Source organism: Actinospica sp. (genome assembly GCF_035552695.1).
In the GTDB taxonomy this organism is placed as follows: domain Bacteria; phylum Actinomycetota; class Actinomycetes; order Streptomycetales; family Catenulisporaceae; genus Actinospica.
Genome location: NZ_DASZKT010000011.1, coordinates 1 through 56549, shown reverse-complemented (window position 1 = coordinate 56549; position 56549 = coordinate 1). Strand labels below are relative to the sequence as shown.

At 70.9% G+C, this 56549-nt stretch carries 49 protein-coding genes and 4 pseudogenes (1 of these 53 running past the window's edge); 23 read left to right on the top strand and 30 right to left on the bottom strand.

From position 1 onward, the window contains the following. The 6 genes and pseudogenes from VG296_RS32680 to VG296_RS02550 form a co-directional block, all read right to left on the bottom strand. A pseudogene (locus tag VG296_RS32680) lies at window positions 1-503 on the bottom strand (endo-beta-N-acetylglucosaminidase H); its annotated part reaches 436 nt to the left of the window's first position; the annotation flags it as partial. Window positions 504-694: 191 nt separating this feature from the next. Further along, a complete protein-coding gene (locus tag VG296_RS02570; RefSeq protein ID WP_325562614.1) occupies window positions 695-2185 on the bottom strand; it encodes a potassium/proton antiporter in 1491 nt (496 codons plus the stop codon). Window positions 2186-2275: 90 nt separating this feature from the next. After that, on the bottom strand, window positions 2276-2776 hold the full coding sequence (locus VG296_RS02565; RefSeq protein WP_325562612.1) for a universal stress protein: 501 nt from the start codon (window positions 2774-2776) through the stop codon (window positions 2276-2278). 30 nt (window positions 2777-2806) lie between these two features. Then, window positions 2807-3208 (bottom strand): VOC family protein, encoded by a 402-nt coding sequence (locus VG296_RS02560; RefSeq protein ID WP_325562610.1) that lies wholly within the window; start codon window positions 3206-3208, stop codon window positions 2807-2809. 100 nt (window positions 3209-3308) lie between these two features. Beyond that, entirely contained in the window at window positions 3309-3776 is a 468-nt protein-coding gene (locus tag VG296_RS02555) for an OB-fold nucleic acid binding domain-containing protein (RefSeq protein ID WP_325562608.1), read from the bottom strand. A gap of 22 nt (window positions 3777-3798) precedes the next feature. After that, entirely contained in the window at window positions 3799-5790 is a 1992-nt protein-coding gene (locus VG296_RS02550; RefSeq protein ID WP_349259427.1) for an APC family permease, read from the bottom strand. Window positions 5791-5954: 164 nt separating this feature from the next. Between VG296_RS02550 and VG296_RS32675 the strand changes: the two are divergent. After that, window positions 5955-6932: pseudogene (locus VG296_RS32675) on the top strand (sensor histidine kinase); the annotation flags it as partial. Window positions 6933-7532: 600 nt separating this feature from the next. Beyond that, window positions 7533-7790, top strand: a pseudogene (locus VG296_RS32670) (sensor histidine kinase); the annotation flags it as partial. A 676-nt stretch (window positions 7791-8466) separates the two neighbouring features. On the opposite strand, the gene VG296_RS02540 reads toward VG296_RS32670, so the two are convergent. After that, window positions 8467-9111 (bottom strand): response regulator transcription factor, encoded by a 645-nt coding sequence (locus tag VG296_RS02540; protein ID WP_325562602.1) that lies wholly within the window; start codon window positions 9109-9111, stop codon window positions 8467-8469. Beyond that, window positions 9075-10502 (bottom strand): sensor histidine kinase, encoded by a 1428-nt coding sequence (locus tag VG296_RS02535; RefSeq protein WP_325562600.1) that lies wholly within the window; start codon window positions 10500-10502, stop codon window positions 9075-9077. Before VG296_RS02535 ends, VG296_RS02540 begins: the two co-directional genes overlap by 37 nt. A 181-nt stretch (window positions 10503-10683) precedes the next feature. On the opposite strand from VG296_RS02535, the gene VG296_RS02530 reads away from it, so the two are divergent. Continuing rightward, window positions 10684-12864 carry an MMPL family transporter gene (locus VG296_RS02530; RefSeq protein ID WP_325562598.1) on the top strand — a complete coding sequence of 727 codons (2181 nt, stop codon included), beginning with the start codon at window positions 10684-10686 and terminating at the stop codon, window positions 12862-12864. Between the two features lie 9 nt (window positions 12865-12873). Here the strand turns inward: VG296_RS02530 and VG296_RS02525 are convergent, their stop codons facing one another. Together VG296_RS02525 and VG296_RS02520 are read right to left on the bottom strand one after the other, a co-directional pair. Next, window positions 12874-13794, bottom strand: a complete 921-nt coding sequence (locus tag VG296_RS02525) for an ROK family protein (RefSeq protein WP_325562596.1) — start codon at window positions 13792-13794, stop codon at window positions 12874-12876. Window positions 13795-13822: 28 nt separating this feature from the next. Further along, entirely contained in the window at window positions 13823-15073 is a 1251-nt protein-coding gene (locus VG296_RS02520) for an ROK family transcriptional regulator (RefSeq protein ID WP_325562594.1), read from the bottom strand. Between the two features lie 241 nt (window positions 15074-15314). Here VG296_RS02520 and VG296_RS02515 point away from each other — a divergent pair, with 241 nt between their 5' ends. From VG296_RS02515 to VG296_RS02500, 4 genes are all read left to right on the top strand, one after another. Next, window positions 15315-16682 (top strand): extracellular solute-binding protein, encoded by a 1368-nt coding sequence (locus VG296_RS02515; RefSeq protein ID WP_325562592.1) that lies wholly within the window; start codon window positions 15315-15317, stop codon window positions 16680-16682. Continuing rightward, window positions 16679-17605 (top strand): sugar ABC transporter permease, encoded by a 927-nt coding sequence (locus VG296_RS02510; protein WP_325562590.1) that lies wholly within the window; start codon window positions 16679-16681, stop codon window positions 17603-17605. Before VG296_RS02515 ends, VG296_RS02510 begins: the two co-directional genes overlap by 4 nt. An 89-nt stretch (window positions 17606-17694) precedes the next feature. Then, window positions 17695-18525 carry a carbohydrate ABC transporter permease gene (locus VG296_RS02505; protein ID WP_349259431.1) on the top strand — a complete coding sequence of 277 codons (831 nt, stop codon included), beginning with the start codon at window positions 17695-17697 and terminating at the stop codon, window positions 18523-18525. A gap of 131 nt (window positions 18526-18656) precedes the next feature. Then, window positions 18657-19577 (top strand): NADP-dependent oxidoreductase, encoded by a 921-nt coding sequence (locus tag VG296_RS02500; RefSeq protein ID WP_325562586.1) that lies wholly within the window; start codon window positions 18657-18659, stop codon window positions 19575-19577. 66 nt (window positions 19578-19643) lie between these two features. On the opposite strand, the gene VG296_RS02495 is transcribed toward VG296_RS02500, so the two are convergent. Further along, the gene (locus tag VG296_RS02495) at window positions 19644-20390 is read right to left on the bottom strand and encodes a FadR/GntR family transcriptional regulator (RefSeq protein WP_325562584.1); all 747 of its coding nucleotides are present in this window, start codon (window positions 20388-20390) and stop codon (window positions 19644-19646) included. A 150-nt stretch (window positions 20391-20540) separates the two neighbouring features. On the opposite strand from VG296_RS02495, the gene VG296_RS02490 reads away from it, so the two are divergent. Beyond that, window positions 20541-21458: a proline iminopeptidase-family hydrolase gene (locus VG296_RS02490; RefSeq protein ID WP_325562582.1), complete on the top strand. Its 918-nt coding sequence runs from the start codon at window positions 20541-20543 to the stop codon at window positions 21456-21458. 1 nt (window position 21459) lies between these two features. Here the strand turns inward: VG296_RS02490 and VG296_RS02485 are convergent, their stop codons facing one another. Next, window positions 21460-23820 carry a BTAD domain-containing putative transcriptional regulator gene (locus tag VG296_RS02485; protein WP_325562580.1) on the bottom strand — a complete coding sequence of 787 codons (2361 nt, stop codon included), beginning with the start codon at window positions 23818-23820 and terminating at the stop codon, window positions 21460-21462. Between the two features lie 248 nt (window positions 23821-24068). Between VG296_RS02485 and VG296_RS02480 the strand changes: the two genes are divergently transcribed. Together VG296_RS02480 and alr are read left to right on the top strand one after the other, a co-directional pair. After that, a complete protein-coding gene (locus VG296_RS02480) occupies window positions 24069-24551 on the top strand; it encodes a sigma-70 family RNA polymerase sigma factor (RefSeq protein ID WP_325562578.1) in 483 nt (160 codons plus the stop codon). Between the two features lie 242 nt (window positions 24552-24793). Continuing rightward, the gene (gene alr, locus VG296_RS02475; protein WP_325562576.1) at window positions 24794-27019 is read left to right on the top strand and encodes an alanine racemase; all 2226 of its coding nucleotides are present in this window, start codon (window positions 24794-24796) and stop codon (window positions 27017-27019) included. A 58-nt stretch (window positions 27020-27077) separates the two neighbouring features. Here the strand turns inward: alr and VG296_RS02470 are convergent, their stop codons facing one another. The 4 genes from VG296_RS02470 to VG296_RS02455 form a co-directional block, all read right to left on the bottom strand. After that, window positions 27078-28478, bottom strand: a complete 1401-nt coding sequence (locus tag VG296_RS02470; RefSeq protein ID WP_325562574.1) for a UDP-N-acetylmuramoyl-tripeptide--D-alanyl-D-alanine ligase — start codon at window positions 28476-28478, stop codon at window positions 27078-27080. Window positions 28479-28521: 43 nt separating this feature from the next. Continuing rightward, entirely contained in the window at window positions 28522-28974 is a 453-nt protein-coding gene (locus tag VG296_RS02465) for a C40 family peptidase (RefSeq protein ID WP_325562572.1), read from the bottom strand. A 282-nt stretch (window positions 28975-29256) separates the two neighbouring features. Continuing rightward, entirely contained in the window at window positions 29257-29556 is a 300-nt protein-coding gene (locus tag VG296_RS02460; protein ID WP_325562570.1) for an adhesin, read from the bottom strand. A 91-nt stretch (window positions 29557-29647) separates the two neighbouring features. Beyond that, the gene (locus VG296_RS02455; protein ID WP_325562568.1) at window positions 29648-30340 is read right to left on the bottom strand and encodes a dienelactone hydrolase family protein; all 693 of its coding nucleotides are present in this window, start codon (window positions 30338-30340) and stop codon (window positions 29648-29650) included. A 61-nt stretch (window positions 30341-30401) separates the two neighbouring features. On the opposite strand from VG296_RS02455, the gene VG296_RS02450 reads away from it, so the two are divergent. Further along, window positions 30402-31064, top strand: a complete 663-nt coding sequence (locus tag VG296_RS02450) for a phosphoribosyltransferase (RefSeq protein ID WP_325562566.1) — start codon at window positions 30402-30404, stop codon at window positions 31062-31064. 8 nt (window positions 31065-31072) lie between these two features. Here the strand turns inward: VG296_RS02450 and VG296_RS02445 are convergent, their stop codons facing one another. Continuing rightward, entirely contained in the window at window positions 31073-32248 is a 1176-nt protein-coding gene (locus tag VG296_RS02445; RefSeq protein WP_325562564.1) for a UDP-N-acetylglucosamine--N-acetylmuramyl-(pentapeptide) pyrophosphoryl-undecaprenol N-acetylglucosamine transferase, read from the bottom strand. Window positions 32249-32488: 240 nt separating this feature from the next. On the opposite strand from VG296_RS02445, the gene VG296_RS02440 reads away from it, so the two are divergent. Beyond that, entirely contained in the window at window positions 32489-33589 is a 1101-nt protein-coding gene (locus VG296_RS02440) for a polysaccharide deacetylase family protein (protein WP_325562562.1), read from the top strand. A 97-nt stretch (window positions 33590-33686) separates the two neighbouring features. On the opposite strand, the gene VG296_RS02435 is transcribed toward VG296_RS02440, so the two are convergent. Further along, entirely contained in the window at window positions 33687-35357 is a 1671-nt protein-coding gene (locus VG296_RS02435) for a hypothetical protein (RefSeq protein WP_325562560.1), read from the bottom strand. A gap of 143 nt (window positions 35358-35500) precedes the next feature. On the opposite strand from VG296_RS02435, the gene VG296_RS02430 reads away from it, so the two are divergent. Further along, window positions 35501-35968 (top strand): PPOX class F420-dependent oxidoreductase, encoded by a 468-nt coding sequence (locus VG296_RS02430; protein ID WP_325562558.1) that lies wholly within the window; start codon window positions 35501-35503, stop codon window positions 35966-35968. Window positions 35969-35974: 6 nt separating this feature from the next. Here the strand turns inward: VG296_RS02430 and dmpI are convergent, their stop codons facing one another. The 6 genes from dmpI to VG296_RS02400 all read right to left on the bottom strand — a co-directional run bounded on the left by dmpI (window position 35975) and on the right by VG296_RS02400 (window position 40279). Next, window positions 35975-36166, bottom strand: a complete 192-nt coding sequence (gene dmpI / locus VG296_RS02425; RefSeq protein WP_325562556.1) for a 4-oxalocrotonate tautomerase DmpI — start codon at window positions 36164-36166, stop codon at window positions 35975-35977. Between the two features lie 78 nt (window positions 36167-36244). Next, complete coding sequence (locus VG296_RS02420; protein WP_325562554.1) at window positions 36245-37174, bottom strand: LysR substrate-binding domain-containing protein; 930 nt, start codon at window positions 37172-37174, stop codon at window positions 36245-36247. A gap of 96 nt (window positions 37175-37270) precedes the next feature. Further along, a complete protein-coding gene (locus VG296_RS02415; RefSeq protein WP_325562552.1) occupies window positions 37271-37879 on the bottom strand; it encodes an HAD family acid phosphatase in 609 nt (202 codons plus the stop codon). A 168-nt stretch (window positions 37880-38047) separates the two neighbouring features. Then, window positions 38048-38704, bottom strand: coding sequence for a Dyp-type peroxidase (locus VG296_RS02410; RefSeq protein ID WP_325562550.1), 657 nt, complete (start codon window positions 38702-38704; stop codon window positions 38048-38050). After that, the gene (locus VG296_RS02405; RefSeq protein WP_325562548.1) at window positions 38701-39780 is read right to left on the bottom strand and encodes an FTR1 family protein; all 1080 of its coding nucleotides are present in this window, start codon (window positions 39778-39780) and stop codon (window positions 38701-38703) included. Before VG296_RS02405 ends, VG296_RS02410 begins: the two co-directional genes overlap by 4 nt. An 88-nt stretch (window positions 39781-39868) precedes the next feature. After that, window positions 39869-40279, bottom strand: coding sequence for an organic hydroperoxide resistance protein (locus VG296_RS02400; RefSeq protein ID WP_325562546.1), 411 nt, complete (start codon window positions 40277-40279; stop codon window positions 39869-39871). A gap of 162 nt (window positions 40280-40441) precedes the next feature. Here VG296_RS02400 and VG296_RS02395 point away from each other — a divergent pair, with 162 nt between their 5' ends. Beyond that, window positions 40442-40930 carry a MarR family transcriptional regulator gene (locus VG296_RS02395; protein WP_349259430.1) on the top strand — a complete coding sequence of 163 codons (489 nt, stop codon included), beginning with the start codon at window positions 40442-40444 and terminating at the stop codon, window positions 40928-40930. An 86-nt stretch (window positions 40931-41016) separates the two neighbouring features. Here VG296_RS02395 and VG296_RS02390 read toward each other — a convergent pair whose 3' ends face one another. From VG296_RS02390 to VG296_RS02380, 3 genes are all read right to left on the bottom strand, one after another. Further along, window positions 41017-42336, bottom strand: a complete 1320-nt coding sequence (locus VG296_RS02390; protein ID WP_349259429.1) for an RNA polymerase sigma factor — start codon at window positions 42334-42336, stop codon at window positions 41017-41019. A 262-nt stretch (window positions 42337-42598) separates the two neighbouring features. Continuing rightward, complete coding sequence (locus VG296_RS02385; RefSeq protein ID WP_325562540.1) at window positions 42599-42955, bottom strand: YciI family protein; 357 nt, start codon at window positions 42953-42955, stop codon at window positions 42599-42601. Window positions 42956-43061: 106 nt separating this feature from the next. Continuing rightward, the gene (locus tag VG296_RS02380) at window positions 43062-43937 is read right to left on the bottom strand and encodes an LLM class F420-dependent oxidoreductase (protein ID WP_325562538.1); all 876 of its coding nucleotides are present in this window, start codon (window positions 43935-43937) and stop codon (window positions 43062-43064) included. 127 nt (window positions 43938-44064) lie between these two features. Here VG296_RS02380 and VG296_RS02375 point away from each other — a divergent pair, with 127 nt between their 5' ends. The 3 genes from VG296_RS02375 to VG296_RS02365 all read left to right on the top strand — a co-directional run bounded on the left by VG296_RS02375 (window position 44065) and on the right by VG296_RS02365 (window position 46829). After that, a complete protein-coding gene (locus VG296_RS02375; RefSeq protein ID WP_325562536.1) occupies window positions 44065-44670 on the top strand; it encodes a hypothetical protein in 606 nt (201 codons plus the stop codon). Window positions 44671-44996: 326 nt separating this feature from the next. Continuing rightward, window positions 44997-46535: a hypothetical protein gene (locus VG296_RS02370; RefSeq protein ID WP_325562532.1), complete on the top strand. Its 1539-nt coding sequence runs from the start codon at window positions 44997-44999 to the stop codon at window positions 46533-46535. A 24-nt stretch (window positions 46536-46559) separates the two neighbouring features. Continuing rightward, window positions 46560-46829 (top strand): hypothetical protein, encoded by a 270-nt coding sequence (locus VG296_RS02365; RefSeq protein WP_325562530.1) that lies wholly within the window; start codon window positions 46560-46562, stop codon window positions 46827-46829. Window positions 46830-46918: 89 nt separating this feature from the next. On the opposite strand, the pseudogene VG296_RS32665 reads toward VG296_RS02365, so the two are convergent. Beyond that, window positions 46919-47095 (bottom strand): annotated as a pseudogene (locus tag VG296_RS32665) (acyl-CoA dehydrogenase family protein); the annotation flags it as partial. A gap of 537 nt (window positions 47096-47632) precedes the next feature. Between VG296_RS32665 and VG296_RS02355 the strand changes: the two are divergent. The 3 genes from VG296_RS02355 (at window position 47633) to VG296_RS02345 (ending at window position 49634) form a co-directional block, all read left to right on the top strand. After that, window positions 47633-48202: a cysteine hydrolase family protein gene (locus VG296_RS02355; RefSeq protein ID WP_325562526.1), complete on the top strand. Its 570-nt coding sequence runs from the start codon at window positions 47633-47635 to the stop codon at window positions 48200-48202. A 49-nt stretch (window positions 48203-48251) separates the two neighbouring features. Continuing rightward, window positions 48252-48635, top strand: coding sequence for a PPOX class F420-dependent oxidoreductase (locus VG296_RS02350; RefSeq protein WP_325562524.1), 384 nt, complete (start codon window positions 48252-48254; stop codon window positions 48633-48635). Window positions 48636-48716: 81 nt separating this feature from the next. Continuing rightward, complete coding sequence (locus VG296_RS02345; RefSeq protein WP_325562522.1) at window positions 48717-49634, top strand: phytoene/squalene synthase family protein; 918 nt, start codon at window positions 48717-48719, stop codon at window positions 49632-49634. Window positions 49635-49697: 63 nt separating this feature from the next. Here VG296_RS02345 and VG296_RS02340 read toward each other — a convergent pair whose 3' ends face one another. Both VG296_RS02340 and xylB (VG296_RS02335) read right to left on the bottom strand, forming a co-directional pair. Beyond that, on the bottom strand, window positions 49698-50942 hold the full coding sequence (locus tag VG296_RS02340) for an ROK family transcriptional regulator (RefSeq protein ID WP_325562520.1): 1245 nt from the start codon (window positions 50940-50942) through the stop codon (window positions 49698-49700). A gap of 69 nt (window positions 50943-51011) precedes the next feature. Continuing rightward, a complete protein-coding gene (xylB, locus tag VG296_RS02335) occupies window positions 51012-52442 on the bottom strand; it encodes a xylulokinase (RefSeq protein WP_325562518.1) in 1431 nt (476 codons plus the stop codon). A 104-nt stretch (window positions 52443-52546) separates the two neighbouring features. On the opposite strand from xylB (VG296_RS02335), the gene xylA reads away from it, so the two are divergent. From xylA to VG296_RS02320, 3 genes are all read left to right on the top strand, one after another. Continuing rightward, window positions 52547-53725, top strand: a complete 1179-nt coding sequence (xylA, locus tag VG296_RS02330) for a xylose isomerase (protein ID WP_325562516.1) — start codon at window positions 52547-52549, stop codon at window positions 53723-53725. A gap of 44 nt (window positions 53726-53769) precedes the next feature. Beyond that, the gene (xylB, locus tag VG296_RS02325) at window positions 53770-55167 is read left to right on the top strand and encodes a xylulokinase (RefSeq protein ID WP_325562514.1); all 1398 of its coding nucleotides are present in this window, start codon (window positions 53770-53772) and stop codon (window positions 55165-55167) included. A gap of 126 nt (window positions 55168-55293) precedes the next feature. Continuing rightward, window positions 55294-56529, top strand: coding sequence for an SGNH/GDSL hydrolase family protein (locus VG296_RS02320; RefSeq protein ID WP_325562512.1), 1236 nt, complete (start codon window positions 55294-55296; stop codon window positions 56527-56529). The last annotated feature ends 20 nt before the right edge of the window (window positions 56530-56549 follow it).

Genomic DNA, 56549 nt, shown 5'->3' with positions numbered 1-56549 from the left:
TCGAGGCCGTAGGTGGACACGGCGTTGGACAGCTGCGTCGCGAACGCGGCCGCGGACTGCTGGTCGGGGAAGTTGGCGAAACCGGCGCCCTGGTGGTTGCCGAGGATCGAAAGCATGACCTTGATCCCCTTGGCCTGGAGCGGCGCGATCTGCGTCGCGGCGTTGTCGAGGACCGCCTGTACCTGCGGGTTGAAGTACAGCTGGGCGGTGGTTCCGTCGTAGTTGATGTTCGCGGCGAAGATGATGCCGATGTCGAACACGTTGGCCCCGTTCGAGGCCAGCGTGTAGTTGCCGACGCTGGTGATGCTGTCGTTGTTGACCTCGACGTAGGCGGTCGTGATCGGGCCGGACTTCGCCGCGGCGGCGGTCTTGGCGCCGGTGGCCGCGGCGGCCGGGGTGGCCGTTTCGGCACGTATCAGCGCCGAGGACGTGCCGGCGACTGCGACGGCGAGCCCTGCGTTGCGCAGCAAGCGGCGGCGGGTAACCTGCGGACTGTCGTTCATGGGTGCTCTCCTCGGATCCACGCTGCTCACCGCGACGAGGGTGGTGGCGGCGGCGAGCGCGCTGGAGATGGAGTGGGTATCCACAAAAAATGGACTAGACCATGGCGGACGTCAAGGGTTCCCGGTCAGTATTTGCCCGATGAAATGCCGCGGTCTCGTAGGAGAGCCCTCATTCGGGTTCTCGGCCCTGCTCAGTCGCCGCGCTCGCCGAGCCAGCCCGCGAGCTTTCCCGCGCGGCTGACTGCGCGCAGCCGGCGCTCAGTGTGCCGCCGGACCTTGGACGAGGCCACGATGACCAGGCGGTCGCCGGTCTCGAGGCGGGTGGTCGGTTCGGGGACGAAGGCGGTGCCGGCGCGCACGACCAGGGACATGATCGCGCCTTCGGGCAGGCGCAGCTCCCACAGTTCGATGCCGTGCATCCGGGAGCCGTCGGGGATCTGGGTCTGCAGCATGACGGCGTGCAGGTCTTCGAGCGGCGCGGATTCGACGTCGAGCTCGGTCGGCTCGTCCGCCGCGAGGACGCCGAGCTTGCGGGCGACGAAGGGGAGTGTCGGGCCCTGCACGAGGGTGAAGCCGCCGACGACGAGGAATACGAGGTCGAACAGGCGCGCGGCCCCGGGGACGCGGGAGCTCATCGGGATCGTCGCCAGCACGATGGGGACGGCGCCGCGCAGACCGGCGTACGACAGGAAGGTCTGCTCGCGCCAGCGGGCCCGGAACGGCAGCGTGGACACGAGGACTGCGATGGGCCGGGCCAGCAGGGTGAGTACGAGGCCGATGACGATCGCGGGCAGGATCTGCGCGGGCAGCCGCGAGGGCGAGGCGAGCAGGCCGAGCATGACGAACAGTCCGATCTGCGCCAGCCATGCGATGCCCTCGGCGAAGCCGCGCGTCGCGGCCCGGTGCGGGAGCCGCACGTTTCCGAGGACCAGGGCCGCGACGTAGACGGCGAGGAAGCCGCTCGCGTGCGCCGTCGAGGCCGCGCCGTAGCCCGCGACGATGATCGCCAGCACCGCGATCGGGTACAGGCCCGAGGCGGGCAGCGCGACCCGCCGCAGGCCCTCCGCGCCCAGCAGCCCGAGAACCAGTCCGATCGCGGCGCCGATGACCAGTTCGTAGACGACCTCCCCGGCGATGAACGCGCCGGACGGGACGTGCCCGCCCGCGCTCAGCAGGGTCACGGCCAGCACCGACGGCGGGTCGTTGAGGCCTGATTCGCCCTCGAGGATGCCGGACAGCCGCGGCGGCAGCGGCAGTTTCCGCAGCACCGAGAACACGGCCGCGGCGTCGGTCGGCGCGAGCACCGCGCCGAGCAGCAGCGCCTGCCGCCACGGCAGGTCCACCAGCACGTGCGCGGCGAGGGCGACGACCACGGTGGTCGTCGCGACGCCGACCGTGGCCAGGGCGAGGGCCTGCGGGGCGCCCGCGCGGGCGTGCTCGAGCCGGGTGGTCAGGCCGCCCTCGGCCAGGATGAGCACCAGCGCGCTCAGTCCGAGCGCCTCGGCCAGACCCGCGTCGTCGAAGCGGATGCCCGCGCCGGATTCGCCGAGCAGCAGCCCGAGGCCGAGGAAGACGAGCAGGCCCGGCAGGCCCACGCCGTGCGCCAACCGGGCCGCGCCGATGGCCGCGATCACCACGACGGAGCCGATCAGCAGCAGCACGTCGAGATTGGCGGGATGCACGATGTGGCCCGTCGTCGGAGGTGAGGGTCCTCCAGAATATCCGCGGGAACGATCTTTGTCAGGACTTACAGCCCTACCCCGGCCATCCGCTCACGCGGCGAGACGCCGCGCGTGCCGCAGATGGCGCGGGATTCCGGCCAGCGGCGGCGGGGGCACGGCGATCACGCAGCAGGACGCGTGCGCGACGCAGTACGCTGCGATATGGCTGTGGGTGAGCCGGGCGAGCGCGCCGTGCCGCCCCGAGCCGACCACGATCAGATCGTCCGGCCGGTCGGCGACCTGGACCAGCGCGGGTCCGGCCGGGCCGCGCACGATCTGCGGCTCGCAGTCGAGGTCCAGCGGGATCGCGCCGAGCCCCTCCTCGAAGGCGGCGTTCAGCCGGTCCTCGGCGCCGCGGCACCAGTCCCGCTCCAACTCCGGGATCTGGCGCAGACGCGCGGGGGCCTCACCCCCGGGCGGTTGCCAGGCGAGCACCGGGAACAGCGGCGCTTGCCAGGCTCGAGAGAATTCGACCGCGCGACGCAAGGCGTGCAGGCTGCCGGGCGACCCGTCGACGCCGACCACCACGCGACCGACGCTGAGTGGCATCATCGCGTATCTCCTAGCGGAACGACTCCCAGTCTATTCCCACTCGCGCGATTTGCCACCGGACCGCGCGCCGCTCGGTACGGACTGCCCGGCCGGACCATAACGCAGGGTATTGCCATCCGGGTCGACCAGCGCGAACACGGTCTCGCCGTACGCCCGGGAGCCGGCCACGTCCAGGCAGTTGACGCCGTCGGCGCGCCAGCCGGCGCGCAGCCCGGCCGGGTCGGCGACCCGCAGGTAGCAGCCCGCCGGGTTGGCCGGCGGGTCGAGACCGGGCGCGAGGTACAGGTGCAGCTCGATGTCGCCGCGCGCGACGCGCAGATAGTCCGCGCCGCGGCCGGTGGCGCGGAAGCCGAGGTACCGGTAGAACGCCTCGGCTCGCCGCAGATCGCCGCTCGGCAGGATCGGCACCGCGGACTCGCTGACGGAGGACATGGCCTCAGTGAACGGCCTCGCCCCGGCCCGGTGAAGCAGGCTGCGCGAATACATACGCGTTTTTAACGACCGCGGCACTGCTAGGTGACCTGCGCGCTCACTAGTCTGTGGCTCCTGGCCGAAGTTCGTAGATCGGGTTGTAAATCACCCGCTGACCGCCGAGCGCGGTGATGCGTCCTCGAACCTTGATGACGCGTCCCGGATCGATGCCGGCGATCCTGCGGCGGCCGAGCCAGACGACGGTGACCGCCCCGGTGCCGTCCCAGAGTTCCGCTTGGACCGCGGGCACGCCAGCCCGCGGCTGGAAGGTGACGGTGCGCAGGGTGCCGAGGATGCAGACCGCCTCACGGTCGCGGCACTGCGCGATCGGGACGGCGCCCTGCCCCGGGATCGCCGCCTTGAGGTCGGCGTCGTCGAGTTCCTCGGTCTCGGTGGCCAGCCGGGAGATCAGTCGTCTGATGAAGCCGCCCTCCCGCCGATCCGAGCGGCCCCGCGGCGGCCGCCCGCTCTCGGCTCGGGTCCCGTCTCGGGTCTCGGGAATCGATGCGGTCTCGGTTTCCTCGGGCATGGTCGCGGTCTCCGTCCTCTGGCTACCTGGTCTCCTGCAGCGGCGCCTCGGCCGCGGGCGGCGGCTGCGCGGCCGCCGCATGGTGGTTCGCGGCGGAACGCAGCTGGTACGGCACGCTGGCCACCACCACGCCGCGCTGGTAGAGCAGCCGGCCCTTGAGCCGCAGCGCGGACTGGTTGTGCAGGATCTGCTCCCACCAGCGGCCCAGCACGTATTCGGGCACGTACACGGTGACGATGTCGTCCGGGTTCTCGGTGCGCATCCGTTTGACGAACTCGACGACCGGCCGGGTGATCTCCCGGTAGGGCGAGGCGATCACGGTCAGCGGCACCGGGATGTCGTGCGCGTCCCACTGCTCGCGCAGCGCCGCCACCTCGTCCGGATCGATGTCGACGGTGACGGCCTGGATGCTGTCCGGCCGGGTGGCCTTCGCGTAGCCGAGCGCGCGCAGCGTGGGCAGGTGCAGCTTGGAGACGAGCACCACCGCGTGGTTGCTGTGCGGCTTGAAGAGGCGCAGGTTCGCCGGCGGCTCGAGCTCGACGGCCACGGCCTGGTAGTGCCGCTGGATGGCGCGCATGATCAGCCAGATGATCGGCATGGCGACCACCACGATCCAGGCGCCCTTGGCGAACTTGGTGGCCAGCACGATGACCAGGACGATGCCGGTGAAACCCGCGCCGACCGAGTTGATCACCCGGGAGCGCTTCATCCTGCCGCGCGCGGACGGGTCGGTCTCCTCGCGCAGCAGCCGGTTCCAGTGTCGGATCATGCCGGACTGGCTGCACACGAAGGACACGAACACGCCGATGATGTAGAGCTGGATCAGCCGCGTCGGCGAGGCCTGGAACGCGATGACCAGCACGATCGCCAGCGCCGAGAGCAGCAGGATGCCGTTGGAGTAGGCCAGCCGGTCGCCGCGGTTGCGCAGCTGCCTGGGCATGTAGCCGTCGCGGGAGAGGATCGAGGCGAGCACCGGGAAGCCGTTGAAGGCCGTGTTCGCGGCGAGCACCAGGATCAGCGCCGTGAAGAACTGCAGGAAGTAGAACATCGGCGAGGAGCCGCCGAACACGGAGCGGGCGACCTGCGCGATCACGGTGCGCGGCGTGGCGCCCGAGGGCAGGCCGATCAGCTGCGAGGCGTCCTCGGCGGTGTGCACGTGCGAGGCGAGGGCGAGCGCCGTGACACCCGCGAACATGGTGACCGCGATCCCGCCGAGCAGCGCGAGCGTGGTGGCGGCGTTCTTGCTCTTCGGCACCCTGAACGCGGGCACGCCGTTGCTGATCGCCTCGACGCCGGTCAGCGCGGTACAGCCGGAGGCGAAGGCGCGCAGCAGCAGGAAGCCGAGCGCGAGGCCGGTGTAGTTCGTGGTGGAGTGGATCTGGTAGTTCGCGCTCTCGGCGACCAGGTGGTGGCCGGTGACGATCTGCGCGAAGCCCCAGATGATCATGATCGCGATGGCGGCGATGAAACAGTACGTGGGGATGGCGAAGGCGGTGCCGGATTCGCGCACGCCGCGCAGGTTCATCAGCGTGATCACCGCGATGATCACCACGCAGATGAGCACCACATGGCCGTTCAGGGCGGGGACGGCGGAGGCGAGGTTCGCGACGCCCGCGGCGGTGGAGACCGCGACGGTGAGCGTGTAGTCGACCATCAGCGCGCTGGCCACGGTCAGTCCGGCCTTGGGCCCGAGGTTGGTGGTGGCCACCTCGTAGTCGCCGCCGCCGGACGGATAGGCGTGCACGTTCTGCCGGTAGGACGCGACGACCACCAGCATCAGCAGCCCGACACCCGCGGCGAGGTACCAGGTGTAGTGGAACATCGCCAGACCGCCCGCGGACAGCACGAGCAGGATCTCCTCCGTCGCGTACGCCACGGAGGACAGCGCGTCGGAGGCGAAGACCGGAAGGGCGATCTTCTTCGGGAGCGTCGCCTCGCCGAGCAGTTCGCTGCGCATCGGGCGGCCGACGAGCACGCGCTTTGTCATCCCCATCAGTGAAGGCACGCTGGGCATCGTAAGCCCGGCGCGGCGGGCTGGGGAGGGCGGGGTCTGATGAATCACTTATCACCGCATTTCTGTGCTTTCGTCCTGATAAGAGCTGGTATGGCCGCATGGACGGATGCCGCACACCCCGGGTAATACGGTGGGAGGAGTACACCGGCTAATGAGGCGGCCAGATGAGCGGCGAAGCGGTCGCGGACGGCGGAACCACGACCAGGCGCGAGCCCTCGGCGTACGCGGCGCCGCCCTGGTGGCTCGGCACGCTCGCCGCGCTGCTGGTGCCCCCGGCGCTGACCGCGGTGCTCGACCAGCTGCGGCAGAACCTCAACCTCACCGGCACGGCGCTGCTGTTCCTCGCTGCCGTGGTCGCGGTGGCGCGGCTCGGCGGGCTGTACTCCGCACTGGCGGCGGCACTGTGGGCGAGCCTGCTGCTGAACTACTACTTCGTCTTCCCGCTGCACTCACCCGCGATCGCCGACGCGAACGACGCGATCGCGCTGGCCGTGTTCGTGATCGTGGCGCTCACCGTCGCGTCCGTGGTGGACCTCGCTGCCCGCCAGTCCCGCCGCGCCGCCCGCGCCAACGCCGAGGCCGAGACGCTCAACGCCCTCTCCCTTGCCGTGCTGCGCGGCGACGGAGCGCTCGGCGCCCTGCTGGATCAGCTGCGCGACGCGTTCGACACCAGCGCCGTGAGCCTGCTGCAGCAGACGCGGGACCCGGACGAGCAGGGCTGGCGGACGGTCGCGGCGAGCGGCCCCGAACCGCCCCCGGGGCCGGAGGCCGCCGACACGCTCGTCCCGGTCGAGCCGGGCGCCGTGCTCGCCCTGCGCGGGCGGGTGCTAGGCGCCGCCGACCGGCACGTGCTGTCCGCCTTCACCGCGCAGGCCACCGCGGCCCTGGAGCGCGCCCGGCTCGCCGAGTCCGCCGCCGCGGCCGCGACACTGCAGGCCGCCGACAAGATGCGCACCGCATTGCTCGCCGCCGTCTCGCACGACCTGCGCTCCCCGCTCGCGGCAGCCCGTGCCGCGACGAACACGCTCTCCGACCCCGAACTCGCGCTCAGCCAGGCCGACCGCGCGGAACTGCTGGAGATCGCGGACCAGTCGCTCACCCGGCTCTCGCACCTGGTCGAGGACCTGCTCGACATGTCCCGCCTACAGGCCGGCGCACTGCGTCCGCGACTGACCCCGCTCGACGCACTCGACGTACTCTCCCCCGCCCTGGAAAGCCTGCCCGGCGGCGCCGACCGCGTACACGTAGAGCCCCCCGCCCCCGGCACCGCGACCGTCCTCGCCGACGGCCCGCTACTCGAGCGCGTTCTCGCCAACCTGCTGGCGAACGCGATCAAACACACCGATTCGCAGGTCACCGTGCGGACCGAGCCCGGCAGGCGGGGTGTGCTCGGGGAGCGTGGGGAGGGCGGTGAGCAGGGTGTGGTGGGCGAGCGGGGCGCGGAGGGTGTGGTCGGCGCGCAGGGCGCGCAGGGTGTGGTCGGCGCGCAGGGCGCGCAGGGTGCGGTCGGCGCGCAGGGTGTGGTCAGCGCGCAGGGTGAGCAGAGTGCGTCCGGCGAACATGGCAGGCAGGGATTGCTCGGGGAGTCCGGCGAGCGGGGTGCGTTCGGTAGGTCCGACGAGCGGAGTGTGTCCGGGAAGTCCGGCGAGTCCTGTGTGCTCGGCACATCCACCGAGCCCAGTTTGCTCGGCGCGTCCGGCGAGTCCGGTGTGCTCGGCACGTCCGGTGGGCCGGACGCCGTCGTCCGCATCCTGGTGTCCGACCACGGCCCCGGCATCCCGCCGTCCGCCCGCGACCTGGTCTTCCGCCCCTTCCAACGCCTAGGCGACCGGGACAACAGCACCGGCGTCGGCCTCGGCCTAGCGCTGGCCCGCGGACTGGCCGAGTCGATGGGCGGCACCCTCGTCCCCGAGGAGACCCCCGGCGGCGGCGTGACCATGGTGCTGACACTCCCAGCCGGGCCGGTCGCGGCGCAGACGGCGGCCTCGTATGCCTGCTGACCGACTTCGAAGTGCTTTCCGAGAACGTCGGCCCGGACCCTCTCCGCTGCCCATAGGCCGTATTCGCCGAACTCCGAGATCCTGTGGCGGCACAGCGGATGTGAATTCGTCTTTCGCGGACGAAAGGCACTGTGCGACCGGCACTTGTCCGAACAACGCAGGGGTCGGGGGTCGCCGTAGGTGTCGCGGAGCGAGCCCTGCGAGCGTGCGACGTCGTAGGCCTTAGCGCGCAGCGCGTTTCCCGAGGGAGCGCAGCGACCGTAGGGCTAGGGGCGGGCGGGTGGGGATAGCCAGCGCAGCGACCCCGTGGCCCGAACGAGGCCCGATGCGAAGCGAAGCATTGGGCCGTAGGCAGGGCCGAACGCAAACGCAAGCCGCCGACGCTACGTCAGCCACCATCGACGCCGCGCATCGCCGCAGGCGTCGCGGAGCGAGCCCTGCGAGCGTGCGACGCCGAAGGCCCTAGCCCGCAGGGCGTTACCCCCGAGGGAGCGCAGCGGACGTAGGGCGCGCGCAGCGCCGAGGGTGGGCGGGCGGGCTAAGTATTCGGCCCGAACGTAGGCCCGATGCGAAGCGAGGAACGAGCGAAGCACCGGGCCGTAGGCAGGGCCGAACACCAAGCCAAGCCGCCGAACAGACCCGGACCCAGCACCCTTCTACCGGCCCCTACCGGCTTCTACCGGTTCAGATACGCCAGTACCGCGAGTACGCGGCGGTTGTCGTCGTCGGAGGGCGGCAGGTCCAGCTTGGCGAAGATGTTCGAGGTGTGCTTCGCGACGGCGCGTTCGGTGACGACCAGTTTGGCGGCGATCGCGGCGTTCGAGCGGCCTTCGGCCATCAGGCCGAGGACCTCGAGTTCGCGCGGGGTGAGGGTGCCGAGGGGCTCTCGGGAACTGCCGTGCACCAACAATTTCGCGATCACCTCGGGGTCCATGGCGGTGCCGCCGCCGGACACTCGGCGCACGGCGTCGACGAACTGCACGGCGTCGAAGACGCGGTCCTTGAGCAGGTAGCCGACCGCGCCCTTGCCGTCCGCCAGCAGTTCCCGCGCGTAGAGCTGCTCCACGTACTGCGAGAGCACGAGCACCGGCATTCCGGGGACCTGCTTGCGGGCGGCCAAAGCGGCGCGCAGGCCCTCGTCGGTGAACGTCGGGGGCATCCGCACGTCCACCACGGCGACGTCCGGCCGGTGCTCGAGCATCGCGTCCAGTAGGGCGGGCCCGTCGCCGACCGCCGCGACGACCTCGAAGTCGTGGGCGCTCAGCAGCCGGGCCAGGCCCTCTCTCAGGAGGTAGAGGTCTTCGCCGAGGACGACGCGCACGGGATCTCCAGGGTCACTTCGGTGGGGCCGCCCACGGGGGAGCGCACGGCCATGACTCCGTCGAATGTACCGATCCGCCGCTCGATCCCGGCGAGTCCGCTGCCGGAGCCGCGTCCCGCGCCACCGCCCCGCTGCCCGACCTGCCCGACCTGCCCGCCCGGCACCACCGGCACTCCCGGCGCTCCGTCCGCGGATTGCACCCCCGCACCGCCGCGGCCGTCGTCCACGCAGGTCACCCGCAGCCGTCCGTCCCGGTGCCACAGATCGATGCGCACGGTTCGGGCGTGGGCGTGCTTGGCCACGTTGGTCAGCAGCTCGCTCACCGCGAAGTAGGCCGCCGACTCCACCGCGGGCTCGAGTCGGCCCGGCAGGTCGACGGTCACCTCCACCCGCAGCGGGCTGTCCAGCGCGAGGGCGCGGACCGCGTCGCCCAGGCCCCGGTCGGACAGCACCGGCGGGTGGATGCCGCGTACCAGTTCCCTGAGTTCGGTCAGCGCCTTGGCCGATGCCTCGCGGGCCTCCGCCATCAGGGCCTTCGCCGCCTCCGGGTGCTGGTCGATCAGCGCCTCGGCGGCGCCCAGGTTCATGCCCATGGCCACCAGCCTGGCCTGCGCGCCGTCGTGCAGGTCGCGCTCGATCCGGCGCAGCTCGGCGGCCTGGGTGTCGACCGCGTCGGCCCGGGTCTCGGTCAGCCTGGCCACCCGGCGGGCCAGCGCGGCCTGCCGGGCGTTGGCGGTCGGGCCGAGCAGCAGCGCGGTCCACCGGCCGTGCAGCCGGATCAGCGCCGGGCCCGCGTACGCGCCGCCGACCAGGAACGCCGCGCCGAGCGGGAAGGTGGCCCAGCGCAGGTTCGTCAGCGCGCCCGACTTGGAGACGTGCACGAAGCCGTACCAGTCGTTCATCCCGGCGTTCGTCAGCGTCGGCCACAGGATGCCGATGACGAACCCGTACACGCCGTAGAGCACCAGGCTCGCCGCGAAGGCCGCGATGGCGACGCCGACGACGGAGTCCAGGATCGCCCAGGCGAAGTCCCGCCAGGTCTGCGGGTCGCTCACCCGCGCCAGCAGCCGGCGCAGCATCCCGACGAGGCCGGGGGCCGTGGCCACGTCCAGCGGCACCGGCTGGTACGGCTCCTCGATCTCGATCCCGCCCCACTCGCGCGCCAGCCGCCGCGCCGCGTTGGCGGTGTCCCGCAGCAGGGTCAGCGCGCTCGGCAGCAGCAGCAGGCCGATGCCCATCGAGGAGACCATCGAGGCCGAGGTCACCACCAGGGCCCACAGCACGGCGTTCCAGATGCCGAACCCGATCAACGCCCAGCCGCGCAGCGGCGCGAACAGCAGCCGCTCCTTCAGGCTCGGCCGCCGCCGGCCGGTAATCCCAAGCTCGCTCATGGACCCCAGTCTCGCCGTCGCGGGGCCCTCGCGCACGGGCTCCAGACACCCGGCCGGGGGTGTACCTGGTGACACCCCCAAGACACCGGGTGGCCGGATGTCGATGCTGACGCCATGTCAATAGCGTGAGTGTCGAGCCGGTGACCTGCACCGGAACCGAATCCCAGGGGGAATGGGAACCATGGCGCACAGACGTAGTCCCGCTGCCGCGCTCGGCGGCTGGAGCGCGACACACCGCAAGACCGCCGTCTTCGGCTGGCTGTTGTTCGTGATACTCGCGACGGTGATCGGCGGCGCGGTCGGGCAGAAGCAGCTCAGCGACGCCCAGCAGGGCGTGGGCAGCTCGGCGCAGGCGCTGCAGATCCTGCAGGACGCCGGGCTGACCGCCCCCGCCTCCGAGATGGTGCTGGTGCACGACGCGACGGAGACGGCCGACGCGGCGGGCTTCCGGCAGGCCGTCACCCAGGTCACCGCCGCCGTGCACGCGACCGGCCAGACCACGAACCTGCAGAGCCCTTACACCACGGGCCTGATTTCCAAGGACCGGCACTACGCGCTGGTCGAGTTCGACATGACCGGTGCGGCGTCCAGCGCCGGCGACCGGGTGCAGCCCGTGCTCGACGCCGTCGCCAAGGTGCAGGCGGCGAATCCCGGCCTGCGGATCAACGAGGTCGGCGACGCGTCCGGCGACCACTGGGTGAACCAGTCGCTCGGCACGGACTTCAAGCACGCCGAGTGGACGGCCGTGCCCCTCGCCTTCGGCATCCTGCTGGCCGCCTTCGCCGCGCTGATCGCGGCGCTGCTGCCGGTGGTGCTCGCGGTGACGGCGTTCATGGCGGCGCTCGGCCTGCTCGACCTGATCTCGCACGCGGTGCCGCAGTCCTCGTCCTCGAACTCCGTCATGCTGCTCATGGGACTCGCCGTGGGTGTCGACTACTGCCTGTTCTACCTGCGCAGGGAACGGCAGGAGCGGGCGGCCGGTCGTGATCCGAAGCAGGCGCTGGACATCGCCGCGGCCACCTCGGGCCACTCGGTGCTGGTCTCCGGGCTGACCGTGATGGTCGCGATGGCCGGGATGTTCCTCACCGGCATGCACATCTTCGAGGGCTTCGCGCTCGCCTCGATCCTGGTCGTCGCGATCGCGATGCTCGGCTCGGTGACGGTGCTGCCCGCGCTGCTCGCCATGCTCGGCGACCGGATCGACTGGGGCCGGCGCAAGTCCCGGCGGCACCGCCCGGCCAACCCGAACGGCGGCCGCGTGTGGAACGCCACGATGGCAAAGGTGCTCGACCACCCCAAGGGCTTCGCCGCGGTGGCCGCCGGCTTCCTGATCGTGCTGGCGATCCCGGCGCTCGGGCTGCGCACCCAGTCGCTCGACGTGAATCAGCAGCTGCCCGCGAGCTCCCCGCTGGTGCAGACCTACAACGCGATCAGCGCCGAGTTCCCGGCCAGTCCGGCGCCCGGCATGATCGTGATACAGACCCCTGATGTGAACTCGAACGCGGTGGTGGAGGGGATCGCCGCGTTCAAGACCGATGCCGCCGCGGACGGCGCGCTCGGCAGCGGGCCCGTACAGGTCGCGCCGTATCCCGCGCAGCGCGTGGTGAAGATCCTCTTCCCGGTGGCGGGCCAGGGCCGCGACGCGCAGGCCGTGGCCTCGCTGGACACGCTGCGCACGAAGGTGCTGCCGCACACGCTCGGCGCGATTCCGCACACCACGGCTGTGGTCGGCGGCAGCCTCGCATTCAGCACGGACTTCAACGGCCAGCTCGACAACCGCATCGTGCCGGTGTTCCTGTTCGTGCTCGGAGTCACCTTCCTGGTGATGCTGCTCGCCTTCCGCAGCTGGGTGATCGCGGGCACCGCGATCCTGCTCAACCTGCTGTCCACCGGCGCGGCGTACGGCGTGATGGTGGCGGTCTTCCAGCACGGCTGGGGCGCGAGCCTGGTGGGCACGAAGCCGGTCGGCGCGCTCGAGTCCTGGATCCCGCTGTTCGTGTTCGTGGTCCTGTTCGGGCTGAGCATGGACTACCACGTGTTCGTGGTCTCCCGGATCCGCGAGGCGCACGACAGAGGCCTGACGACGAAGGACGCGGTGGCACACGGACTGCGCGCCACCGCGGGCACGATCACCAGCGCGGCGGCCATCATGGTCGCGGTGTTCGGGGTCTTCGGCACGCTGGGCATGCAGGACTTCAAGCAGCTCGGCATCGGCCTCGGCGTGGCGATCCTGCTGGACGCGACCGTCATCAGGGTGCTGCTTCTGCCCACGGTGATGACGCTGCTGGGCGAGCGCAACTGGCCTCGGTCGAAGCGCCGGGTGCCCGAACAGCGGCCGGAGCCCGTGGCCGTCCTGCGCTAGTGCGTCACACTAGCCGTCCAGGGCGCAGCGGGCGGCGCCGATCAGGCCGGCGTCGCGGCCCAGGGTTCCCGGCAGGGCCCTGATTCGCTGGACGAAGCCGAGCGAGGCGCGGCGCTTGAGGTGGGCCCGGAGCGGATCGATGAGCACCGGGCCCGCCGCCGCGACGCCGCCGCCGATGACGACCACGTCGAGGTCGACCAGCGCCGCCGCGCCGACGATGCCGCAGGCCAGCGCGTCGGCCGCGCGGTCGAAGGCGGCCAGCGCGGTCTCGTCCCCGGCGTGGGCGTCCTGCGCCAGCACTCGCGCGTCGAGATCCGGCTCGCCGCCGCGCCAGCCCTGCCGCTTCGCCCAGCGGACCATCGAAGGCCCGCTGGCCAGTGCCTCTACGCATCCTGTCATGCCGCAGACGCAGCGGACCGGCTCGCCGTCCGTCGGGATGTGCCCGAAGTGGCCCGCGTTTCCGGTCGGTCCCGAGTAAACCCGGCCGTCGAGGACCAGGCCGCCGCCGACGCCGGTGGACACGACGATGCCGAGCATCGCGGCCGTGCCGCTGCCCGCCCCGCGCCAGTGCTCGCCCACGGCCGCGGCCACGGCGTCGCCGACCAGCACGGTCCGCGCGCCCGGGAAGGCGGCGGCCACGCTCTCGCGGAGCGGGAAGTCGCGCCAGGACGGGATGTTCACCGGGCTCACGGTGCCCGCGGCCAGGTCCAGCGGGCCCGCGGAGGCGAGGCCGATGGCCCGGGGACGGTCGTCGGCGACAACCTGTTCAGCGAGGTCTATCAGGGTGTTGGCGACGGTATGGCGCTCGCTCGGCGGGGCCGCCGGGGTCGGGATCTCGGCTCGCCGCAGGACCACGCCGTTCGCCACGAGCGCGGCGGCGAGCTTGGTGCCCCCGATGTCGATCGCCAGGATCGGGGAAGCCTCGGTCACGGCTCGGTCCTCTCGGGATGGGGGCGGCTCACGGGTTGAGCAGCGTCGTCAACTGGGGGGCGAAGGCGCGGTGGAAGACGAGCGAGGCGGCGCCGATCGCGCCCGCGCCGCTGCCCGCCGGGGAGAGCGAGACAGGGGCCTTATGCACGCGGCGGGCGATCGGGCGGGCCGAGAGCGCCTCGTCGATCGCCTCGCGGTAGATCCCGCCGACCGGGCCGAGCGCCGGGCCGCCGAGCACGAACAGCTCGACGTCCAGCATGTTCGCCACGCTCACCGCGACGTCCGAAAGGTAGCCCGCGACCCGGTCCACGACCGTGCGGGCCAGCGGATCCCCGGCGGCGGCAGCCGCGCACAACGCATCGTGGTCCACTGACGCCGGGTCGCGCGCGTAGGCGGCCGCGAGCGTTCCCCCGCCGCCGTCCGCGAGCAGCTTGTGTGCGTCGGCGACCATGGCGTCGGGGCACGCGACGGCCTCGAGGCAGCCGCGATTGCCGCAGTAACACTGGGGACCGTCCGGGGCGACGGCGATGTGCCCGAGTTCCGCGGCGTTGCGGTACGGCCCGCGATAGACCTGGTTACCGAGAAAAAGACCACCTCCGATACCAGTCCCCATATACAAATAGACGAAATTGCCGACATTCCGTGCCACGCCCGACCAGCGCTCGCCGATCGCCGCGGCGGTAGCGTCGTTGTCTATGGTCACGGGACTGCCGGTGCTCTCCTCGAGCAGCGTGCCGAGCGGCACCCGCTCCCAGCCCGCCAGCCGCGGCGGATACAGCACCAGGCCGAGATTCTGGTCGATCGGGCCCGGGCAGGCGAGGCCGACGCCGAGCATCCTGCGCCGCGGTATTCCGGCCTCGCGCACCACCTTGCGCACGGCCTTGCCCATCAGCTCCACCGCCTCCTCGGGCTGCACCGAGTGGTGCACCTCGCGGCGCGTTTCGGCGAGCACGCTGCCCGCGAGATCCACCAGCACCGCGGCGATCTGGCCGGGATCGAAGTGCAGGCCCACGGCGTAACCCGCGGTGGGCTCGACCCGCAGCGTCGTGCGCGGCTTGCCGCCGCCGGACGGGCCGACCGAAGGCCGCGCGCCGTCCTCGCGCACCAGACCGTCGGTCAGCAGCCGCCGCACGATCACCGAGATGGTCTGCGCGGTCAGACCCGTGCGCTCGGCGAGCTCGACCCGGCTGGTCGCGCCCGAGGACCTGATCGCGTCGAGCACCACGTTCTGGTTGTAGCTGCCCACTTTCGGCAGATTCGTTCCCGACTGCTGCCGCATGCGTACTCCTGACCTCCCGGGCCATCCGCTCCGAAGTGTTTGTACATCAAATGGATTTACGAAGGAAGTGGCACGATCAATCCCCGGGCTGATTACCCATCATACGGCCCGATTTGCCCTGATAACACGGGGTTTACAATAACGATTCAACACCGGTCTTGACTTCGTAAATCAAATGGACTTACGTAACGGAGCAGCGATCGCTCCCCCGTCACACCGGCGTCACGGACAGGAGATCTCAATGCAAGGACGCAGAAAGATCGTCGCGGCAGCGGGCACGCTGCTGCTCGGGGCCGCGAGCCTCACCGGGTGCACGCTCTCCTCGGGCTCGTCATCGGGCGGCGCGAAGACGATCACCGTGGCCTACCAGGAGTACGGCGACTTCACCCAGCTCAACACGGAGATGCAGTCGCTCAAGACGCAGTACGAGAAGGCGAATCCGGGCTACACCGTCAAGCTCGAGCCGATTCAGGCCTCTGAGAACGACTACTACACCAAGCTCACCCTGATGAACCGGTCCGGGTCCACGGCGCCGGACGTGATGTACGAGGACACCTTCCTGATCAACTCGGACATCCAGGCCGGCTACCTCGCGCCACTCGACTCCTACCTGTCCTCGTGGTCCGACTGGAGCCAGTTCACGCCCACCGCGAAGGCCGCGGCGGTCGGCTCGGACGGCAAGACCTACGGCGTCCCGATGGGCACCGACACGCGTGCCCTCTACTACAACAAGACCCTGTTCAAGCAGGCCGGCATATCCGTGCCCTGGCAGCCGAAGAGCTGGGCCGACGTGCTCTCCGCCGCCGAGACGATCAAGGCCAAGCTGCCCGGCGTGACCCCGATCAACGTCTACTCGGGCAAGGGCTCCGGCGAGGGCGCCACGATGCAGGGCCTTGAGATGCTGCTCTACGGCACGGCCGACCAGCTCTACGACTCGTCCACGAAGAAGTGGATGCCGTCCACGCCCGGCATGCTCGCCTCGCTGAACTTCGTCAAGCAGGTGTACACGACCGGTCTCGCGCCCGACGTGCAGGACGCGCTGAACCCGAACTTCGGCACGACCGTCGCGACCGAGCTGCTCCCCTCCAGCAAGTTGGCGATCGACCTCGACGGTTCGTGGCTCCCGGGCAACTGGGCCCCGACCGGCACCAAGCCGTGGCCCGCGTGGTCCTCCACGCTGGGCGTGGCCGCGATGCCGACGCAGAACGGCCAGGCCCCCGGTTCGACGAGCATGTCCGGCGGCTGGGTCCTGTCGGTCGGCTCGCACTCCGCGAACAAGCAGGCCGCGTTCAACTTCGTGTCCCTGGCCGAGAACAAGGAGAACGCGCTCAACTACGACATCATCGCCAGCCAGATCGCCGAGCGGACCGACGTGGCCGCGGATCCGAAGTACCTGTCCACCAACCCGACCACCGGCTTCTTCACGAACCTGGTGAAGGTGACGCACTTCCGGCCCGCCTACACCGTCTATCCGCAGATCTCGGACCAGATCCAGGTCGCGATGGAGTCGGTGATGACCGGCCAGGCCTCGCCGTCCTCGGCGATGTCCACGCTCGCGCAGCAGGTGAACGGCATCGCCGGTTCGTCGAACGTGGCATCGGGCTCATGACGGTCGCGACACAACAGCAGACGGCGCGCATCCCCATGAAGGGTGGTGCGCGCCGCCCGCGCCGCGTCCGCCGCACGTTCAGCCGGCTGCTGCCGCTCGGTCCCGCCCTGCTGCTGCTGGCGATCTTCTTCGCCGGGCCGCTGATCTGGAGCGCGTACACGGCGTTCACCAACATGGCGCTGTCCGGCTCGGCCACGACGCAGTTCACCGGCCTGGCGAACTTCCGCCGGATGTTCGCCGACCCGGCGTTCGTCAAGTCGCTGGAACTGACCGTCGTCTTCGTGATCGGGTCCGCGGTGATCGGGCAGAACCTGCTCGGCATGCTGCTCGCGCTGATCCTGCGCGGCCGCAACCGGCTCGTGCGCACGATCGTGAACGGCGTCGTGATCGGCGCGTGGGTGGTGCCCGAGGTGGTGGCCGGGTTCGCCTGGTACGCCTTCCTCTACAAGACCGGCACGCTGAACGCGATCCTCGGCCATCTCGGGCTGTCCCAGGACTGGCTCTACACGATGCCGATGCTCGCGGTGATCCTGGCCAACACCTGGCGCGGCACGGCGTTCTCCATGCTGGTCTACTCGGCCGCGCTCTCGGACGTGCCGCCGGAACTGCTGGAAGCGGCCGCGGTCGACGGCGCCTCCTCCTGGCAGCGGCTGCGCTACGTGACCATACCCCTGATCCGCCGATCGATCGTCAGCAACCTGATGCTGATCACGCTGCAGACCCTCGCCAGCTTCGGCCTCATCTACGTGATGACCGGCGGCGGCCCGGGCACCGCCAGCTCGACCACACCGCTGTACATGTACCAGGAGGCCTTCCAGTTCTACCAGCTGGGATACGGCACCGCGATGGCCCTGGTGCTGCTCGTGCTCGGCGCCCTGTTCTCGCTGATCTACCTGCGCCTGATCAAACTGGAGGACTCGTGAGCGAGCTTGCGAGCGAACAATCGAGCACGGCCTTCGCGCGGACGCGCACCCAGCGCCGGCGAGGCGGTGGCCGCGGTGTCGCGAGCGGGATCACGTCGCCGAAGAAGGGTCCCGCGGCCCTCGCGTCGTACGCGGTGATCCTGGTGCTGTTCCTGGCGTTCCTGCTTCCGTTCGCCTGGCTGATCCTCTCCTCGATCGAGACCGGCTCCGGCCTGAACGCGACACCGACCTGGCACTTCACCCTGGCCAACTTCAAGGCGATCTTGAACGTCGCCACCGTCTACCAGCCGATGCTCAATTCGCTGATTCTCTCCGGCGGCACGGCGCTGCTGACGGTGGTGTGCTCGGCGCTGGCCGCGTATCCGCTCTCCCGCTTCCACATGCGCTTCGGCCGCTCGTTCCTGTACACGATCCTGTTCGCCACGGGCCTGCCGATCACGGCCGTGATGGTGCCGGTGTACTCGCTCTACGCGCGGTTCAACCTGGTCGACTCGGAGCCCGCGACGGTGCTGTTCATGACGGCCAGTTCGCTGCCGTTCGCGATCTGGATGACGAAGAACTTCATGGACGGCGTGCCGGTCTCCCTCGAGGAGGCGGCGTGGACCGACGGCGCGAACTGGCTCCAGTCGCTGTGGCGTGTGGTGCTGCCGCTGATGGCCCCCGGCATCGTGGTCGTGTTCATCTTCACCTTCGTGATGCAGTGGGGGAACTTCTTCGTCCCGTTCATCCTGCTGCTGACTCCGGACAAGCAGCCCGCCTCGGTGACGATCTACACGTTCTTCTCCCAGTACGGCGAGGTCGCCTACGGGCAGCTGGCGGCGTTCTCCATCATCTACACCGCTCCGGTCATCGCGCTCTACGGCGTGCTGTCCAAGTTCCTCGGCGGCGCCTTCAACCTCACGGGAGCGGTCAAGGGCTAGTCGCACAAACTCTCGCAAGCCTCCTTCGGTCCCGACGGGCAGGTCCGCGGCGATTCTTCTGGCGGGGAGCACGCGCCTATCTGGGCCTTCTTCGCCGGGCAGGCTTGATGGCCGTGTCGTAGTCTGAGGCCATGCGAGCAGTGACATATGACTCCTACGCGCCCGACGACTCACGGCTGAAGTACGGCGAGGTCGCCGACCCGAAGGTGGGGCCCGGCCAGGTGCTGATCGAGGTCAAGGCGGCTTCGGTCAACCCGGTGGACTGGAAGGTGATGGCGGGCGGCCTCGACCCGATGATGGACGCCGTCTTCCCGGTGATCCCGGGCTGGGACGTGGCGGGGGTCGTCACCCGCACGGGCCCGGACACGCCGGAATTCTCGGTCGGCGACGAGGTGATGGCGTACGCGCGCAAGGACGTGGTGCACGCGGGCACGTTCGCCGAGTACGTCGCGGTGGCGGCGCCTTCGGTGGCGCGCAAGCCCGCCGGGCTGGACTGGGCTCAGGCGGCCGGGCTGCCGTTGACGGGGTTGAGCGCGCTGCGCTGCATGGACCGGCTCGAGGCCGGTCCGGGCGACGTGCTGCTGGTGCACGGCGCGGCGGGCGGCGTCGGGAGCATCGCCGTGCAGCTCGGCGTCGCGCGCGGGGCGCGGGTGATCGGCACGGCGTCGGAGCGCAACCACGACTTCGTGCGCAGTCTCGGCGGCGAGCCCGTGACGTACGGCGAGGGCGTCGTCGAGCGGATCAAGGCTCTGCGTCCGAGCGGCGTGACGGCGGCCGCTGACTTCGTCGGCGGTCAGCTGGAGACGACGCTGGCCGTACTCGCCCCCGGCGGACGGCACGTGTCGATCGCGGATCCGTCCGTGGGCGGGCACGGCGGGGCGTGGGTCTGGGTGCGGCCCGACGGCGCGAAGCTGGCCGAGCTCGCCGCGCTGGTCGACGCGGGCAAGCTGACGGTCGAGGTCGCGGAGACCTACCCGTTGGACAAGGTCGGCGCGGCCTTCGAGGCGAGCCGGGGCGGGCACACAAGGGGAAAGCTCATCATCGTGCCCTGAGACGATCTGGCCTCGGGCCGCTCGACCGAGGCCCCCCGCCCGACGCAGCTCCCCCTCGCCGGGACCTCAGCCCTCTTCGGCGCGGTCGACGGCGGTCCGGATCGCGTCCTCGGTGATCCGGAAATGGTCGCGGGCGATGTGCGCCGCGGTGTCCGGGTCGCCGCCGGTCACCGCGGCGGCAAGCGCCCGGTGGTGCGGCAGCGCCCGGTCGCGCAGCTCGGGGGTGAACGGCTCATGGCTGATACCCAGGCTGACCTGCGCCAACAGCTGCCTGCTGAGCGCGGCGAGGGACGGATTGTGGGCGGCCTCGGCGATGCTGCGGTGGAATTCCACGTCGGCGGCCCGGGCGGCGACCCCGTCCTGCGCCTGCTCGTAGCGCCGCAGGGCGGCCTGGATCGCGGCGTCGTCGGCCGGGCTGTGCCGCTCGGCGGCGGTGCGCGCGACGAGCGACTCGATCAGCCGGCGCAGGTCGAAGAGTTCTTCGAGACGGCCCCACTCCTCGCCGAGCAGCGACTGCACCGCGCCGGCGGTGCGGGTCCCCCAGTCGGTGCGCACGAACGAGCCGCCGGAGCGTCCGCGGCGCGCCTCGACGTATCCGGCCTCGCGCAGGTCGGCGAGGGCCGCGCGCACCGTGACCCGGCTGACCTCCAGCATCGCCGCCAGCTCGCGCTCGGCCGGCAGCCGCTCGCCGGGGCTGTAGTCGCCCACCGCGATGGCCGCGATCAGCCGGTCGGCCACGGCCCGCGCCGCGGTCACCGGCGAGACCGCGCCCACCCCCGGCGGCGACGTCGCGCGTGCGGGTTCTGAGGTCATCGCTGCTGTTCCTCCGAAGTGGTATATACCTGTGGGTGCCGGCCCGTTGGGTGCGGTCCGGTGAATGCGAGACCAAAGGTATTGAAGACAGACCATTAGCCGCCTACCCTCGGTGTCACCGTAGATAGTCGCATCCCGGAGCCGCCCACGATGACTACCCACGAATACGCGCCGATCCCCGACCCGGCTTACACCGGCCGCGCGCCGTTCCGCGACTACCAGACGTGGTACCGCGTGACCGGCGATCCGACCCGCGCCGCCCGCGCGCCGCTGGTCGTTCTGCACGGTGGCCCCGGCTGCACCCACAACTACGTGGCCGCGATCGCGGACCTCGGATCGCCCGAGCGCGCCGTCATCCACTACGACCAGCTCGGTTGCGGCGACTCGACCCGGCTGCGCGACCACGGCCCCGAGTTCTGGACCGTCGAACTCTTCCTCGACGAGCTCGACAACCTTCTGCGATACCTGGACATCGCCGAGGAGTACGACGTGCTCGGCCAGTCCTGGGGCGGCATGCTCGCCGCCGAACACGCCGTGCGCCGACCGTCCGGTCTGCGCCGCCTGATCATCGCGAACTCCCCCGCGTCGATGGCCGACTGGGGCGCCGGCGCGACCGCCCTGCGCGACGAGTTGCCGACCGAGATCCGCCAAGCGCTGGAGCGGCACGAGGCCGCCGGTGCGTACGACCACCCCGAATACCGCGCCGCCGAGGCCGAGTTCTATGCCCGCCACGTGTGCCGCGTCGTGCCCAACCCGCCGGAGGTCGAGCGCACGAACCGGGCCCTGGCCGAGGACGCGACCGTGTACGGGCATATGAACGGCCCCAACGAGTTCCACGTCATCGGCACGATGAAGGACTGGACGATCGTCGACCGGCTGCACCTCGTCGACGTCCCGACGCTGGTCGTCAACGGCCGATACGACGAGGCCACGGACGACTGCGTGCGCCCGTACGTCGAGAACATCCCCGGCGCACGCTGGCATCAGTTCGAGAACTCCTCGCACATGCCGCACGTCGAGGAGCGCGACACCTATATGCGCGTGGTCGGGGAGTTCCTCGACGCCTGATTCAGTCCTTGGCCGATCCGGCGGGCTGCCCGTGCCAGAGCAGCTCGCACAGCCGGTCGAGGCCCTGCGCGAGGTGGCGGCGGTAGGTGCCGAAGGGGAGCTCCAGCTCGTCGGCGACGGTCTGCTGCTGCTTCGCGTCGGCGTCGAGGTACGTGGCGGCTATGACAAGGTACTGCTTCTCGCCGTGACGGTCCTCGCGGAGTCGGCGCAGGGCTTCGGTGATCGCGGCGCGGATGCGGTCGGCGGGGACGACGTTGTCATCAGGCGATAGCGATACGAAGCCGGTTCGCCGCAGCAGGTTGCCGCCGAGGGCGTCGGGGCGGTGCCAGGCGCGCAGGGCCGAACGTACGGCGGCGTTGAAATCCTCGCGCTGGATAACGGCTGTGGGCGCGGTGCTCGCCGCGGGACCAGCGTCGGCGACGTGGTCCATGACTCTGGCGCGCAGCAGTTGATGGCGTTCCGGGTCGCGCCACTTGAGGTCGGCGTCGAGGATCGCGCGGACGACGTCATGCGGGTAGACGCCGCGTGGGCCGGACGCGATGAACGGCAGCTCGCGCAGCCAGGCGAAGAGGGCCGCGGTGTCGGCGTCGGGCAGGGCGGCGCGCAGCAGTTCCTCGTTCGTCGTCGGCAGCAGAGCGCACACGTCGAGGGTCCGGCGGTGCTCGGCGGACGGCGCGTCGCCGACGAACTGGTCCACGAGCGTGCCGATGACGTCCTGCGGGGGAGTCCAGTTCGCGTCGTCGTCTCCGGCCTCGTTCCGGCGAGCCGCGTCGGCGATCAGGGAGAGCGCGAGCGGGTTGCCGCCGGCGAATGCGAGTACTGGCTCGTGGCGGGCCTCCGGAACACGACGCGCGCCCAGCAGCGTCCGCGCGTCACGTTCGGGCAGCTCAGCCAGCTCGACGAGCTCGAGGATCCCCTGCCACGCGGGGTCGCTGCGCCAGGCGCGGGCCGGACGCGTCCGACCGGCGAAGACGACCACAGAACCGAGCGGCAGACGGGGCAGCAAGTCCTCGCGCAGCCAGGTCTCAAGGTGCTGGTAGTGCTCGAAGGCGTCGAGGAGGAGCACGGCGCCCGCCTCGTCGGCGAGCATGCGGGACGCGGCGGCCTCCAAAACGGCAGGCGTGCGCTCGCCGCCGCGAGCGGGGTCCAGCTCGACGACGAGCCGGCCGGCGTCGGCGGCCTCGTCCGCGAAACGACGGAGCAGCGAGGTCTTGCCGATGCCTCCGGGACCGCTCACGAACAGGAACGTGAACGGGCGTGCGGCGTCGTCGAGCGCGGTGCGGAACGCGGCGATCTCGCTTTCCCGGCCGACGAAGGCGCGGCGGCGGGCAGCCTGGAGCTGCTGAGCGAGGGAGCGCGTCGGGTGAGCGGCGCGGGGCGCGTGCTGCCGGGCCGCGGAGCGCGGCTCGCGACGCTGCGAGGGAATGCCGATCATCCCGGCCGTCGTCGCGTCGCCCGCGCCGCGCACGGCGAGCGCCGTACCGCTGCTCGTCCGCACAGTGCCGCGCGCCGTCACGATCCGCGCGTCGGCGCCGCCCGCCTTCATCAGCTTCCTGCCCAGCGCGTCCAGCCGGTCGGCCCGGCCCGCCGCGCCCTCCGCGATCGGGGCCAGCGCGTCGTCGGCGCTGAGCACGCGCTGCTGCATCCGCTTGAGCGCCGGGCCCGGTTCTATGCCCAGCTCGTCCCTGAGTATTCGGCGCGCGCTCTCGTACACGTCCAGCGAATCGGCCTGGCGACCGGCGCGGTACAGCGCGAGCATCAGCAGCTCGTGCAGGCTCTCCCGGAGCGGGTACGACGTGATCAGCCTTCTGAGGCTCGCGATCGCGGCGAGATGGTCGCCCGCCTCCACCTGCGCGGCCGCCTCGGTCTCGGCGGCGTCGGCGCGCAGTTCGATCATCCGCGCGCGGACCGGCTCGAAGTACGGCCCGGGCACGCCCACCAGCGGCACGCCGCGCCACTCGGTCAGCGCCTGACGGCACAGGTCGGCCGCCTCCGAGCCCGCCCCCCGGGCGGCGACCGCGGCGCCGACCCGCCGCTCGAACACGTCCACGTCCACGGACACCCGATCGCCGCGCAGCGCGTAGCCGTCGCCGATCGGCTCGATCACGATTCCGGCGTCCGGATCGCCCGCGTTCAGGATCTGCCGCAGCCGGGAGACGTACGTGCGCACCGCGCCCGCGCCGGACTTCGGCGGGCGCTCGCCCCAGAGCGCGTCCAGCATCGAGGCCATCGAGACGTGCGCTCCGCGGGAGAGCAGCAGCACGGCCAGCACCGCCTGCTGCTGCGGCGGGCCCACCTCCAGCTCCGTCTCGCCGCGCCACGCGCGCACCGGTCCCAACAGTCGGAACCTGAACTCGGTCATCCGTAGCCTCCCCCGCCACCGGCCGCCTCTGGTACGGGCGGCCGGATAGTGCCTGCGGTCCTCGGATGATCTTCGCGGTCCCATTTCCGTGAGACATCCGTCAATCTCACTGAAGATACGCTAAGAGACGATTGCATGAAGGGGTGAGCGTCTTATGAGAAGGTCACGGGCCGTCCCGGCCGCCGCCCGACCGCCGCGTTGACGGCGCGTAGACGGGCCGTTGATCGCCCGGCGTTAGCGTCGGCGATGTGCAGGAACAGCGGATGCGGGCCCTCTACGAGACCCACGGTCCGTTGCTGCTGCACTCGATCATGCGCTGGACCAGCGGGGATCGGCAGGCAGCGGAGGATCTGCTGCAGGAGACCATGCTCCGCGCCTGGCGCAATCTGCACACGCTTGAGGACCAGGCCGCCCGTTCCTGGCTGCTGACCGTGGCCCGGCGGCTGGCCATCGACGCCTCCCGCAGCCGTGCGGCGCGGCCCACCGAGTGCGGGGACGAGCCGCTCGGTCACATGGCGTCGCGGCACGATCACGTGGAGCAGGTGCTCGATCGCGCACTGCTCTCCCCCGCCCTCGCCGGCCTGCCCGACCCGCAGCGCGCCGTATTGTTCCACGTCTATTACCTGCACAGCACGATGCGGCAGACGGCCGAGACGCTCGGCATCCCGGAGGGCACGGTCAAGACCCGTACCCGGCACGCGTTGCGCACGTTGCGCGGCGAGCTGGCCTGAGACGCTCGGCATCCCGGAGGGCACGGCACTGTGAAAACCCCAACCCGACACGCGTTGCCCACCCCGCGCGGCGAGCTGGCCGAGCAGCTCCAGCACGCCTGTTGACCGGCTGTAGACAGGATGTTGAAGCATCCCGGACAGAATCATCGGTCACTCACAACCCCCACGCTCACAACAATTGGTGGTCCAGCTCCGTGAACCCGCCGCACGCCTCAGACTCCAGCGCCCCGGCCGGATCCCCCGTGCCCGACAGCCCGCACATCCCGGGCGAACGGATGACGGAGGCGGTCATCGACCTCGGTGCCGTGGCCGAGAATCTGCGGATCTTCCGCGCCCGCACCGACGCCGCGCTGATGGCCGTGGTCAAGGCCGACGGGTACGGGCACGGGGCCGTGCAGATCGCGCGGACCGCGCTGGCGCACGGCGCGACCTGGCTGGCCGTGTCCTTCATCAGTGAGGCGCTGCCGCTGCGCGCCGCGGGGATCCGGGCGCCGATCCTGACCTTCCTGCACCTGCCGGACGAGGACCTGACCGAGGCGCTGCGCGCCGACCTGGACCTGACCGTCTCCACCGAGGTGCAGCTGGCCGAGATCGCCGCCCGCGCGACGCGGCTCGGCCGGACCGCCGAGATCCAGCTCAAGGTGGACACCGGGCTGCACCGCAACGGCGCCTCGCCGGCGCAGTGGCCCTCGCTCGTCGAGGCGGCCGCCCAGCTGGAGCGGGAGGGCGCGCTGCACGTGCGCGGCATCTGGTCGCACCTCGCGCACCCGGACCAGCCGGAGCACCCGACGACCACCCGGCAGCTCGAACTGTTCGACGCCGCGGTCCGCCAGGCCGAGGAGGCGGGGCTCACCGGCCGTCTGCTGCACATCGCGAACTCCACCGCCGCGCTGACGATCCCCCGCTCGCACCATGACGTGATCCGGCTCGGCAGCGGCCTGTACGGCATCGACCACGCGGGCGGGAACGGCCTGGTGCCGACGATGACGCTGCGCGCGCGGATCGCGATGACCCGCCGGGTGGACGCGGGCGAGGGCGTGTCGTACGACCACGTATATCAGACCTCGGAGGCCTGCAACCTGGCGCTGGTGCCGCTGGGCTACGCCGACGGACTGCCGCGCGCCGCGTCCGGCAGCGCCCGAATAGCGGTGGCGGGCGAGCAGCGGCTGGTCGCCGGACGGATCGCGATGAACTCCTGCGTCGTCGACGCCGGTCAGCTCGAGATCGCGGCAGGCGACCAGGCCGTCGTCTTCGGCACCGGGGAGCAGGGAGAGCCGACCGTGGCCGAGTGGGCGGCATGGTCCGATACGACGCCGTTGGAGGTCCTGACCCGGATCGGCCCGCGCGTGACACGCCGCTACATCGCGGCAGACGGGGACGAGGCTGTGACCGACGTGAGCGCATCAGCGCACGGGGACAAGCTGCGGGTCGTCGTGCTCTTCGGCGGTCCGGGCGGTGAATACGACGTCTCCTGCGCCTCGGGCGCGACCATCGTCAGCTACCTGGACCGCGAGCGCTACCAGGTGCAGCCGGTGCGGATCAGCCCCGAGGGCCGGTGGATTCCGGGCCCGGCGGACTGGGCCGCCGGGATCTGCGGTCCGCACGACCTGGTCGCCGCCACCCCGGACCCGGCGGTGCGCAGCGGCGCCGACCACGAGCAGGCACTCGGCGTGCTGGCCGCGGCCGACATCGTCGTGCCCGCGCTGCACGGCCCGTTCGGCGAGGACGGCACGGTCCAGGCGCTGATGGACGCGCTCGGCGTGCGCTACGTCGGCTCCGGCATGGCGGCGAGCGTGCTCGGCATGGACAAGGACGCCGCGAAGCGGGTGCTGGTCACCAGCGGGCTGCCGGTCGCCGACTGGGCCGTGCTGCGCCGCGAGGACGAGGATCTGTCCGACGCGGACCGCGAGCGGCTCGGCCTGCCGGCGTTCGTCAAGCCGGCCCGCTCCGGCTCCAGCGTGGGCGTGAGCCGGGTCAAGAGCTGGGAGGAGCTCGACAACGCGCTGGCCACGGCCCGCAAGTGGGACGGGAAAGTGCTGGTCGAGCGGAGCGTGATCGGCCGCGAGGTGGACATCGCGGTGCTCGAGCACCCGGACGGCCGGATCGAGGCCAGCCCGCCGGTGGAGATCGTGCTGCACCAGGGCAACCGGGACTTCCTCGACTACGCCGCGAAGTACACGGACGCCACGGCCACCGACGTCCTGCTGCCCGCGCCGCTCGACCCGGAGATCACCGCCGAGCTGCAGCGGATGGCCGTCGAGGCCTTCGAGATCCTCGGCTGCCGGGGGCTCGCCCGAGTGGACTTCCTGCTGCGGGACGGCGTGGAGCCGGTGTTCAACGAGATCAACACCTTCCCCGGGTTCAGCTCCACCTCGCTCTACCCGCGGATGTGGGCCGAGGCCGGGATCGCGCTGCCGAGGCTGCTCGACACGCTGATCGACACGGTGCTCGCCGGAGTGCCCGCGTAACTGCTCACGTCGAATAGGGGCGGGCCCGGCGGCCCGCCCCTATTCGCTGGTGGCGGCGTTAGTGAACCGTTTCCGCCTGCCCGGCCAACTGCTCGGCGAGCGGCTGCAGCCCGGCGGGCTGGGACGCCTTGAACAGCACCGTGTCGCCGGGGGCGAGCAGCTTGTCGAGCACGATCCGCGCCTCGACGTTGTCCGCGGTCCGGATGACGGTCACCCCGGCGGCCGCGGCGCCGTCGGCGATCCAGCCGGCCTCCTCGGCGCCCTTGAGCCCGCCGACCGTGATCACGATGTCCATGCTCAGCTCGGCGGTCAGCGCCCCCATCGCACGGTGCTCCGGCTCCGCCTCGTCGCCCAGGCCGAGCATCGCGCCGAGCACGACGATCGTGCGCCGGCCCTTCGCCATCGCCAGCAGTGCCCTGAGCGCCGCGCGGGTGCTGTGCGGGTTGGCGTTGTACGCGTCGTTGACGATGACGACGCCGTCCGGGCGGTCGGTGATCTCGAGCCGTCCGCGGGATTCCGGGATCGCGGTGCCGAGCCCGGCCGCGAGTTCCTCGGTGCTCAGTCCGATGTGCCGGGCGACGGCCGCCGCGGCCAGCGCGTTGCCGACCTGGTGCTCGCCGACCAGCTGCAGCACGACCGGCGCCGAACCCTCCGGCGTGTGCAGGGTGAAGTGCGCGTGTCCGCGTTCGTCGACGACGATGTCCGACGCCCGGATGTCAGCGTCCTGCGAGAGGCCGAACAGTACCACGTTGGCCTTGGTGCGCGGGCGCATCGACAGCACCCGCTCGTCGTCCGCGTTGAGCACGGCCAGGCCGGTGGACGGCAGCGCCTCGACGAGCTCGCCCTTGCCCTGCGTCGTCGCCTCGTAGCCGCCGAACTCACCGAGGTGCGCGGTGCCGATGTTGGTGACGACGCCGATCGACGGCGGAGCTATCTCCGTCAGGTACTTGATGTGCCCGATCGCGCGGGCGCCCATCTCCAGCACCAGGAAGCGGGTGTCCTCGGTGGCCAGGCTGACCGTGAGCGGCAGGCCTATCTCGTTGTTGAAGTTGCCCGGCGTGGCCACGGTCGCGCCGCGGGTGCCCAGCAGGTGCGCGATCAGGTCCTTGGTGGTGGTCTTGCCCGCCGAGCCGGTGATGCCGAGCACGGTCATGTCGGAGCCGCCGCGCGAGACGAGATACTCCGACAGCCTGCCGAGCGCCTCGACCCCGTCGGCCACCACGACCGCGGGCGCGCCGACCGGCCGCTGCGCCAGCACCGCCGCGGCCCCGCCGGACAGCGCGGCCTCCACGTACTCGTGCCCGTCCACCCGCTCCCCGGGCAGCGCGACGAACAGGCCGCCGGCCTGCGCCTTGCGCGAGTCGACGAACGCGGGCGCCTTCACGATGACGTCGTCCGCGCCGTCGTGCACGGTGCCGCCGACCACGTCGGCGAGTTCCCGCAGCGTTATCTCTCTCATGCACCGTGATACGGATACGGCGCCGAATTGGATTTCTGGAGGCTCAGCCCGGGCGGCGGACCGCGTAGACGGGCATCCACGCGATCGGCTCGAGCCGGATGAACGCTCCCTCGTGCGGGGCGACGACGACCATGCCGTCCCCCGCGTAGATGCCGACGTGCGAGGCGTCGGCGTAGAAGATCACCAGGTCGCCCGGCCTGACCTGGCTGAGCGGCACGCCCGTGCCGGCATCCGCCTGGTCCTGCGAGGTGCGCGGTATCCAAACCCCGACCGCGCCCCAAGCCTGCTGCGTCAACCCCGAGCAGTCGTACGAGTCGGGCCCGTTGCCGCCGTATTCGTACGGCTTGCCCATCTGCTCCAGCGCGAACTGCAGGGCCAGCTCACCCCGGGTTTCCCCGGGAAATGCCAGGTGCGGCCGCCACCGGTGCCTCGACTCCACGCTCGTGTCGGCGACAGCAGGAGTGGCGGCGACGATGCTCAGCACCGTCGCCGCCACTATGGCCGCGAACGCGGCCCGCGGCGATCTTCGCCGATGTCCGGATACCCGCCCGCAACTCCATATCCCGCGTCTCCACGAAGCCCGCATGGCACCTTCCCGCCTCGATCGGTTTCTGCAACCTCTCTCGGCGCAGGTCCGTACCCGCGAGAATGGGATGCTAACGCACAGTAGTCGGCGTTGAGCCGCGCGAAGTCCCGGATGAAAGACCGAATGGGCCAAACGACCCGCGCCCGAGCACCCGCACGGGCACAGCCGCCGACCCGAATCCGGCCGCTACCGTCAGGAGCTCGTCGCCTGCGGCCGGAGGTGGAAGGCGATCTGGCCCCCGTCGGCGGTCTCGGCGTCGAGGACCTTGTCCGCGAGCTGCTCGGCGGCCTCCGGCTCCAGGAAGACCCGGGCCTGGTGTACCTCGAGCACCTCGTCCTGCGGTCCGGGGCCGCTGGTCAGCGCTGCCGCGAGGGCGGGGCCCTGTGTGTCGTCGGGGTTGGGGACGATGCGCAGCCCGGTGGTCTCCGGCATGTTGGGCTGCGAGGTCAGTTGGCTGATGGCAGTGGCAGCCGCGTCGGTCAGCATCAACATAGGCGTCTGCTTCCTTTCCGATTGGCGTCGATAAGTGGCCCGCGTACCCGATCGGTCCCGGGCGAAACGCCGCCCCTCGGCGAGACGAATCTCACCCCCCGGCGTGAAACAGCTCAGGATCCGGGTGGGCGAACCAGTCGCGGGCCGAGCGCGCGACCGTCTCCAGCGCGTTGTTCTCCGCGAACAGGTGGGTTGCGCCGGGAATCACCTCAAGCCGGTGCGGGGCGCTCAGCCGCGCCGCCGTCTCCCTGTTGAGCTTGAGAACCTGCGGATCGTGGCCGCCGACGATCAGCAGCACGGGAGCGTGGACGCGGCCGACCGCGTCGCTCGCCAGATCGACCCGGCCGCCCCGGGACACGATCGCGGAGATCCGGTCCGGGCGTTCGGCGGCGGCGATCAGCGCCGCGGCGGCTCCGGTGCTCGCCCCGAACAGGCCGAGCGGCATCGACTGGGTCTGCGGGTACTCGGCGAGCCAGTCCACCGCGTCGATCATGCGCCGGCCGAGCAGGTGGATGTCGAAGCGGAACTCGGAGGTGGCGTCGTCGACCGCCTCCTCGCGCTCGGTGAGCAGGTCGAGCAGCAGGGTGCCGAACCCGGCCCGCTGCAGCGTGCGGGCGACGGCGCGATTGCGCGGGCTGTGCCGGGAGCTGCCGGTTCCGTGCGCGAAGACCACCACGGACCGCGCGCCGTCCGGCAGGACGAGGTCGCCCACGATGCCGGCTGCCTCGACGACCGGGACGCGCACGGTGGTCGCGGGAGTTTCCGTCAGGCGATTGGGGGTCATGGGATGCCGTTGTGCCCGGATTCCGGCGGAAAATGCACTTGTGCGGGGAAGGAGGTAAGCGATGAGCCGAGAACCTGAACTCCCCAGGCGCTTCGCGGACCGGTTCGAGGCGGGCCGGCTGCTCGCCGACCGCGTCGCCCGGCTGGACCTGCGCGAACCGGTGGTGCTTGGCCTGCCGCGCGGCGGGATCCCGATCGCGCGGGAGATCGCCGACCGGCTCGGCGTGCCCGCGGAGGCGTTCGTGGCGCGGAAGATCGGCGTCCCGGGCTTCCCGGAGTACGGCATCGCCGCGATCGCCGAGGGCCTCGACGAGGTCATCCTCAGCCCGCAGGCCGGAGAACTCGGCTTCGACGCCGAGCAGCTGGCCTTGCTGGCCGTGCCGGAGCGACGCGAGCTGGACCGCCGCGTCAGCGTGTATCGCGGAGAACGAACGCTGCCGGAGCTGCGCGGGCGGGAGGTGGTCCTCGCGGACGACGGCCTGGCCACCGGCGTCACGGCTCAGGCGGCGCTGCGCTCGCTGCGGCAGCGGGACCCGAGCAGGCTGGTCTTCGCCGCGCCCGCCTGCGCGCCGGACGCCGTCGCCCGCCTCACCGGCAGAGCCGGCCTCGCCGACGCGGTCGTCTACCTGCTCGCTCCCCGGGACTTCCAGGCGGTCGGCGAGTGGTACGTGGACTTCGGGCAGCTCGACGACGCGGACGTGATCCGGCTGCTGGGCCGCGCATAACGCGCCCGCTACGCCCCCGCGACCCGCAGGATCAGCCCGGCGAGCGTGCGCGCGGCGTCGGGCTTGCCGAGTTCCCGGGCGTGGTCGGCCATCGCGGTACGTGCGGCCGGGTCGTCGAGCAGGGAGCCGATCGCGGAGCGCAGGTCCTCGGCCGAGACCTCGCCGAGCAGCGCGCGGGCGGCGCCGCGCTCGTCGAGGTAGCGGGCGTTGAACGTCTGCTCGCCGCCTGCCGAGGAGGCGAGCGGGATGAGGATCGCGGGCTTGCCGAGGGCCGAGAGCTCGGAGATCGTGCCGGCGCCGCTGCGCGCGACGACGAGGTCGGCGAGCGCGAACAGGTCGGGCAGCTCGGGACCGATGAAATCGGCGACGTGGTAGCGCGGCGCGAGCTCCGGGGAGAGCGCGGTGGCGGCCTCGCGCATCCGGGCGATCTCGGCGGCGCCGCACTGGTGCACGACGTTGGCCTGCTTGAGCAGCCAGGGCAGCGCCTCGACGATCAGATTATTGATCTGCCGGGCGCCGAGCGCGCCGCCGGTGACGTACACCGTGGGCAGCGCGCGGTCGAAGCCGTCGAGGCCCAGCGCGGTCACGGCCCGCTCCGGGTCCCCGCCGAACAGTTCGGCGCGGATCGGGTTGCCGACGAGTTCGGCGCGGCCGCGGGTGCGTCCGGGCAGCAGGCCGAGGCTGGATTCGGAGGAGACCGCCGTGGCCCTGGCCAGCCGCGCGAGGATCCGGTTGGCCAGGCCGAGGCGCACGGTCTGCTCGTGGATCACCAGCGGACGATGCAGCAGCCAGGCGGCGACGCTCACCGGCACCGCGACGTACCCGCCGAAGCCGACGACCACGTCCGGCCGCAGCCGCCGCACGATCCCGCAGGCCTGCACCGCGCCCCACGGCACCCGAGCCAGGTCCTTGATATTGGTCCAGGTGATCATGCCGAGCGGGTTGCGGGCCCGGCGCAGCTTGCCGGTGGCCACCGGCAGGAAGTCGATGCCGTTCTGCCCGGCGACCCGCTCCTCCAGCTTGCCGCGCGCGCCGACCCAGCTGACCGACAGCTCGCGGCCCTGCCCGGCCAGCACCTCGCGGAGCGCGTTCACCGTGGTCAGCGCGGGGTACACGTGGCCCCCGGTGCCTCCGCCGGTCACGATCACCCGGACGGGGCGCGCCCCGTCGGCTCGACTGCTCACCTGGTACCGCCTTCTCGGAGCCCGGTTCGTGCTTGACCGGTTAAGGGTCCCATAATTCCGGCACGCATCGGGAGCCAACGGTGCCATTGGCCTGGAGTGGTGTCAGGCTTGCGCGATGGGCTCGCCGCGACGCCGTCGCCCAACGGTTGTTACGCGTGCGTTTCCGGTTCCTCTCCGTAGTCTGAAAAAGTCTCCCGGATTTCCCTCAACCCCTCGGCGGCATCCGTCGTCTTTTGCGGCGTGACTACCTACGAACCGTGGCTTCCCCCGGCGGACCCCAACGCGCAGACCCACGCCCTGCCCTGGTCCCCGTCGCCCGAACAGGACCCGCAGGAGCGCACCCGCGTCTGGTCGGCCGAGGGCTCGCCCGCGGGCCTGGGAGCCGCGGTCGGCGGTCGGCGACCGGCGAACCGACGCAGGGTGCTGTTCGCCGCGGGCGGCCTGATGCTGCTGGCCGGCGGCGGCATAGCCACGGCCGCGGCGGCCGCCGGACGCGGCAAGCAGATCGTCGGCGCGAGCGGCGGTTCCGGCGGTTCCGGCACGCGCCCGTTGGCCGGCTCCACGACCGGCGCCGCGTCGCACTCGGCCTCGTCCGCGGGTTCGCCCGCGGGCTCGGCGTCCGCATCCGCCTCCGCGTCGTCCTCGGCGAGTTCCCCGGCGAACTCCCCCTCGGGCCAGAACTCGACCTCGGCCTCGTCCTCGGCCTCCGCGTCGGACTCGGCCCCGGCGTCGCAGAACGGGAAGGTCTACAGCCGGCCGCAGTGGTACGTCGACGACCAGGGCCCGATGGCCATCGCGCTGACCCTGGACGACGGACCCAGCGCGACCTACACGCCGCAGGTCCTCGAGATCCTCCGTCAGCACGGCATCAAGGCCACCTTCAACATGATCGGCCAGCAGGTCGCCGGAAACCTGTCGCTCGTGCGCGAGGTCTCCGCGGCCGGCCACACGATCACCAACCACACCTGGGACCACGCCGACCTGACGCGCTACACGTATCGGCAGGTCCTGTCGCAGATGGACCGCTGCAACGACGCGTTGTCGAACGCGAATCAGTCCCCGACCATCTTCCGCGCACCCTACGGCAACTGGTCGAAGGCCGTCTTCCAGGCCTGCGCCGCGCGCAACCTCCGGCCGGTGGGCTGGTCGGTCGACCCGCAGGACTGGAACACCGCCGAGGTCGACACGCAGCAGATCGTGCACACGGTGCTGAAGTCCACCCGCGCGCACGACATCATCCTCGAGCACGACGGCGGCGGTAGCCGCCGCAACACCGTCGCGGCGCTCAAGCAGTTCATCCCCGTGCTGCTGGACCGGGGCTTCAACTTCGTCGCAATGTAAGAAGGCTGAGGCGCGAGTGCTCCCTGGGGGTGCGGAGCAGGCACCTCAGCCTTCCGGCTATGCGGATCCGGATCCGGATCCGCGGTGATTCGGCGGGTCAGTCGCCGCCACCGCCGCCGCCATCTCCGCCGCCGTCGCCGCCCGAGCTGCCGCCGTAACCGCCGTAGCCGCCATCGCCTCCGTCGCCTCCGTCGCCGGAACCGTCGCCGCCGTAGCCGCCGTCCGAACCGCCACTGGCGGACGAGCCGTCGCTCGCGGACGCGGAATCAGCGGAGGCCGCGGAGTCCGTGGACGAGGTCGAGTCCGTGGACGAAGTGGAGTCCGTGGACGCCGAGGTGTCCGCGCTCGCGACCGACGTCGTGCTGGTGTCGGTCGAAGCCGCCGGAGCAGCCGGAGCAGCGGGGGCAGTTGCGGCAGCCGGAGCAGCGGGAGCTGCAGCAGCGGCCGGAGCAGCGGCTGCCGCCGCGTCGTCCGCGGCGGCCGGGGCCGCGGCAGTGGTCGTCGACGCGGTGTCGCTGGTCGCGTCGGCGGGCGCCGCGAGGGCGGACGTCGCCGTGGTCGACGTCGTGGCCGCGCTCGGCGTGTTCGTGTCGGTCGACGCGGTATCGGTGTCCGTATTCGTGTCCGTATTCGTGTCCGTATTCGTGTCGGTCGAGCTCACTTCGGACGGAGTGGACTTGGTCACCGTCGTCGAGACGACACCCCACTGCGTCGGCGTCGAGGAGAGCGGGGCGGCGATCGAGCCGCTGACCGCGTCGGCGCTGGCGTCCTGACCGGGGGCGGCGACCGCGGTGGCCGACTTGAAGCCGGCCGGCGTGGACGAATCGGCGGCGACGGCGGACACGGTGCCGCCGTTGACCGCCTCGGAGTGCGACGCACTGACCCCGCCCCAGGCGTTGCCGGCCGCGGCCGTCCCCGCCTGGGCCGAGCCCGTGTCACTGGACGCGGCGGCCGCGGTGGTGGAGCCGCCCGCCGCGGTGGAACCGGCCTCGGACGCGCCGGGGCCGTCGGTGCTCGTCCCGCCGTAGGTCCCGCTGACGCCGACGGCCTTGCTGCCGATCGAGGTCGTGCCGCCGAACGCGGAGGTGTCGCTGCTCCCGCTCGCGGACTCGGCCGAACTGCTCGTCGACTTCGTGCCCGACGACTCCGAGGACACGCCGCCGGCCGTCGTACTCGCGGATCCGTAGGTCGCCGCCGTGCCGGACGCGCTGGACGTCTCGGCGTTCGCGCCGCCGCCGATGGCCTGCGCGGAGGACGAGCGGCCGTTGGTGTTGGCATTGGACTCGGCGTTCGAGTTCGACCCGGTGGACGAGGCGCCGGCACCGACGCCGCCGCCGTTCGGGGCGGACTTGCCGTCGCCCGCGCCGGCGGTGTTGGTGCTGCCGCCCCACGAACTCGAGCCCGCGCTGCTGGTGCCGTCGCCCGCGTTCACGCCGGCCTGTGCCGGGTTGCCGCTGGAGCTCTTGCCCCAGGCCTCGCCGACGCCGATCGCGCCGGTGTCGTAGCCGTCGCCGGTGCCGCTCTGGCCGAACGAGCCGCTGCCGTCGGTGCCGTAGGAGCTGGACAGCGCGCCGCCGTTCGCACTCGGCGGATCGGCCAGCGACGTGCCGGTCAGGTGGATGACGCCGAGGGCGGTGATCGCGGTGACGATCGCGCCCTTGCGGGCCGCGCGCAGCGCCGCCGACGGCCGCCGGTGGCGGTGCGGGCGCCGCTTCGAATCGGTCTCAGGATCCTGAGGAGTGGGCGTTGATGATTCGTCTGCTGACATGGAAGAAATCTCTCCAAGCGTTACAAAGCTGACGTTATCAAGCTAGCCGCGACGCCGCGCGGTTCCCTCGGCCCGAGAGCATGAATTACCCGCCCGGACTTGTCGCCCGGTGACAAGTCCGGGTTGGTCGTAGACTGCAACCCATGACGCGCAAGCTCGCCACGAACACCACCGCGGACCGTGAATCGCTGCTCGAATTCGTCCGCCCCCGGCACAACGGCCTGGTCATCACGACGCGTGCGGACGGTACGCCGCAGGCCTCTCCGGTGACCTGCGGCGTCGACGAGCAGGGCCGGATCGTCGTGTCGACCTACCCGCAGCGGGCCAAGGCCCGCAACGCGCGGCGGAACCCGAACGTGAGCATCGTGGTGCTCTCGGACGACTTCGGGGACGCGTGGGTGCAGGTCAACGGGACGGCCGAGCTCATCGACGCCGTCACGGACGTGGAGCCGCTGGTCGAGTACTTCCGCTGCATCGCGGGCGAGCACTCGGACTGGGACGAGTACCGCGCCGCGATGGTCAAGCAGGGCAAGGCCCTGCTGCGGATCACGCCCGAGAGCTGGGGCCCGATCGCGACCGGCGGCTTCCCCCCGGAGCTCGCGGAGGACTGAGCCGGGTCAGCCCTTCTGCCGGTCGGCGGTCAGCGTGCCGCCGACGGCCCAACTGTCGGCCGGCGTCTCCTGGATCCACACCTGGACGCTCTCGGCCGGAACCTTGAGGGCGTCCACGAACGCGTCGGTGATCCGGGTGACGAGGTCCCGCTTGAGCTCGACGTCGCGCGGGCCCTGCTGAATGGTGACGATGGGCATGTGAAGCCTCCTGATGAGATCGGTTTTCTCCTGCCACCACCAGTTCACCGCGCCGGCCCGGGACGATCAACGAACAGTTCACGCACGCTGCGATCGTGAATCGCGAACGCCCAGTTCAGGACCGGCTTCGCGGCACGCGGCGAACACCGCAGCGGTGACCGTCTCAGGGGTCGAACGGCCGACCGCGAGCAGCGTGGGCAGCGAGAGCGCGGGTCCGCTCAGCTTGCGGAAGACGACGTGCCGGACGTTGAGCTGCGCGGCGTGCGAGGCGTAGACCACCGTCCAGCCGGCCGTCCCTGCGCCGAGCGCGGAGAGCGTCTCCTGCAGGCCGGGGGAGACGTGGCCCGCGCTGGGTTCGAACCCTGCGTCGTGGCACGCGCCGACGACCAGGTCCACCAGCGCGCGGTTCGCCCGCCGCTCGACCAGCCAGAGCGGGAGTCCGGCGAGGTCGGCGATGGCGAGCTCCGGCGCGGCGGCCAGCGGATGCCTGCGCGGCAGCGCGACCACCAGGCCTTCACGCCACACCGGAAGCAGCCGCAGCGATCCGACCGCGGCCTCCTCCACGTCGCCGCGCACGAACGTCGCGTCGAGTCCGCCCTCGGCCACCAGCTCGAGCCTCTTGGCCATCGGCGCGGAGACCAGGTCGACCTGCGTGCCCGGCAGCCGCCGCGCGAGACCGTCGAGCACTGCCGTGAGCCGGTCGCCGAGTCCCGCGCTCGTGCCGATGCGCAGCACGCGCGACCGGTGTTCGGCGAAGCGGGCCATCGACGCGACTGCGCGTTCCTGCGCGTCGAGCACGGCCAGCGCCTCGGGCAGGAACGCGCGACCGGCCTCCGTCAGCCGCACGTGCCGGGACGAGCGGTCGAAGAGCACGACGTCGAGCTCGCGTTCGAGGCGGCGGATCTGCTGGCTGACCACGGACTGCGCGATCAGCAGGCGTTCCGCCGCGCGCCCGAAATGCAGTTCCTCGGCGACGGTCGCGAAGTACCGGAGTTGGCGCAGTTCCACGCGCTTCAGCCTACGTGCACGCAAAGGGACCCGCGCCGATGCGGACCCCTCCTTGCGCGATCGCGGTACTGCCGACTAGTCAGAGCAGGCGAGGAACTAGTCGAGCAGACCGTCGTAGTTCGGCAGCTCCCAGGTCGAGTCGGCGTAGCCGCCCTCGATGTCGACCGTGTTGTTGCCGATGTTCGCGATGATGTCGTAGCCCTCGGACTCGAGCTGCTCGCGCTCGGCGGTCTTGAAGGTGTTGACCGCCTCGAACAGCTGGATCGGGTTACGGCTGTAGAGGCCGTCCACCTGATAGCCGACCGATTTGAGGTTGTACTCGGTGATCAGGTCGATCACGTCCGGGCGCGCGGTGATGAAGAAGATCTTCACGCCCTTGGACGCCGCGTACTGCGCGAGCGCGAGCACCGGCGGGTCGGCCGGGGTCGGGTAGGAGCTGTAGAAGTACGAGGCCAGCGCCGTGTTGTCGATGTCGAGCACGACGGCCAGCTTCGAGGTCGAGGCGGCCTCGGCGATCCGCTCCTGGATGTAGGCCAGGGCGGGGGCGGTCACGGCCGTCACGTCCGTCTGCCACTGGGTGTAGGTGACGGTGGTGGTCGTGGCGGAGGTGGTCGTGGCGGCGTTGGCGGGCGTGACCAGGCCGGCGACGAGACCGCCGGCGAGCGCGGTCACCGCCGCGGTGCGGCGGAGGGCGCGAAGACTCATGGGTATGCGTTTCCTTACCGGAGAGTAGGAAAGTGCGACGCCTCCTCATTCTGCGGAGCCAGACGAACATCGGATGACCGGAGCCTGACGAGCGCGCCTTATGCGGCTGGACAACAAGCTGCGCGTGTCGGATGAGAACCCTGACTGAGTTCTCATCTGCGGCGGAACTCAGCCGAACGGCGACTTTCCCCACCAGTCCCCCGCCGCGGCCAGGCCGGGCGGCACCGCGAACAGCGCGCTGCCGGTATGCCGGATGTACTCGTTGAGATTGTCCCGCTGGCCGAGCCGGGTCTGGATCGGCACGAACTGGCGGCGCGGATCCTTCTGGTACGCGATGAAGAACAGCCCCGCGTCCAGCAGCCCGGTGTCCAGGTCGATGCCGTCGGTGTACGAGTAACCGCGACGCAGGATCTTCTGCCCGCTGTTGGTCTCCGGGCCGGCCAGCCGGATCTGCGCGTTGAGCGGGATGACCGGCGTGCCGTCGAACGCCTTGGCCCTGACGTCCGGGGTGTCGAACTCCTGCTTGCCGCTGAGCGGCGCACCGCTGGTCTTGTACCGGCCGAAGACGTTCTCCTGGTCGGCCAGGTAGTCGGTGTCCCAGGACTCGATCAGCATCCTGATCCGACGGGCGACGAGGTAGCTTCCGCCCTTCATCCAGGCCTGGTCGGTCTCGCCGCCCACCCACACGAAGTCGTCGAAGTCGTCGGCGGACTCGGCCTTGATGTTGCGCGTGCCGTCCTTGAAGCCCATCAGGTTCCGCTCGGTCTGCTGGGACGTCGAGGTGGACGACGTGCGGCCGAACCCGAGCTGCGACCAGCGGATCACGGCCGTACCCGGGCCAGCCAGGCGAAGTTGCGGATCGCGTGGAAGGCGACGGTCGGATCGTCGGCGCACGCCTGCACACACAGGTCACCGCCGCTGCGCGCAGCCTGCAACGACCCGTCGCCGGGCAACGTCGGCAACGGCGCGAGCGCGGCTGGACGCTTGTTCGCGAGCCCGAACGGCTTGTACGTCAGGCCATCGGTGAGCGTCTGCAGCTTCTCGACGTTGGCGAGCAGGCCCGAGCCGTAGGAGGACAGGCCACTGAGACTCTTCTCCTGGAACAGGCCCTTCTCGATCCGGTGGAAGCCCTCCCACTGGCTGGCCGGGACATCGTCGATGCGGGCGTCGATGTCGCTGTCGAGGTTGTCACTGCCGACGGTGAAGGACTCGGCGACCGGCCCGATCTTCTCGTAGTACGGCCGCGCCTTCCTGTAGGCCTGCTGAGCTGCCGTCAGATCGTTGCCCCGCAACGCGGTCTGCAGCGCCACTGAGGTCTGCACGAGGTAGCCGATCTGCGTCGTCACGTAGGAGGCGTACTGCTTCGTATCCTCGGCGAGCAGGGTGTCCACGCTGGTCGAGCCCGTACTCGCGGACGAGCCGGTGACGGTGAGCGTGGTGTACTCCTGCGCCGCGCCGGGGCAGGAGAGCGTGTACTTGCCCGCGTCCGCGTTGACCGAGAAGGTGCCGGAGAAGCCTGGCGGCAGGTTCTCCTTCTCACCGACGATCCGCTGACCGCTCTGCAGTTCGACCTCGCTGACCGCTGTCGCGTCCTTGTTGCTGATCTTGAACGTGATCGCACCCGCCGGGCGCATCCACACGACCATGTACGTGACCATGCCGACGGCTAGCACGCCGACGACGGTCTCGAGGCTCTCCTGCTGACGCTGCGGCAGATTCGAGGAGACTGCCTCGAGCGTCGCGCCGACCGCAACGCAGAGCAGCATGGCCGCGCCGACTCCGACGAAGACCCAGCGCAGCAGGTCCCGCCGCCCCTGCTGTCTGAGGAAGGCCGCGATTATCCCGACGATCAGCGCGGCCTCTAGGCCCTCGCGCAGGCCGATCACAAAGGTAGGCAGCATCGGGCCGCACGCTCCGTCCGTCGTCAGATCAGTTAGGTTTGCCTAACCTAATCTACGCGCGGCGCGATGGAACCCGGCCCTGCCGGACTTACTCGACGACGAGCTCGACCGGGATGTTGCCGCGGGTCGCGTTGGAGTACGGGCAGACCTGGTGCGCGGCCTCGACGAGCTTGCGGCCGGTCTCGCCCTGCAGCTCCTCCGGGAACTCGACGCGCAGCACGACGGACAGGCCGAAGCCCTCGCCCTGCTTGTTCAGGCTGACCTCGGCGGTCACCGAGGCCTCGCTGGTGTCCACCTTCTCCTGCCGGCCCACCGCGCCGAGCGCGCTGGCGAAGCAGGCCGCGTATCCGGCGGCGAAGAGCTGCTCGGGGTTGGTGCCCTTGCCGTTGCCGCCGAGCGCGGGCGGGAAGGCGAGGGTCAGGTCCAGCTGGCCGTCGGAGCTCACGGCCCGGCCCTCGCGACCGTTCGCAGTCGCCGCCGCGGTGTACAGAGCGCTCATGTTCGTTCCTTCCACAAGTTCCGGTGCGACTTGTCCGCCGCCTTCGAGAAACATCGTGGCACACAATTTAGTTGTGCGCAACTGAACTGTGCGCGACTGAGGTATCCTAGAGGGGTGAACACCGCGCATACCTCTCCCGCCGAACTCGCCCTCGAACAGGCGATGCGCCTCGACGCGCAACTGTGCTTCGCGGTGCACGCTGCCTCCCGCGCCTTCGACAGCGTCTACCGCGTGACCCTGCGCGAGGCCGGCCTGACCTACCCGCAGTATCTGGTGCTGCTCGTGCTCTGGGAGCACGGCGAACTCAGCGTCAAGGAGCTCGGCCGGCGGCTACGCCTGGACTCGGGCACCCTCTCCCCGCTGCTCAAGCGGATGGAGGCGGCCGGGTGGGTGGAGCGTCGCCGGGACGAGGCCGACGAGCGCTCGGTGATGGTGCGGGCGACACAGGAGGGCGTCGGCCTGCGTGAGCGCGTCTGCGTCGTCCCCGATCGCACTGCGGAGTCGACCGGAATGAGCATCGCGGAGATGGTCGAACTGCGCGAGCGCATCAAGGCTCTGACCGAGTCGCTGGACACGGCCGTGGAGCGGCTGTCGAGTGCGGGTGCGAGCGCGAGCGCGAAAACAGGTGCGAGCTCGAAAGCGGCAGCGTAGCCCGGCTACAAGACCAACAGGGCTTCGAACGCTCATCTATTCGCTATGGGCGCTCAAATGTGAACGTCCACTCATCCCGCTCATCCTCAGTCGCCCGACGCCGACCGCTCGGCCTCCGCGGCACGCTGCTGGAGCAGGGTGCGTTCGGCGGCGTTGCCGGCGAGATCGGCGGCGCGGGCGAATTCGGTGCGCGCCTCGGCGTGCCGGCCGATGCGCGTGAGCAGGTCGGCGCGTACCGCGGGGAGCAGGTGGTAGTTCGGGAGCGCGTCCGCGGCGACGAGGTCGTCGACCAGGGCGAGGCCCGCCGCCGGTCCATCGGCCATCGCGACGGCGACGGCGCGGTTGAGGGCGACGACGGGCGTGGGGACCTGGGTCGCGAGCGCAGCGTAGAGGCGCGCGATGGTCGGCCAGTCCGTCTCCTCAGGCGTCAGGGCCCGAGCATGGCTGGCGGCGATCGCGGCCTGCAGGGTGTACGGCCCGGGCGGACGGCCGACGGCCACGGAGAGGTTCTCCGCGATCGCGAGCGCGGCGAAGCCTCGGCGGATGAACATCTGGTTCCAGCGGCCGCGGTCCTGATCGCTCAGCAGCACGAGGCCGCCGTCGGACGCGGTGCGCGAGGTCAGACGCGACGACTGCAGTTCCAGCAGCGCCGCGAGGCCGTGCACCTCCGGCTCCTTGGGCATCAGGGCACTGAGCACGCGGGCGAGTCGGACCGCGTCGTCGCACAAGGCCGGGCGGGTCCACTCGTCGCCGGCCGTCGCCGCGTAACCCTCGTTAAAGATCAAGTAGGTGACTTCAAGGACTGACGCCAGGCGCTCGGCGAGTTCCTTGCCCTCCGGCACCTCGAACGGGACCTTCTTCTCGGCCAGGGTGCGCTTCGCGCGGACGATGCGCTGCGCGATCGTGGCCTCGGGGACGAGGTACGCGCGGGCGATCTCGGACGTCGTGAGGCCGCCGAGCAGCTTGAGGGTCAGGGCCACGCGCGCCGGGGCGGCGAGCACCGGGTGGCAGGCGGTGAAGACGAGCCGGAGCAGGTCGTCCTCGATGTCTGGCTCGTCGAGGGCTGATTCTGGTCCCGGCTCGCTGGACGCCGCCCCGGTCTCCAGATCGCGTCCGAGCAGCTCCAGCTTGCGGGCATAGTTCTGGTCGCGGCGGATCAGGTCCACGGCGCGCCGCTTGGCGACGGTCATCAGCCAGGCGCCGGGATTGCGCGGCACGCCGTCAACCGGCCACTGCTCCAATGCGGCGACGAGGGCGTCCTGCGCGAGGTCCTCGGCGAGCCCGAGGTCGCCGCCAACGAGCCGCGTCAGCCCGGCGACCAGGCGCGGAGCCTCGATCCGCCACACGGCCGAGACTGCCGAGCCGGCTGAATCGGTCGAGGCGATCGGGCCAGGCGAATCGGTCAGGCCAGGCGAGGCGACCGGGCCAGCCGAGGCGGCCGGGCCAGCCGAATCCGTCGGACCAGGCGAGGCGATCGGGCCAGCCGAATCCGTCGAGTCCGTCGAGGCGGTCGAGACAGCCGAATCGGTCGGGCCAGCCGAATCGGTCGAGTCCGTTGAGTCCGTTGAGTCGGTCGAGGCAGCGGCGCGTTCGTCCACGCAGCCATCTCAGCAGGGCTGGGGCGCCCGCGCAAAGCGGACGTCCCGCACCCCGCCCCAGCCTGGAGCCTCAGGAGGCCTCGAAGACCGAGCGCACCTCCACCACGACCTCCCAGGCGTCGCCGTGCACCAGCAGGAACCGGTTCGCCCACTCGGCGGCCTCCTCCTGCGTGCCGACCTGCACCAGCGCGAAGCCGCCGATGAACTCCCGGGCCTCGGTGTACGGGCCGTCGACCGTCGTCACCTTGCCGCCCGACAGTTGCAGCACGGTCGACTCCTCGGCCGGGCCGAGGCCCGCGGTGTCGAGCAGCACGCCCGCGCGGGTCATCTCCGAGATGAGCTTGCCCATCTCGGTCATCATCTCCTCGCTCGGGCCGCCCTCCGGCGCGCGGTTCATGTCCGGCCTGATCAGCAGCATGTAACGCATGGGTGTGTTCCTTCCATTCGGCTTCGGTGCGGGGCGGTCTCTCCCGTCCCGCACCCAGGCGTCGAACGGTGCCCGACCGTTTCGACACGACGGCCCGAAGAACTTTTCAGAACTTGAGCGCCTCGGGGATGACCTGCTCGCCGAGGATCTCCAGCGGCCGGATCGTCTGGACGTCGGGGACCTGGCCGTGGAAATGGGTCACCCCGAGCGCCGCGAGTCCGCGCAGCTGCTCAAGCAGCTCCTCGACCTTCTCGCCGTCCTTGCCGGGGTCGAGCGAGCCCATCACCGTCTTCTCGATCTCGTCGTAGTCGCGGCCGACGTCGGCGCAGTGCCCGCGCAGGACTTCCAGCTTGTGCTCGAGGTCCGGCGCGGCGGCGAAGAGGTTGCAGGCCTGGGCGTACTGGGCGACCATCCGCAGCGTCTTCTTCTCACCGCCGCCGCCGATCAGGATCGGCGGGTGCGGACGGGAGATCGGCTGCGGGGAGTTGAGCGTGCGCTCGAGCTGGTAGTGCGTGCCCTGATACGGCGCGTCGGACTCGCTCCACATCTGCAGGCAGATCTGCAGCGCCTCCTCGAGCCGCTCGAAGCGCTCCTTCGTGCTGGGGAACGGCAGGCCGAGGCCGCGCGCCTCCGGCTCGTTCCACGCGGCGCCGATGCCGAGCCAGGCGCGTCCCTCGGAGAGCACGTCGAGGGTGGTGACGGCCTTGGCGAGCAGGCCGGGCTCGCGGTAGACGACGGCGGTGACCCACGCGAGCAGCTCGATCTTCGTGGTGCGCGCGGCCAGGTAGCCGAGTGCGGTGTAGGCCTCGAGCATGTCGTTCTCGGGCGGACCGATGTGGCCGATCTGCCAGACGTGGTCCATGACGCTGATCTTCGTCATGCCCACGTCCTCCGCGGCCACGGCGATCCTGGTCAGATCCCGCGCGATCCGCCGCGGGCCGTCGGGCCAGGTGAAGTTGGGTACGTGCAGGCCGAGTTCCACGAGAGTCCCTCCAGGGGGTGGTTTTGCGGTACGGCTTCCCGCTGGTAGCGAGCCTATCCGACGGTCCGTCAGCCGGCGCGGGGGAACGCGCGCGGATGGATCAGCGGAGAGCGGGTACGCGAAATGCATGTCCTCTCCCGTCGCTGTCATCGTCATCGCCGCGGCCGCCGTGCTCGCCGGGGTCGGTATCGGCTGGGGTGCCCGGCGCGTGGTCGCCCCGCGGTTCGTCCGGCGGGCGGCCGCGCACCGCTTCGCCCGAGAGTTCGCCTCGCTGGTCGAGGGCACGGAGCTCGACCTGGCGGCGCTGCGCGGGCCCTCGCACGACGGCCTCGCGGCCACCGCTGCCACCGCGTCCGCATCCGCCGAGTCGACGGGCGACGTGGCGACGCTCTCGCCGAAGGCGTTGAGCCTGGAGGATCAGGACTATTACGCGGCGAGTTGGCAGAACGTGCAGGGCGAGTTCGCCGTGAACGCGCCGTCCGCGCTGCTGCTGGCCACGCATCTGACGGCGAACCTGCTGCTCAACCGCGGCCTGCTGCCCGCCGACACCGCGCGGCCCACCGAGTTGCCCGAGGCCTGGACGTTCCGGTCCGCGCTGGGCTACCGGGAGGCGCTGCGCATCAGTGCCCGAACGGACCACGAGACGGTGCCGGAGGCCGAGCTGACCAGGGCCCTGGCGCAGTTCGAGGACTTCTACTTCGAGATGCTGACGCTCGCCGCCGCGATCGGCTGAGGCAGTCGGCCGAGGCAATCGGTTGAGGCGGTCGGCCGAGGCAGTCGGCTCAGGCGCCTGAGCGCCGCGCGGACGTCCGGTTCGTGGAATGTGAGCGTTCTCGAAACCTGCCCTGGCTAGGATGCGGGACCTCGTTCCATACCCATCCGTAGCCGCATCCGAGGGCGACACACCGAAGTGCAGCACAGATTTCACGTCAGATTCCACAGCAGCTTCCACTCCGGATTCCGCGTCGCGGTGGCGGCTCTGCTCGCGGCTTCCGGAGCCGTGTCGCTGCCCGCGCAGTCCGCCGAGGCGGCCGGGGCGACGAGAACATCACGGCCTCGGTGCTCGCGGGCTCGAACGTGACGCTCTCGGGTCCCTCGATCATCAACCTGCCGTCCGGAACGGCGACGTACAACGGCGTCATCTCCGGCCAGGGCACGCTTACGGTCGCCGGTTCCGGGACACTCGTGCTGACGAAGGACAGCGACTTCACGCTGCCGAGCGCCGACCAGCACCAGAACGTGACGACAAGCGGCGGGAACTGGCCGTATCCGATCGTGACGAACCCCGATCAACCTGCGGTCATCGTCGAGCGCGGGGCCACGCTGCAGTACGGCACGGATGGCTCGACCGGGATCATCGGGGACTATCCGTATACGTCGATAAGCGGCGTCACGTTGAACCACGACAACATCGAGGTCGACGGCACGCTCGACCTGGACATCGCCAACCGCGAGTACAACCTCGGCACGATCTCCGGTTCCGGCCTGATTTCGCAGCCCAGGAACACGTGGGGCACGCTGGATCTGGCCGACGGTCTGCCGTTCACCGGCACCATCGCGGACGGCACCGGGTTCAACTTCGGCAGCGCGGCGTTCCGTCTCGCGCTGCCGTCCGCCGCGTCTGTGCACAACGACGGTTCCGCGATCATCAGTGCACGCAATTACACGCTCGTGCTGCCCGAGAACTTCTACGAAGACCAGTACGGCAGCGACATCAACTTCCACGCGTGGCAGGCCGGTTTGATCGAGATGACCGGTGTGGACCACTACATCGATACGTCGTTGGACACGGCGAGCATCGCGCACACGTCCAACTTCCGAGGCATCAATATCGAGGGCGCGAACGTCCAATGGGGCGACGGGACGACGGAGCGGTTCTTCCTGCCCGCGACGCCATCGAACTCGTATATCAACATTCACAGAAACGGCTCGCTGACCTTCGACTACGACGGACCGGTCACGCTCGACACCCCGATTTCCGGCGGTGTCTACCACTCCTCGCTCAGCACTCCCGCGAACGCGTCGATCTCGCTCGCGGCCACCACCGGCAACGCGGTGACGTTCGCGGTTCCGATGAACTACCACGGCACGACGACGATCGGTCGTGGTGCGACGCTGCTGCTCGGGACCGGTACGTCAGGCGGGGACAGCAGCCTGCTGACCGGCGCGTCGAACGATCAGGTCGTGGATAACGGAACCCGGACAGAGCGTGAAGCAACTGTCCGGCGTCGCGGGGAGCTCGATCTCGTTGGGAAGCAACTCGCTGAGCGTAGGCACGTCCGGGGCGACGACGTATGCGGGTTCGATCACGGGGACGTCGGGCGGGGTGACGATGTCCGGCAGCGGCACGCTGACCTCGACCGGTCGCGCGAGCACGCCGAGCGGGACGTGGCACCTGCAGCAGGGCACGCTCGCGATCGGAACCGGCGGCTCGCTCAATATCGGTTCCCTGATTCAGGCGGCCGGGAGCACGCTGTCGCTCTCACCGGGGACATCGGCGCCGATCCAGGTCGGCGGCACGGTTCAGCTCGCTGGGTCGCTGGCCGTGGCGTCGCTGCCGACGGTACCGGCGAACGGGAAAGTCGTGCTCATCCATGAGACGGGGACGCGAGCTCGGGCACGTTGGCCGGGCTACCGCTTGGCGCGCACCTGACGGTCGGCGGGCGGCAGTACACCATCGACTACGCGGGCGGCTCGGGACACGACGTCGTCCTCACGGCGGAAGCGGGAACGCCGGCTGCCGGGACCGCCGCCGCGTCCGGATCGGCGGCCGCGGTGACCGCCGCGGACAGCAGCAGTGCGAACGGCTCCGGTGCTGGCTCGATGGTGGCGGTCGCTGGCGCGACCGGAACCGCGGTCGCGGCGATGGCAGCCGGAGGGGTCTGTTCATGAAGCGGAGGAAGCGTGCTGTGACCGCTCCGTCCGATATCTACCCGACCAGCCACCGGAAGAAGTAGCAGACCGCAGCGGAATCAGTAGCCTCATACGCCCAGCGCGGCCTGACCGAGAACCGCGAGGATCGAGTCGTCTTTCGGGGTGTGCACGCGCGAGCAGAGCACGTCGCGCAGGTGCCGCTCCAGCGGATTGCGGCGGGTCAGGGCATTGTTACCGACGACGGCGACGGCGCGTTGCACGGCGTCGATCGCGGCGCGCGTCACCGCGTCGCCCTGGAAGGTCCAGTGCTGCAGGTCGGTCGAGCTGTAGCAGGGGATGGCCTGGAACGAGGTGTTCGACGAGGTCTCCCCCGCCTTGTCCTCGCCGTAGCCGTACCAAGTGCCGCCGACCTTGATGATGCCGAGGCCGTGCATCTGCAGCGCGTTGCCGGACGTGTCGTCCCAGGCCGCGCCGGGGGTGAAGGTGGAGGTGGTGTCCGCATGCGCGAGAAGCGCCGGGAGCAGCAGCGCGGCCAGCGCGGCGGCCAGCGCGACGAGGATGCGGACGGGGAGACGGGCGGGAAGACGCACGAGGGGCGCGGATAGTGAGCGTGCACAATCGATCTGCGTGGGGTGATCCACCGGTTTCAACTCCATTGTCGAATCCGGGGCAGCGATCGCATTCGAACAGAACAGAACAAAAACAGACGGTGCGGGGAGTGTGCCTCCTCGGCCGGACCCCGTCAAGGCCGGATTCTGTCGGTGCCGCGACGTACTGTGGTGACTGACCTGAACCACCTGACATTGGAGTTGGAGGCTGCCATGACGACCTTCACCGACCGGCCCAACACGGCGCTGCTGGTGATCGACGTGCAGAACGGCGTCGTCACCGGGGCGCCGCGCCGCGACGAGGTCGTCGCGAACATCAGTGACCTGATTGCCAAGGCCAGGGCCGCCGGCGCGCCCGTCGTATGGATTCAGCACTCGGACGACGACGAACTCGTCGAGGGCAGCGAGAGCTGGGAGTACGTGCCGGAACTGGTGCGCGAGCCCGGGGAGCCGCTGGTCGCCAAGCAGTACGGCGACTCCTTCGAGGAGACGGAACTCGAGAAGGTGCTCGCCGAGCGCGGCGTCGGCAGGCTCGTGGTCGCGGGCGCGCAGACCGACGCCTGCATCCGGTCCACGCTGCACGGTGCGATCGTCCGCGGCTACGACGCCTTGCTCGTAGGCGACGCGCACACGACCGAGGACCTCACCGCGTACGGCGCGCCCGCCCCGGAGCAGGTCATCGCGCACACGAACCTGTACTGGAAGTACCAGACCGCACCCGGTCGGCAGGGCGGCACGGCGGACACCGCCGAGGTGTCGTTCGAAACACCCGCAGGGCCTTAGGATCTGTTACATCCGATCGAGGCACCTCGACTGACTGGAGCTGTGAGACATGGTGGACATCCCCGAGCGCGCCCGCGAACTGCTCGGTCGCCCGATCCTGGTGAACCTCGCGACCACCCGGCCGGACGGCGCGCCGCAGGTGAACCCGATGTGGTTCATCTGGGACGGCGAGTTCATCTGGTTCACCCACACGAGCTACCGGCAGAAGTACAAGAACCTCGCGCACGAGCCGCGCGTCTCGATCTCGCTGCTCGACCCGGAGGACAAGTACGGCTACGTGGAGATCCGCGGCGTCGTCGACCACATCGACCCGGACCCGGAGGCGAAGCTCTACCAGCGCCTGTCCGAGTGGTACGACGGCAAGCCGATCACACCGGCCGACGCCGCGCAACGCGTCGCCATCGCCGTCCGGCCGACGAAGGTGCACGTCTAAGCAGGCGGCTGGGGCGGGGGAAGCGGATGTGGCGCGAGGCTGGGCCGCACCCGTGCCCACCCGCGCCCATAGAATCGCCGGGTGAGCACGCACGTGGATCTCGAAGCGGAACGCCGCCGGATGCAGGACCCTGAGCTCTCCGCGGCCTACGCGCTTTGCAAGGCGATCCACCGCAAGTACGATCCGTCGTTCTACGCCGGCTGCCTGATGCTGCCGCCGATCAAACGTCCGTACGTCGACGCGCTGTACGCGCAGGTGCGGATGTTCGACCAGATCGTGGACGACCCGACGGAGCCCGATGTCGCCGTGACGGCCGCTCGCCTCGACGAGCGTGTCGCAGCATACGAACTGGCGCTCAAGGTGGGTGATTCTCCCGATCCGGTGCTCAAGGCGGCCGCGCACACGGCGTTGACCTGGGACATCCCGATCGAGCACTTCTACGCGTTCAGCGACACGATGCGCAGCGATCTCACGGTCACCGAGTACGCGACGTACGACGACCTGCTCGGCTACATGTACGGCGCCACCTCGCTCCTCGGCCCCCAACTCGTCCCGATCCTCGGCCCGCTCGACCCGAGCGCCGCCGAACGCTCGATCGCCATCGGCTACGCGTTGCAGCTCACGAACATCCTGCGCGATATCGACGAGGACCTCGGCCGTGGCCGCCTCTACCTGCCGCGGGAAGACCTCGACACGTTCGGCGCCACCCGCGCCGACTTCGAGGCCCGCACGATGACCGACGGAATCCGAGCCCTGCTGAAGTTCGAGACCGAACGCGCCCGCGCCTACTTCGCCGAAGCCCACGCCGCCGCGACCCTGCTGCATCCGTCGAGCCGCGAAAGCGTCGGAACCGGGTTGATCCTCTACGCCGGCATCCTCGACTCGCTCGAACAGGCCGACTACCAGGTCTTCGGCGTGCGCCACGGATTCAGCAAGCTCAGAGCGCTGCGGATCGCCGTACCCGCCTACATCCGCGCCCGCCGATCCTGGCGCGGCTGAGGCTCAGCGGTGGCAGACGTGGGCCATGGACTATGAGAGTTCCGTGGTGATCGCCGCGCCGGCCTAGACCCGCTGCTCTCGCCGCTCCCGACGCTCCTGAAGGTAAGCAGGGTCCGTGATCACCCGCTGCACGACGGAGGTCGCGGCACCGATCACCGGACCCTCGCGTCTGAGGCCTGATACGACGAGGCCGGCCGGTTCCCAGGGGCGGATCCTGACCCGGGCGCCGAGTTCCGTCTGCATGCCGGGGGTGAGCCAGCCGGCCAGGTCGGCGTACGCGCCGCCGAGGACGACCGTTTCCGGGTCGACGAGGTTCACCACGCCCGCGAGCGCGATGCCGAGCGCCCGTCCCGCCTGTTCCAGCGCGCGGCGCACGGCCGGGTGTGCCGCGTGCGCCTGGTCCACGAGCACTGCGACGCGATCGCCCGCCGCGTCCTGGAACCCGCAGTTGCGCAGCACCGCCTCTTCGCCCGCGTACTGCTCGAGACAGCCGTGTGAGCCGCAGGGGCACGGCAGGCCGTCCGGGTAGACGGGCATGTGGCCGAGTTCGCCCGCGAATCCGCGTCGGCCGCGCAGCAGCAATCCGTCGACGACGAGGGCCGCACCGATACCCGCCTCGGCGGACACGTGGACGAAGTCGCGGCCGACCTCGCCGCGCCTCAGCTCGGCGAGCGCGCCGAGGTTGGCCTCGTTCTCCACCTCGACCGGAAGGCCGGGAAGCAGGGAACTGAGTTGGCCGGTGAGGTCCACGTCGTGCCAGCCGAGGTTCGGGGCGTGCAGCACCGTGTCGGAGGCGGCGCCGACCAGGCCGGGAACGGCGACTACCGCGCCGACCGGATCGAGGCCGAGCTCGTGCGCCTGGGCGAGAGCCGAATTCGCCACCCGCGCCAGCTGCTCGATCACCGCGCGCGGATCCCGCTCGCGGTTCGCGGCCGGCACCCGAATGCGGGTTCTGACCTCGGCGCTGAGGTCGATGACACACGCGCCGAGGTGCTCGACGCCGATCTCGAGACCGAGCCCGGCCGGGCCGCGGTTGTTGAGCGAGACGACCGTGCTCGGCCGGCCGACGCGTCCCTCGAGGGTGACGCCGTGCTCCTGCACCAGCCCGGCGTCGATCAGCTCACTGACGAGGCTGCCCGCCGCCGCCCTGGTCAGACCGGTGGCCTCGGCCAACTGCGCACGCGAAGTGGCACCGAGCCGCGCGACCGCGCCGAGCACGAGCGCGAGGTTCGCGCGGCGCATGCCCTGCTGGGACGCCGGCCCCTCGGCGGGCCGGTATCCGTTGCCGTTGCGTGCCGGCGCGGTCAACGTCCCCGGCTCCCTTTCCTCAGATCTCGGCTGCCTCGGACTTCAGTGGAGACCAGCGCTCGCGTTTCCTCAGATCTCTGTCGAGACCAGCGCTTCGGCCCGTCGGCGCACGGACGCGATCCGCTCGAGCACCGCCTGGTCCGCGGTCAGAGGATCATAAAGCGTGCCGTCGAGCGTCTTCCATCGACGCGCGACCTCGTCCGCGCGCTCGCCCGTGACCAGCGCGGCCGCCTGCGTCGCAGCGCCGATCGCGACTATCTCCTCGAGTTGCGGTACCAGCACAGGCCGACCGGACAGCCGTCGCACGGTCGTGCGCCAGGCGTCGCCCTTGGCACCGCCGCCGATCAGGATCAGCGGCGCGTCCTGCGCCGCCTGCTCGGAACCGGCCCGCAGCGCCTCGTCGACCGCGGTGAGCAGGCTCGCCGCGGCGCCCTCGTAGGCCGCGCGGAGGATCTGGCCCGGGGTCGTGTCGTGCCGCAGGCCGTAGAAGAGTCCTGATGCATAGGGCAGGTTCGGCGTGCGCTCGCCGTCGAGATACGGCAGCACGACCAGCTGGCCGCCGGGCTCCACCGCCTCGCGGTCGAGGCCGAGCCACTGGGCCACGCGGTCGACGGCGAGCGTGCAGTTGAGCGTGCAGGCGAGCGGCAGCCAGTTGCCGAGGGCGTCCGCGAATCCCGCGACGGTGCCGGTCGGGTCGGTCGGGCGGCCGCGCGTGACGGCGTACGCGGTGCCGGACGTGCCGAGGCTGATGACCGGCGCTCCGGGCTCGAGGCCGAGGCCCAGCGCCGCGGCCATGTTGTCGCCGGTGCCGGTACCGACCGGGATTCCGGCGCGCAGCGGCAGGCCGCCGCGCACCGTCCCGGCGGCGGAACCCGGCTCGGCGACGCGCGGCAGGAAGGACTCGTCCAGGCCCACCAGCGAGAGGATTTCCCGGTCGTAGCCGTCCGGCCCCCACCAGCCGGTGCCCGAGACGTCGCCGCGGTCAGTCACGTGCTCGCCGGTCAGCCGCCAGGTCAGGTAGTCGTGCGGCAGCATCACGCGGCGGACGCGCTTGGCCGCGTCCGCGTGGTGCTCGCGCAGCCAGTCCCACTTCGTGACCGTGAACGAGGCGCCGGGGACACTGCCCACGCGCTCGGCCCACGTCCGCGCGCCGAGCCGTTCGACCAGGGCTTCGGCGTTCGGGGCGCTGCGTACGTCGTTCCACAGCAGCGCCGGGTGCACGCTGCGGCCCTCCTCGTCCAGCGCGACGAGACCGTGTTGCTGGCCGCCGATCGATACCGCCGCGGCCGTCTCCGCGTAACCCGTTTGGTCCAATGCCTCGGAGAGGGCCTCCCACCACTGCTCCGGCTCGCTCTCCCGGCCAGCGCCCCCGCTCACCGCGTGCGCGGCCCGGCCCCGACCGAGGATCTTCCCGGTCGCGACGTCCACGGCCAGCGCCTTGGTCGCCTGGGTCGAGCTGTCCACACCGATGACGACTCCGTCACCCGCACCCGCGGCCATCGCCGCCTCCTCTAGCCAAGGAGCCCCGGGGGACTTCCCAAGGGCCGCACCCGCATACTAATTTGTTTTCTGCGTTTATCAATACCGCGAACCCGGGAGCATCCATGAGTAACGACGCTCTGACTCCGACTCCGTCGGACAAGTTCACCTTCGGCCTGTGGACGGTCGGCTGGCAGGGCCGCGACCCGTTCGGCGACGCGACCAGGCCGGCGCTGGACCCGGTCGAGTCCGTGCACCGGCTCGCGGAGCTCGGCGCGCACGGCGTGACCTTCCACGACGACGACCTGATCCCCTTCGGGTCCTCGGCCGCCGATCGGGACGCGCACATCGCGCGCTTCCGCGCCGCGCTGGACGAGACCGGCATGAAGGTGCCGATGGCCACCACGAACCTGTTCACCCACCCGGTGTTCAAGGACGGCGCCTTCACCTCGAACGACCGCGACGTGCGCCGCTACGCGCTGCGCAAGACGATCCGCAACATCGACCTCGCGGCGGAGCTCGGCGCCGAGATCTACGTGGCCTGGGGCGGCCGCGAGGGCGCCGAATCGGGCGCGGCCAAGGACGTGCGCCTCGCGCTGGACCGCCTGAAGGAGGCCTTCGACCTGCTCGGCGACTACGTGATCGAGAAGGGCTACAACCTCCGCTTCGCCATCGAGCCGAAGCCGAACGAGCCGCGCGGCGACATCCTGCTGCCCACGGTCGGCCACGCGCTCGCGTTCATCAACAGCCTGGAGCACTCGGAGATCGTCGGCCTGAACCCGGAGGTCGGGCACGAGCAGATGGCCGGGCTGAACTTCGTGCACGGCATCGCCCAGGCGATGTTCCACGGCAAGCTGTTCCACCTGGACCTGAACGGCCAGAAGGGTCCGCGCTACGACCAGGACATGATCTTCGGCCACGGCGATCTGCTGTCCGCGTTCTTCCTGGTCGACCTGCTGGAGCACGGCGGTTACACCGGCCCCCGGCATTTCGACTACAAGCCGTTCCGCACCGAGGACGCCACCGGCGTGTGGGCCTCGGCCGCGGCCAACATGCGCTCCTACCTGCTGCTCAAGGAACGGGCCGCCGCCTACCGGGCCGACCCGGAGGTGCAGGATGCGCTGCGCGCGTCCCGGGCCGACCAGCTGGCCGTGCCCACCCTGGGCGACGGGGAGAAGATCACCGATCTGCTGGCCGACCGGTCCGCGTTCGAGGACTTCGACCCGGACGCGTTCGCCCAGCGTGGTTACAACTTCGTCCAGCTCGCCCAACTCGCCCTTGAACACGTGCTCGGGGCCAGGTAAGCAAGACAGGTCGCGAGCTGGGTGAATCGATTGGCTGGGTGATCATGGCGCTGGTAGCGGGGGTCGACTCCTCGACGCAGTCGTGCAAGGTGGTGGTCCGGGACGCCGGGACCGGGGCGCTGGTCCGGCAGGGCCAGGCCGGGCATCCCGACGGCACCGAGGTGCACCCCGACGCCTGGGCCGACGCCCTGGCCAAGGCCACCGAACAGGCCGGCGGCCTTGACGATGTGGCCGCCGTTTCGGTGGGCGCCCAGCAGCACGGCATGGTCTGCGTCGACGAGTCGGGCCAGGTGGTTCGGCCCGCGTTGCTGTGGAACGACCTGCGCTCCGCCTCGGCCGCCGAGCAGTTGGTGGCCGAGGCGGGTGGGCCGGAGTACTGGGCCAAGGCGGTGGGCAGCGTGCCGCTGGCCTCGTTCACCGTGACCAAGCTGCGCTGGCTGGCCGAGAACGAACCGGAGAACGCCCGGCGCACCGCGGCCGTGGCGCTGCCGCACGACTGGCTGACCTGGCACCTGGGCGGCGCGGCCGAACTGACCGACCTGCGCACCGATCGCAGCGACGCCAGCGGCACCGGCTACTGGTCGCCGGCCAACGGCGACTACCGGCGCGATCTGCTGGTGGCCGCCCTGGGCCAGGACGCGGTGCTGCCGATGGTGTTGCCCCCCAACGCATCCGCCGGCTCGACCCGGGCCGGCGCGATGCTCGGCCCGGGCGCGGGCGACAACGCGGCGGCCGCGTTGGGTGTCGGCGCGCGGGCGGGCGATGTGATCGTGTCCATCGGCACTTCGGGCACCGTGTTCGCGGTGGCCGACGCGCCGACCGCGGACGCCTCCGGCGCGGTGGCCGGATTCGCCGACGCCACCGGCCGGTTCCTGCCGCTGGTGTGCACCCTCAACGCGGCCCGGGTGTTGCAGGCCACCGCGCGCCTGCTGGGCGTGGACATCGACGAGTTGGGCCGACTGGCACTGTCCGCGCCGTCCGGGGCGGAGGGCGCGATCGTGGTGCCCTACCTGGAGGGCGAGCGCACACCGTCCAAACCGGACGCCACCGGCGCGGTGCACGGACTGACGCTGCACAACTCCATCCCGGCCAACCTGGCCCGCGCGGCGGTGGAAGGCATGCTGTGCGGCCTGGCCGACGGCTTGGACGCGTTGGTGGCCGAAGGCGTTGCGGTGCAACGGGTGCTGCTGATCGGCGGCGGCGCGCGCTCGGCCGCGGTGCGCCGGATCGCGCCCGCCGTGCTCGGCCACACCGTGGTGGTGCCCTCGCCCGGCGAGTACGTGGCCGACGGCGCGGCCCGGCAGGCGGCGTGGGTGCTGTCCGGCGCCGAGCAGCCGCCGGACTGGTCCACTATGGACAGTGAGACGTTCGAGGCGGAACCGGATTCGGCGGTGCGGGAGCGCTATGCGGCCGCCCGCGAACAGGTGCTGCCGCGGTTGTGATCCCCCGGCGCCAGCCGCCGCTTCACAGTTTTTCTCGTGGTGTCAACGGAATGCCGCGTACGGTGGCTGGCCCGGCCATCGCCGCTCCCGCAGGATGATCTCGATCCTGCGACAAAGGAGTCGGCGATGACAGAGTTTTCCAGACGGCGGATGCTCGCCGGTATCGGCGCCACGGCCGCGGCCGGCGCGGTCACCCTCACCCCAGCAGCGGCGAACGCGACCGGGCTGCCGCGTACCGACGGCTGGGTGGGCAGTTGGGGCACCGCCTCGGTGACCGGGGTGGCCCCGGACGGCTATCCGAACTACTCGATCCGCAGCCTGGTGCACCTGAGCATCGGGGGCAGCGCGGTGCGGATTCGGCTGTCCAACGCGTTCGGCGCGGAGCCGGTGGTGATGGGGCATGTCACGGTGGCGATCGCGGCCGGTCCGGACACGCCGACCGCGGTAGCGGGCAGCATGCGCGATCTGACCTTCGGCGGGCAGCGGTCCATCACCGTCCCAGTGGGTTCGGACGTGCTGTCCGACCCTGCCGACCTGCGCGTGCCCGCGGCATCGAACCTGCTGGTCACCACGTACGTGCCCAGCCCCTCCGGCCCGGTCACCTATCACCCCGACGCCCAGCAGGACTCGTTCTTCACCAACGCAGGCGACTTCGCCGACGACGAGACCGGCACGCCGTACAACCAGACGACCCAGGTGTGGCACTACGTCAACCAGGTCGACGTGTTCGCGCCCGGCGCGCGCGGCGCGGTGGTCGCGTTCGGCGACTCGATCACCGATGGCTACCAGTCCACCTGGGGCGCCAATCACCGCTGGCCGGACTACCTGGCCGGGCGCATCCTGACCCACGGCGGCGGACTGGGGGTGCTCAACGCGGGCATCGGGGGCAACCGGCTGCTGCTGGACGGCGGTCCGGTCAACGCCGGGTTCGGGGTGAACGCGCTGGCCCGGTTCGACCGGGACGTGCTGGCCAAGACCGCGGCCCGCACCATGATCGTGCTGCTGGGCATCAACGACATCCAACAGGACCCACACCAGACCGACCCGACGCAGATCATCGCCGCCCACCAGCAGCTGATCACCCAGGCGCACAGCCGCGGCCTGCGCGCGCTGGGCGGCACCATCACCCCGTTCAAGGGCTGGACCGACTACGACGCCACCCTGGAGGCCACCCGCACCGCGGTGAACACCTGGATCCGGAGTTCCGGCGCGTACGACGGGGTGGTCGATTTCGACGCGGCGGTACGCGATCCGGCCGATCCGCAGGCCATGCTGCCCGCCTACGACAGCGGCGATCACCTGCACCCGAAGGACGCCGGCTACCAGGCCATGGCCAACGCCGTGCCGCTGGGATCGTTGTGATCAGAAGTTCGCCGACGAGA

Coding starts and splice junctions, on each gene's coding strand:
- VG296_RS02565 (WP_325562612.1), bottom strand. CDS start 2,776: ATGATGCCACTCAGCGTCGGTCGCGTGGTGGTCGGCGTCGACGGGTCG.
- VG296_RS02560 (WP_325562610.1), bottom strand. CDS start 3,208: ATGTCCTCCGTCAGCGAGTCCGCGGTGCCGATCCTGCCGAGCGGCGAT.
- VG296_RS02555 (WP_325562608.1), bottom strand. CDS start 3,776: ATGCCCGAGGAAACCGAGACCGCATCGATTCCCGAGACCCGAGACGGG.
- VG296_RS02550 (WP_349259427.1), bottom strand. CDS start 5,790: ATGCCCAGCGTGCCTTCACTGATGGGGATGACAAAGCGCGTGCTCGTC.
- VG296_RS02535 (WP_325562600.1), bottom strand. CDS start 10,502: ATGAGCGAGCTTGGGATTACCGGCCGGCGGCGGCCGAGCCTGAAGGAG.
- VG296_RS02530 (WP_325562598.1), top strand. CDS start 10,684: ATGGCGCACAGACGTAGTCCCGCTGCCGCGCTCGGCGGCTGGAGCGCG.
- VG296_RS02520 (WP_325562594.1), bottom strand. CDS start 15,073: ATGCGGCAGCAGTCGGGAACGAATCTGCCGAAAGTGGGCAGCTACAAC.
- VG296_RS02515 (WP_325562592.1), top strand. CDS start 15,315: ATGCAAGGACGCAGAAAGATCGTCGCGGCAGCGGGCACGCTGCTGCTC.
- VG296_RS02510 (WP_325562590.1), top strand. CDS start 16,679: ATGACGGTCGCGACACAACAGCAGACGGCGCGCATCCCCATGAAGGGT.
- VG296_RS02500 (WP_325562586.1), top strand. CDS start 18,657: ATGCGAGCAGTGACATATGACTCCTACGCGCCCGACGACTCACGGCTG.
- VG296_RS02495 (WP_325562584.1), bottom strand. CDS start 20,390: ATGACCTCAGAACCCGCACGCGCGACGTCGCCGCCGGGGGTGGGCGCG.
- VG296_RS02490 (WP_325562582.1), top strand. CDS start 20,541: ATGACTACCCACGAATACGCGCCGATCCCCGACCCGGCTTACACCGGC.
- VG296_RS02485 (WP_325562580.1), bottom strand. CDS start 23,820: ATGACCGAGTTCAGGTTCCGACTGTTGGGACCGGTGCGCGCGTGGCGC.
- VG296_RS02470 (WP_325562574.1), bottom strand. CDS start 28,478: ATGAGAGAGATAACGCTGCGGGAACTCGCCGACGTGGTCGGCGGCACC.
- VG296_RS02460 (WP_325562570.1), bottom strand. CDS start 29,556: ATGTTGATGCTGACCGACGCGGCTGCCACTGCCATCAGCCAACTGACC.
- VG296_RS02455 (WP_325562568.1), bottom strand. CDS start 30,340: ATGACCCCCAATCGCCTGACGGAAACTCCCGCGACCACCGTGCGCGTC.
- VG296_RS02450 (WP_325562566.1), top strand. CDS start 30,402: ATGAGCCGAGAACCTGAACTCCCCAGGCGCTTCGCGGACCGGTTCGAG.
- VG296_RS02435 (WP_325562560.1), bottom strand. CDS start 35,357: ATGTCAGCAGACGAATCATCAACGCCCACTCCTCAGGATCCTGAGACC.
- VG296_RS02430 (WP_325562558.1), top strand. CDS start 35,501: ATGACGCGCAAGCTCGCCACGAACACCACCGCGGACCGTGAATCGCTG.
- dmpI (WP_325562556.1), bottom strand. CDS start 36,166: ATGCCCATCGTCACCATTCAGCAGGGCCCGCGCGACGTCGAGCTCAAG.
- VG296_RS02415 (WP_325562552.1), bottom strand. CDS start 37,879: ATGAGTCTTCGCGCCCTCCGCCGCACCGCGGCGGTGACCGCGCTCGCC.
- VG296_RS02405 (WP_325562548.1), bottom strand. CDS start 39,780: ATGCTGCCTACCTTTGTGATCGGCCTGCGCGAGGGCCTAGAGGCCGCG.
- VG296_RS02400 (WP_325562546.1), bottom strand. CDS start 40,279: ATGAGCGCTCTGTACACCGCGGCGGCGACTGCGAACGGTCGCGAGGGC.
- VG296_RS02395 (WP_349259430.1), top strand. CDS start 40,442: ATGCGCCTCGACGCGCAACTGTGCTTCGCGGTGCACGCTGCCTCCCGC.
- VG296_RS02385 (WP_325562540.1), bottom strand. CDS start 42,955: ATGCGTTACATGCTGCTGATCAGGCCGGACATGAACCGCGCGCCGGAG.
- VG296_RS02375 (WP_325562536.1), top strand. CDS start 44,065: ATGTCCTCTCCCGTCGCTGTCATCGTCATCGCCGCGGCCGCCGTGCTC.
- VG296_RS02355 (WP_325562526.1), top strand. CDS start 47,633: ATGACGACCTTCACCGACCGGCCCAACACGGCGCTGCTGGTGATCGAC.
- VG296_RS02350 (WP_325562524.1), top strand. CDS start 48,252: ATGGTGGACATCCCCGAGCGCGCCCGCGAACTGCTCGGTCGCCCGATC.
- xylB (WP_325562518.1), bottom strand. CDS start 52,442: ATGGCCGCGGGTGCGGGTGACGGAGTCGTCATCGGTGTGGACAGCTCG.
- xylA (WP_325562516.1), top strand. CDS start 52,547: ATGAGTAACGACGCTCTGACTCCGACTCCGTCGGACAAGTTCACCTTC.
- xylB (WP_325562514.1), top strand. CDS start 53,770: ATGGCGCTGGTAGCGGGGGTCGACTCCTCGACGCAGTCGTGCAAGGTG.
- VG296_RS02320 (WP_325562512.1), top strand. CDS start 55,294: ATGACAGAGTTTTCCAGACGGCGGATGCTCGCCGGTATCGGCGCCACG.